The sequence below is a fragment of the Alistipes onderdonkii genome (genome assembly GCF_025145285.1).
Lineage (GTDB): Bacteria > Bacteroidota > Bacteroidia > Bacteroidales > Rikenellaceae > Alistipes > Alistipes onderdonkii.
Genome location: NZ_CP102251.1, coordinates 3,110,780 through 3,168,450, shown reverse-complemented (window position 1 = coordinate 3,168,450; position 57,671 = coordinate 3,110,780). Strand labels below are relative to the sequence as shown.

The 57,671-nt window shown below is 57.2% G+C and carries 53 protein-coding genes and 3 pseudogenes (2 of these 56 running past the window's edge); 27 read left to right on the top strand and 29 right to left on the bottom strand.

Annotated features, from left to right (window positions below):
- The 5 genes from NQ559_RS12900 to NQ559_RS12880 form a co-directional block, all read left to right on the top strand.
- A protein-coding gene (locus tag NQ559_RS12900; RefSeq protein ID WP_259802789.1) for a hypothetical protein crosses the window boundary here: on the top strand, nt 1-124 show its 3' portion. 8 nt of this gene lie to the left of the window's left edge; the window shows 124 of its 132 coding nt (coding positions 9-132); its start codon lies beyond the left edge, outside the window; the stop codon is at nt 122-124.
- Between the two features lie 583 nt (nt 125-707).
- On the top strand, nt 708-1,286 hold the full coding sequence (locus tag NQ559_RS12895; protein ID WP_018697301.1) for a hypothetical protein: 579 nt from the start codon (nt 708-710) through the stop codon (nt 1,284-1,286).
- Nucleotides 1,287-1,623: 337 nt separating this feature from the next.
- Nucleotides 1,624-1,887, top strand: a complete 264-nt coding sequence (locus NQ559_RS12890) for a hypothetical protein (RefSeq protein WP_018697302.1) — start codon at nt 1,624-1,626, stop codon at nt 1,885-1,887.
- A gap of 153 nt (nt 1,888-2,040) precedes the next feature.
- On the top strand, nt 2,041-3,399 hold the full coding sequence (locus NQ559_RS12885) for a DUF4396 domain-containing protein (protein WP_018697303.1): 1,359 nt from the start codon (nt 2,041-2,043) through the stop codon (nt 3,397-3,399).
- A 135-nt stretch (nt 3,400-3,534) separates the two neighbouring features.
- Nucleotides 3,535-4,248 carry a Bax inhibitor-1/YccA family protein gene (locus NQ559_RS12880; RefSeq protein WP_018697304.1) on the top strand — a complete coding sequence of 238 codons (714 nt, stop codon included), beginning with the start codon at nt 3,535-3,537 and terminating at the stop codon, nt 4,246-4,248.
- Between the two features lie 75 nt (nt 4,249-4,323).
- On the opposite strand, the gene NQ559_RS12875 is transcribed toward NQ559_RS12880, so the two are convergent.
- The 3 genes from NQ559_RS12875 to NQ559_RS12865 form a co-directional block, all read right to left on the bottom strand.
- On the bottom strand, nt 4,324-4,899 hold the full coding sequence (locus NQ559_RS12875) for a LemA family protein (RefSeq protein WP_018697305.1): 576 nt from the start codon (nt 4,897-4,899) through the stop codon (nt 4,324-4,326).
- A gap of 137 nt (nt 4,900-5,036) precedes the next feature.
- Nucleotides 5,037-5,945 carry a TPM domain-containing protein gene (locus tag NQ559_RS12870; protein WP_032134444.1) on the bottom strand — a complete coding sequence of 303 codons (909 nt, stop codon included), beginning with the start codon at nt 5,943-5,945 and terminating at the stop codon, nt 5,037-5,039.
- Between the two features lie 199 nt (nt 5,946-6,144).
- Nucleotides 6,145-7,422, bottom strand: coding sequence for an alpha-amylase family glycosyl hydrolase (locus tag NQ559_RS12865; protein WP_018697307.1), 1,278 nt, complete (start codon nt 7,420-7,422; stop codon nt 6,145-6,147).
- 179 nt (nt 7,423-7,601) lie between these two features.
- Here NQ559_RS12865 and NQ559_RS12860 point away from each other — a divergent pair, with 179 nt between their 5' ends.
- The 3 genes from NQ559_RS12860 to NQ559_RS12850 are packed head-to-tail and all read left to right on the top strand — an operon-like array spanning nt 7,602 to nt 11,255.
- On the top strand, nt 7,602-8,402 hold the full coding sequence (locus NQ559_RS12860) for a polysaccharide biosynthesis/export family protein (RefSeq protein ID WP_018697308.1): 801 nt from the start codon (nt 7,602-7,604) through the stop codon (nt 8,400-8,402).
- A gap of 3 nt (nt 8,403-8,405) precedes the next feature.
- Complete coding sequence (locus tag NQ559_RS12855; protein ID WP_018697309.1) at nt 8,406-10,865, top strand: GumC family protein; 2,460 nt, start codon at nt 8,406-8,408, stop codon at nt 10,863-10,865.
- Nucleotides 10,866-11,255, top strand: coding sequence for an HAD family hydrolase (locus NQ559_RS12850; RefSeq protein WP_018697310.1), 390 nt, complete (start codon nt 10,866-10,868; stop codon nt 11,253-11,255).
- 521 nt (nt 11,256-11,776) lie between these two features.
- Here the strand turns inward: NQ559_RS12850 and NQ559_RS12845 are convergent.
- Nucleotides 11,777-12,688 carry a nucleotidyltransferase family protein gene (locus tag NQ559_RS12845; protein ID WP_022332261.1) on the bottom strand — a complete coding sequence of 304 codons (912 nt, stop codon included), beginning with the start codon at nt 12,686-12,688 and terminating at the stop codon, nt 11,777-11,779.
- A gap of 117 nt (nt 12,689-12,805) precedes the next feature.
- On the opposite strand from NQ559_RS12845, the gene NQ559_RS12840 reads away from it, so the two are divergent.
- The 9 genes from NQ559_RS12840 to NQ559_RS12800 are packed head-to-tail and all read left to right on the top strand — an operon-like array spanning nt 12,806 to nt 20,451.
- Nucleotides 12,806-13,675: a murein hydrolase activator EnvC family protein gene (locus NQ559_RS12840; protein ID WP_018697312.1), complete on the top strand. Its 870-nt coding sequence runs from the start codon at nt 12,806-12,808 to the stop codon at nt 13,673-13,675.
- A 9-nt stretch (nt 13,676-13,684) separates the two neighbouring features.
- On the top strand, nt 13,685-14,836 hold the full coding sequence (gene dxr / locus NQ559_RS12835) for a 1-deoxy-D-xylulose-5-phosphate reductoisomerase (RefSeq protein ID WP_018697313.1): 1,152 nt from the start codon (nt 13,685-13,687) through the stop codon (nt 14,834-14,836).
- A 13-nt stretch (nt 14,837-14,849) separates the two neighbouring features.
- A complete protein-coding gene (gene rseP, locus NQ559_RS12830; protein ID WP_018697314.1) occupies nt 14,850-16,166 on the top strand; it encodes an RIP metalloprotease RseP in 1,317 nt (438 codons plus the stop codon).
- A 4-nt stretch (nt 16,167-16,170) separates the two neighbouring features.
- Nucleotides 16,171-16,542 carry a hypothetical protein gene (locus tag NQ559_RS12825; protein WP_018697315.1) on the top strand — a complete coding sequence of 124 codons (372 nt, stop codon included), beginning with the start codon at nt 16,171-16,173 and terminating at the stop codon, nt 16,540-16,542.
- Nucleotides 16,496-17,119, top strand: a complete 624-nt coding sequence (locus tag NQ559_RS12820; protein WP_026318638.1) for a lactate utilization protein — start codon at nt 16,496-16,498, stop codon at nt 17,117-17,119. The genes NQ559_RS12825 and NQ559_RS12820 overlap by 47 nt, the downstream gene beginning before the upstream one ends.
- Before the next feature lie 14 nt (nt 17,120-17,133).
- The gene (locus NQ559_RS12815) at nt 17,134-17,694 is read left to right on the top strand and encodes a hypothetical protein (RefSeq protein ID WP_018697317.1); all 561 of its coding nucleotides are present in this window, start codon (nt 17,134-17,136) and stop codon (nt 17,692-17,694) included.
- A gap of 37 nt (nt 17,695-17,731) precedes the next feature.
- Entirely contained in the window at nt 17,732-19,099 is a 1,368-nt protein-coding gene (radA, locus tag NQ559_RS12810) for a DNA repair protein RadA (RefSeq protein ID WP_018697318.1), read from the top strand.
- A 34-nt stretch (nt 19,100-19,133) separates the two neighbouring features.
- Nucleotides 19,134-20,105 (top strand): NAD-dependent epimerase/dehydratase family protein, encoded by a 972-nt coding sequence (locus NQ559_RS12805; RefSeq protein WP_022332266.1) that lies wholly within the window; start codon nt 19,134-19,136, stop codon nt 20,103-20,105.
- A 13-nt stretch (nt 20,106-20,118) separates the two neighbouring features.
- Complete coding sequence (locus tag NQ559_RS12800) at nt 20,119-20,451, top strand: thioredoxin family protein (protein WP_018697320.1); 333 nt, start codon at nt 20,119-20,121, stop codon at nt 20,449-20,451.
- A gap of 37 nt (nt 20,452-20,488) precedes the next feature.
- Here the strand turns inward: NQ559_RS12800 and NQ559_RS12795 are convergent, their stop codons facing one another.
- The 11 genes from NQ559_RS12795 to secDF all read right to left on the bottom strand — a co-directional run bounded on the left by NQ559_RS12795 (nt 20,489) and on the right by secDF (nt 31,309).
- The gene (locus tag NQ559_RS12795; protein WP_018697321.1) at nt 20,489-21,433 is read right to left on the bottom strand and encodes a DNA alkylation repair protein; all 945 of its coding nucleotides are present in this window, start codon (nt 21,431-21,433) and stop codon (nt 20,489-20,491) included.
- Between the two features lie 9 nt (nt 21,434-21,442).
- Nucleotides 21,443-22,336 (bottom strand): DUF4831 family protein, encoded by an 894-nt coding sequence (locus NQ559_RS12790; protein WP_018697322.1) that lies wholly within the window; start codon nt 22,334-22,336, stop codon nt 21,443-21,445.
- A gap of 52 nt (nt 22,337-22,388) precedes the next feature.
- The gene (locus tag NQ559_RS12785; protein WP_018697323.1) at nt 22,389-23,087 is read right to left on the bottom strand and encodes a tRNA1(Val) (adenine(37)-N6)-methyltransferase; all 699 of its coding nucleotides are present in this window, start codon (nt 23,085-23,087) and stop codon (nt 22,389-22,391) included.
- A gap of 5 nt (nt 23,088-23,092) precedes the next feature.
- On the bottom strand, nt 23,093-23,863 hold the full coding sequence (locus tag NQ559_RS12780; RefSeq protein ID WP_018697324.1) for a TIGR02757 family protein: 771 nt from the start codon (nt 23,861-23,863) through the stop codon (nt 23,093-23,095).
- Between the two features lie 165 nt (nt 23,864-24,028).
- Entirely contained in the window at nt 24,029-24,679 is a 651-nt protein-coding gene (locus NQ559_RS12775; protein WP_018697325.1) for an ABC transporter ATP-binding protein, read from the bottom strand.
- Nucleotides 24,672-25,388, bottom strand: a complete 717-nt coding sequence (locus NQ559_RS12770) for a hypothetical protein (RefSeq protein WP_018697326.1) — start codon at nt 25,386-25,388, stop codon at nt 24,672-24,674. The genes NQ559_RS12775 and NQ559_RS12770 overlap by 8 nt, the downstream gene beginning before the upstream one ends.
- A gap of 6 nt (nt 25,389-25,394) precedes the next feature.
- Nucleotides 25,395-26,378: a hypothetical protein gene (locus tag NQ559_RS12765; protein WP_154654079.1), complete on the bottom strand. Its 984-nt coding sequence runs from the start codon at nt 26,376-26,378 to the stop codon at nt 25,395-25,397.
- Nucleotides 26,360-27,220: a dihydropteroate synthase gene (gene folP, locus NQ559_RS12760; RefSeq protein WP_227412520.1), complete on the bottom strand. Its 861-nt coding sequence runs from the start codon at nt 27,218-27,220 to the stop codon at nt 26,360-26,362. Before folP ends, NQ559_RS12765 begins: the two co-directional genes overlap by 19 nt.
- The gene (gene coaE, locus NQ559_RS12755; protein ID WP_018697329.1) at nt 27,207-27,791 is read right to left on the bottom strand and encodes a dephospho-CoA kinase; all 585 of its coding nucleotides are present in this window, start codon (nt 27,789-27,791) and stop codon (nt 27,207-27,209) included. The genes folP and coaE overlap by 14 nt, the downstream gene beginning before the upstream one ends.
- Nucleotides 27,791-28,207, bottom strand: coding sequence for a hypothetical protein (locus tag NQ559_RS12750; RefSeq protein WP_022332275.1), 417 nt, complete (start codon nt 28,205-28,207; stop codon nt 27,791-27,793). The genes coaE and NQ559_RS12750 overlap by 1 nt, the downstream gene beginning before the upstream one ends.
- Before the next feature lie 75 nt (nt 28,208-28,282).
- Entirely contained in the window at nt 28,283-31,309 is a 3,027-nt protein-coding gene (secDF, locus tag NQ559_RS12745; RefSeq protein ID WP_026318642.1) for a protein translocase subunit SecDF, read from the bottom strand.
- Nucleotides 31,310-31,456: 147 nt separating this feature from the next.
- Between secDF and NQ559_RS12740 the strand changes: the two genes are divergently transcribed.
- A complete protein-coding gene (locus tag NQ559_RS12740; RefSeq protein ID WP_018697332.1) occupies nt 31,457-32,335 on the top strand; it encodes a DMT family transporter in 879 nt (292 codons plus the stop codon).
- 287 nt (nt 32,336-32,622) lie between these two features.
- Here NQ559_RS12740 and dnaK read toward each other — a convergent pair whose 3' ends face one another.
- Nucleotides 32,623-34,548: a molecular chaperone DnaK gene (dnaK, locus tag NQ559_RS12735; protein WP_026318643.1), complete on the bottom strand. Its 1,926-nt coding sequence runs from the start codon at nt 34,546-34,548 to the stop codon at nt 32,623-32,625.
- Nucleotides 34,549-35,425: 877 nt separating this feature from the next.
- Nucleotides 35,426-35,671, bottom strand: a complete 246-nt coding sequence (locus NQ559_RS12730) for a hypothetical protein (protein WP_018697335.1) — start codon at nt 35,669-35,671, stop codon at nt 35,426-35,428.
- Between the two features lie 458 nt (nt 35,672-36,129).
- Between NQ559_RS12730 and NQ559_RS12725 the strand changes: the two genes are divergently transcribed.
- Both NQ559_RS12725 and NQ559_RS12720 read left to right on the top strand, forming a co-directional pair.
- Nucleotides 36,130-36,429, top strand: coding sequence for a helix-turn-helix domain-containing protein (locus NQ559_RS12725; protein WP_138265195.1), 300 nt, complete (start codon nt 36,130-36,132; stop codon nt 36,427-36,429).
- The gene (locus NQ559_RS12720; RefSeq protein WP_015546599.1) at nt 36,426-36,773 is read left to right on the top strand and encodes a hypothetical protein; all 348 of its coding nucleotides are present in this window, start codon (nt 36,426-36,428) and stop codon (nt 36,771-36,773) included. Before NQ559_RS12725 ends, NQ559_RS12720 begins: the two co-directional genes overlap by 4 nt.
- A gap of 51 nt (nt 36,774-36,824) precedes the next feature.
- On the opposite strand, the gene NQ559_RS12715 is transcribed toward NQ559_RS12720, so the two are convergent.
- From NQ559_RS12715 to mobA, 12 genes and pseudogenes are all read right to left on the bottom strand, one after another.
- Nucleotides 36,825-40,064, bottom strand: coding sequence for a helicase-like domain-containing protein (locus tag NQ559_RS12715; RefSeq protein WP_524535791.1), 3,240 nt, complete (start codon nt 40,062-40,064; stop codon nt 36,825-36,827).
- Nucleotides 40,065-40,163: 99 nt separating this feature from the next.
- Entirely contained in the window at nt 40,164-42,056 is a 1,893-nt protein-coding gene (locus tag NQ559_RS12710; protein ID WP_018697338.1) for a winged helix domain-containing protein, read from the bottom strand.
- Between the two features lie 27 nt (nt 42,057-42,083).
- On the bottom strand, nt 42,084-42,260 hold the full coding sequence (locus NQ559_RS12705; protein WP_018697339.1) for a hypothetical protein: 177 nt from the start codon (nt 42,258-42,260) through the stop codon (nt 42,084-42,086).
- Nucleotides 42,247-42,687, bottom strand: a complete 441-nt coding sequence (locus NQ559_RS12700) for a DUF1896 family protein (RefSeq protein WP_018697340.1) — start codon at nt 42,685-42,687, stop codon at nt 42,247-42,249. Before NQ559_RS12700 ends, NQ559_RS12705 begins: the two co-directional genes overlap by 14 nt.
- Nucleotides 42,688-42,692: 5 nt before the next feature.
- Nucleotides 42,693-43,595 (bottom strand): DUF4099 domain-containing protein, encoded by a 903-nt coding sequence (locus tag NQ559_RS12695; protein ID WP_256128760.1) that lies wholly within the window; start codon nt 43,593-43,595, stop codon nt 42,693-42,695.
- A gap of 132 nt (nt 43,596-43,727) precedes the next feature.
- Entirely contained in the window at nt 43,728-43,958 is a 231-nt protein-coding gene (locus tag NQ559_RS12690) for a hypothetical protein (RefSeq protein ID WP_138265192.1), read from the bottom strand.
- A 214-nt stretch (nt 43,959-44,172) separates the two neighbouring features.
- The gene (locus NQ559_RS12685) at nt 44,173-46,713 is read right to left on the bottom strand and encodes a DEAD/DEAH box helicase (protein ID WP_018697343.1); all 2,541 of its coding nucleotides are present in this window, start codon (nt 46,711-46,713) and stop codon (nt 44,173-44,175) included.
- A 7-nt stretch (nt 46,714-46,720) separates the two neighbouring features.
- Entirely contained in the window at nt 46,721-47,620 is a 900-nt protein-coding gene (locus NQ559_RS12680; RefSeq protein ID WP_015546603.1) for a HamA C-terminal domain-containing protein, read from the bottom strand.
- An 18-nt stretch (nt 47,621-47,638) separates the two neighbouring features.
- Nucleotides 47,639-48,778, bottom strand: coding sequence for an ATP-binding protein (locus tag NQ559_RS12675; protein ID WP_018697345.1), 1,140 nt, complete (start codon nt 48,776-48,778; stop codon nt 47,639-47,641).
- Between the two features lie 179 nt (nt 48,779-48,957).
- Nucleotides 48,958-50,973, bottom strand: a pseudogene (gene mobC, locus NQ559_RS12670) (conjugal transfer protein MobC).
- Nucleotides 50,974-50,994: 21 nt separating this feature from the next.
- Complete coding sequence (mobB, locus tag NQ559_RS12665) at nt 50,995-52,287, bottom strand: conjugal transfer protein MobB (protein WP_018697348.1); 1,293 nt, start codon at nt 52,285-52,287, stop codon at nt 50,995-50,997.
- Nucleotides 52,272-52,697 (bottom strand): annotated as a pseudogene (mobA, locus tag NQ559_RS12660) (conjugal transfer protein MobA). The gene mobB and the pseudogene mobA overlap by 16 nt, the downstream one beginning before the upstream one ends.
- A 581-nt stretch (nt 52,698-53,278) precedes the next feature.
- Between mobA and NQ559_RS12655 the strand changes: the two are divergent.
- The 7 genes and pseudogenes from NQ559_RS12655 to ltrA form a co-directional block, all read left to right on the top strand.
- A complete protein-coding gene (locus NQ559_RS12655; RefSeq protein ID WP_018697350.1) occupies nt 53,279-54,052 on the top strand; it encodes a ParA family protein in 774 nt (257 codons plus the stop codon).
- Nucleotides 54,045-54,425, top strand: coding sequence for a DUF3408 domain-containing protein (locus tag NQ559_RS12650; RefSeq protein WP_018697351.1), 381 nt, complete (start codon nt 54,045-54,047; stop codon nt 54,423-54,425). The genes NQ559_RS12655 and NQ559_RS12650 overlap by 8 nt, the downstream gene beginning before the upstream one ends.
- Before the next feature lie 14 nt (nt 54,426-54,439).
- A complete protein-coding gene (locus tag NQ559_RS12645; RefSeq protein WP_244062017.1) occupies nt 54,440-55,165 on the top strand; it encodes a hypothetical protein in 726 nt (241 codons plus the stop codon).
- A gap of 200 nt (nt 55,166-55,365) precedes the next feature.
- Nucleotides 55,366-55,623, top strand: a complete 258-nt coding sequence (locus tag NQ559_RS12640) for a DUF4134 domain-containing protein (protein ID WP_019150812.1) — start codon at nt 55,366-55,368, stop codon at nt 55,621-55,623.
- 3 nt (nt 55,624-55,626) lie between these two features.
- Nucleotides 55,627-55,941: a DUF4133 domain-containing protein gene (locus NQ559_RS12635; RefSeq protein WP_018697353.1), complete on the top strand. Its 315-nt coding sequence runs from the start codon at nt 55,627-55,629 to the stop codon at nt 55,939-55,941.
- 4 nt (nt 55,942-55,945) lie between these two features.
- Nucleotides 55,946-56,761 (top strand): annotated as a pseudogene (locus NQ559_RS12630) (TraG family conjugative transposon ATPase); the annotation flags it as partial.
- Nucleotides 56,762-57,390: 629 nt separating this feature from the next.
- Nucleotides 57,391-57,671 carry the 5' end (the start) of a group II intron reverse transcriptase/maturase gene (gene ltrA, locus NQ559_RS12625; RefSeq protein ID WP_026318569.1) on the top strand. It continues 1,396 nt past the right edge of the window, so the window shows 281 of its 1,677 coding nt (coding positions 1-281); the start codon lies at nt 57,391-57,393; its stop codon lies beyond the right edge, outside the window.

Here is a 57,671-nt window from a genome sequence, read left to right as displayed (position 1 = left end):
CGTCAAACAGCAGTGGAACGACCGCAGCTTCACGATCGGGGTGACCTACAACTTCAAGTCGGGCAAAGCCTTCAAACGCAAGGCGGTCGAAGCGGGTTCGGCCGACGAGAAGAACCGCCTGTAAAGTTCCCGGGGCAGCACCGCAGAACACAGTCCGGATCGTGTGACCGAGAATGCAACAATCCGGAATGCAGCAACCCGAATCACGACATCCCGGAACGTACACAGCTCGGCGGCACATAGCATCCCAACGTACACAGCAGCGCACAGCACCGCGGGACACGCAGCCCGGATTGCGCGCACACCGCGGAACACAACCCGAAACGCAGCATCCTGAAACGCATCCCTCCCGGCCAGTCGGTCGGGAGGGATGCGTTTGGCCGTTTGCCAAAGGCCGGCAGGGAAAGGCAGACGGCAATGGCTAAACTCATTCCGAACGATATTCAAGCGTATGTATTTTCTTTTTCAATCTCAATACCTCCGTCGAAAAAACAGATTTATTGCTCAATTCCAGTGAATCGTATATTAATATTTCTATCTTTGTATATGCTATGTTCTTTGCAGCAAAGACAAATGGGAATCCCCATTTAAATTCTTTAATATTAGACAAAATTATTTTACCCGACACAGAAACCGACTTTGAAAAATAATAGAGGTAGTAAAGGTGGGTGGGCGCAATTCACAAATGTGCAAAAAACTAATGAAGGATGAAACTCGAAGATCGAAAAAAATTGTTGATACAACTTCTGAAAAGTAGAGGAATCCAATTTGAGAAAGGATTGACAAACGAGGAATTGATAACAGTCGAAGCAAATTTCGACATAACATTTCCACCGGATTTACAAACATTATTATGTTTGGAACTGCCTGTATCGAAAGAATTTGTCAATTGGAGAAAAGCACTTTCATCAAAAGAATACGAAGATGAAGTATTCGACAAATTGAATCGGCCGCTTGAAGGAATGTTATTCGACATTGAGAATAATGCGTTTTGGGACGAGAATTGGGGTGAAAAACCTGAAATATTCGAACAGCAAAAAGAAATTGCGACTCAAAATTTCAAGAAATATCCGAAATTGATACCGATTTATTCTAATCGTTACATTCCGAGTAAGCCGCATGAGACAGGAAATCCCATCCTATCCGTACATCAAATGGACATTATTTATTATGGATTTGACTTAGCGACCTATTTTCGAAACGAATTTCATTTGAGACTGCCTGACAATTTTGAAATTCCACAAAGTCCGAAATATATTGAATTTTGGAGCGAGCATACAAGTTGAGAAACACACCCAACTCGCACCTCTGAGGGCGGATGACGCGGGGCATTCGCCTTTTGCCGCCCGCATCAACTTTTGTTTCAGCGGACAGCGGACGTGCGCCGCTCTCCGCCCCGAAGCCAATCGCCGGCACGTTGGGCACAAGCCTGACAGCTCAAAATCAAAACGATAAAATGATATGAATTGGATAGAACAAAAGCACAAACTATTCGAAGAATTATAGCAGCCTCTTTTTGCCGAGCGCGGATGTAAGAAGAGAGGTGGGGAGTTTTATAAAGAAATCAAATGAAGGACAATTTAGCGATCGCTATGAAACTGAATTCGTCGGGACACCAAACGCATGCCCTACCTGGTGGTTTACGACAAGGATACGCACCGTACCGTAACGGGACTGGTCGGTATCACGTTCGGGGGAAACGAGCCAGACAGGAACGGACTGTTCGCCACGGTAATGAACGGCCCGGTAGACGTAGCCGGGAACCGGATTACAGGTGTGCTCGACCAAACCAGGTTATCCCCCGGCATGCAAGCGGCATTGTTCGGCCAACGGGAGGAAACCGGCTATGCCAATCCGGTGATCGTCACATTGGATTTGATGCCCTGAGTTATTCGAGCGCACCCAGTTCGGGGTCTACGAAACCAATATTTCGGTTCCAGCCCAAGCCGACCCAGCTGAATTCCCCGCCCGGCTTTCGATGGCAGGCCAGAGCGCGGTGCGGTATATAAATTGCTGCATGATGGGAAAAAACACCTCGTCATGCAGCAATTCTATTATCTGGCAGTCCTGTTCGTAGCGGGCGGCATCGGCTCGGCGCTCATCGTCGCGGCCGACCTGCGTACGCGCCGGCAACCGATGCGCATTATGGAAAGCGTATGGGTACTCACCGCCCTCTGGGCCAGTTTTTTCGGGCTATGGGCCTATTTCGCCCTCGGACGCGCCACGCGGCACATGCCCGTGCAAAACAACGGCACCGGAAAGCAGAAAGACTCCGCGAAAATCAGCGAGCCGGCAAAAGGCGGCGGCATCGGGGAAACCGGGAACGAGCGGCAGGTCGACAGCGCCGGGCAGAAGGTAGGAAACGAAAAGCCCGGAACGGACGGACGGGGCGGAGGCTTGGGGCCGGAAGCGGCGAACGGGAAGCCCGGAACGGACGGACGCAAAGACATGTCCGTAGCGGGAACGGATTTATGGAAGGTTTCGGAGCCAGAACGGGCCATGAACATGCCGGAACCGGGGATGCACGGGATGCAGATGGAGAACGGAACCACGACAGGAGCGGACGGGGCGGAAGATATGCCCGGAATGAAAGGGACGGCGCTCAAAGCGGGCATGGCAGATGAGGCGGGCATACCGGACATGGCAAGCGGAGCGAGCATGCCGGGAATGGCAGACGGGACGGACATGCCCGGGATGACAAACGGGACGAAGATGTCCGGGACGGCCGGGCCCCGGGGTATGGAAGGCATGGACGGGATGGACGGGATGAGTGATATGCCCGGGATGAAGGGGGCAGCGGACAAAGCGGATACGGCAAACGGGGCAGACATGCCGGGAATGGCAGACGGGACGAAGATGTCCGGGACGGCCGGGCCCCGGGGTATGGAAGGCATGGACGGGATGGACGGGATGGACGGGATGAGTGATATGCCCGGAATGAAGGGGCGGCCGCGGTGGCAGTCGGTCGTCTTGTCGACGCTCCACTGCGGGGCGGGGTGCACGCTGGCCGACATCGTCGGCGAATGGTTCCTCTTCTTCGTCCCGGTAGCCATAGGCGGAAGCATACTGGCTGGGACATGGGTCGTGGATTACCTCCTGGCCCTGGCATTCGGCATCGGGTTCCAGTACGCCGCGATCCGGGGCATGGAACGCACGCTCCCGCGCGGCGAAGCGATACGCCGTGCCGCCAAAGCCGACATACTCTCGCTCACGGCATGGCAGGCCGGCATGTACGGCTGGATGGCCGTGGCGATCTTCGCGCTCAACGGCGGTGAGGCAATGCCCCGCACCTCGTTCGTATTCTGGTTCTCGATGCAGGTCGCCATGGCATGCGGGTTCCTCGTGGCGCTGCCCGTAAATATCCTCCTGATCCGGGCCGGCATAAAAAAAGGAATGTAGCCGCACCGCATCCCCGGCGGCCGGCCGTGAAATTTACGCGGCTTTGCCCGAAAACTCCGATTTAATCGTTACCTTTGCGCCGACAGCGGAAAAACCGCGACGAAACGTAATTTCAGGTATACACAGGAAAACTTTATGGAAACAAGCACCAATTACAGCAAGACAGCCGGCGTGCGCAGGGCTGACAAGTCCGAGAACACCACCCTGTTCCGCAACGTCTACCTATGGATGACGATGGCCCTCTTCATCACGGGCGCAACGGCCCTGACGGTCTCCGACTCGCCGACGCTGCTCAATGCCATCTTCGGCAGCAAAGTCGCATTCTTCGGCCTGATCATCGCCGAACTGGCGCTGGTCATCATCCTCTCGTCGTTCATCTTCCGCATGTCGTTCCTCACGGCAACGCTGATGTTCATCGCCTACTCGATCCTCAACGGCGCGACGCTGGCTTCGATCTTCCTGCTCTACACCGCATCGTCCATCGCATCGACCTTCTTCGTGACGGCCGGCACGTTCGGCGCCATGGCGCTGTTCGGGTATTTCACCAAGCGCGACCTCTCGGGCATCGGGAACATGGGTTACATGGCGCTTATCGGCATCATCATCGCAACGGTGGTGAACCTTTTCCTGCGCAGCGAAACGATGATGTGGGTGATAACTTACATCGGCGTGCTGGTGTTCGTCGCCCTCACGGCCTATGACACGCAGAAGATCAAGAAGATGGTGATGAACGCCGAGGTCGTGGACGAATCGACGCAGAAAATCGCACTGCTGGGATCGCTGACCCTCTACCTGGACTTCATCAACCTGTTCCTCTACCTGCTCCGGATTCTCGGAAGCCGCAAGTAGTCAGGCACCGACAACACAAAAGGGACGGGATACGCTGGCGCGTCCCGTCCCTTTGCTTTCTACCCCGGAGCCGGGCTAAAACTGCACCCGGGGTGCGGTTTCGGTGCCTTCGGCAGCCTCGAAGTAGGGCTTCTGCCCGAACCCGAACAACTTGGCCACCAGGTTGGCCGGAAAGCGGCGCACGGCGACGTTGTAGGTCTTGGCCACTTCGTTGAACTCCTTGCGGGCCACTGAAATACGGTTCTCGGTGCCTTCGAGCTGCGCTTGCAGTTCGAGGAAATTCTGGTTGGCCTTCAGGTCGGGATAACTCTCCGACACGGCGATCAGGCGCCCCAGCGCCGAGCGCACCTGCGCCTGCGCCTGCTGGAACTCGGCGAGTTTCTCGGGCGTGAGGTCGTCGGCCGAAAGGTTGATCGAGGTGGCTTTCGCACGGGCCTCGGTTACGGCCTCGAAAGTCTGCGACTCGTGTGCGGCATAGCCCTTGACCGTGTTCACCAGGTTGGGAATCAGGTCGGCACGGCGCTGGTACTGCGTTTCGACATTCGACCATGCGGTCTTCAGCCCCTCCTCCTTATTGACAAATCCGTTGTACGTTGCGTAGAAGAAGATCACCACGACGGCGACGACTCCAATCCAAATCCATTTCTTCATAATATAAAGTGTTTTAAATTCATTCCAATCTTATCCCGTCGGGGGCAGGGGAAAAGCATCCCGCCCGCAAAAGCCAGCCTTTGTCCGGCAAACAGCCGCCCGCAACCGGCAAAGCCGCCCGGCACGCCCTGCGGCCTTTACCAGCGCGAGCCGGCACCGCCGCCACCGAACGAACCGCCGCCGAAACCACCGCCTCGCGACCCTCCGCCGAAGCCGCCGAAACCACGCCCCCCGATGATCGTGCCGCCGCCCGCGCCGCCGCCGAAATTGTCGTCGCGCAGGTTTTTGGCCTGCCGTTTGACCACGGCGCCGCAATTCGAGCAGACGTAGGTATATTCGACCAGCCGGTAGTTGGGCGTCACCTTCAGGATGTCGCTCGACTGCTGCCGGAGTGTCAGTTTATGGCATTTCGGGCAACGCTTGCGGGCGTAGTAACCCAGCAGGATCACGCCCATCGGCACTACGACGAACCCGGTGACGATCAGGAAAACCGCCCATGCGGGCAGCTCGTCGCCGCCCGTATCGGCACCGCCCAGATCCAGTTCGCTCCCCTCAAGCAGCTGCGACACGGCTTCGACCCCCTGCACCATGCCGAGGCTGTAATCGCCCTGGCGGAATGCCGGGAGCATGTATTTGAGCTGGATGCGCTTGCAGATCGCATCGGGCAGCACGCCCTCCAGCCCGCCGCCCGTGACGAAACGGATCTCGCGGCGGTCTTTGACCAGCAGGATGCCCAGCCCGTTGTCGTTGCGGGCCTGCCCCACGCCCCACGCGGAGAAGAGGTCGATGGCGAATTCGAAGACGTCGCCGCCCGCGATGTCGTCCACGGCGACCACGGCGACCTGGGCGACGGCCCGCTCGCGCAGCGCAGCGCACAAACGGTCGATATGCGCCACGGCCTCGTCCGAGAGTATCCCGTCGGGGTTCGAAACGTAACGCGTGCGGTCGGCGCGCTGGACATTGGGGATGTCTTCGACGCGGTAGGTTTCGGCCTGTGCCGCGAGGCACGGGACGAACAGCAGACAGAGGAGAAGGAAGCGTTTCATAATCATGGGCAAAAATAGGAAAAATTCCATAAAAGGAACGCGACCGCGCAGGGATTCGTGTTCCGCGGCGGATAAAAACGGTACGCCGGCCCCGAGCGGGCGTCCCGGGCCGGGTTTGCAGGCCGCAGCCGGGCATCGGGCGGGGAAGCAGCCAGGCATCGGGCGGGGATGCGGCCGCCGCACTCCGCGGCCGCAGGGGTCAGCGTGTCAGGATGCGGTAGCTCCACGGCGCCATGTCCTCCTCGACATGCCCGCGCAGTTCGCAGGCAACGCCCGTCATGGCATCGGTGTACATGCCGGCATAGATGCCCGTGTAATAATCGGCATGGATGGCGTAGGGCGAGAGGTTCATCACGGCGACGACGCGGTTGCCCTTCACTTCGCGCACGAAGGTCATCAGGCAATCCTCGGCGTTGTTGCGGATCTCGACCATCTCGCCGCCCGCCTCCCCGGCGGCGAGCGCAGGGTTGGCATGCCGGAGCCCCGCCAGGCGGCGGTAGAAATCCGTGAACGAATTGGCCGCATAGGAGGGGATCGGGTCGCGGTCGAAGAAGGCGAACGAATGGTCGTAGCCGATCTCCTGCCCGGTATAGACCAGCGGCAGGCCGCGCGGCACGACGAACGTGAAGGCGGCCATGATCTCGCGGGCGTCGCCCATGCGCGTGAACTCCGAGCCGTTCCACGAATTCTCGTCGTGGTTGGAGGTGAACACCAGGCGCATGGCGGACTGCGGGTAACGGTTACGGTCGGCATAAATGTAGTCGCGCAGGGCGGTCACGCGTACCTTCTGCTGCGCCACGTCGTTCATCAGGTGGTGCATCTCCCAGGCATAGCAGGCGTCGAAGGCACCCGCTTCGAAGAGGTAAGGCTCCTCGGCCTCGGCCAGCAGGAACAGGTCGGGGTTCACCTTCCGCAGGCGGCGGGCAGTTTCATTCCAGAACTCCACGGGCACGAGCATCGCCATGTCGCAGCGGAAACCGTCGACGGCGTGCCGGCGCACCCAGAACTCCATGGCGTCGGCCTCGGCCCGCCACACGTCGCGGTTCGCATAGTTGAGTTTGGCGGTGTCCGTCCAGTCCCAGGGCACGGCGGGCGCCCCCGCGGCATCGCGCTCATACCAGTCGGCAGGCTTCTCGCCGACCCAGCGGGCGTCGCGCGCCGTATGGTTGGCGACCCAGTCCAGCAGCACCTTCATGCCCAGGCGGTGCGCCTCGGCGACAAACGCATCGAAATCCCCCATCGTCCCCAGCCCGGGGTCGACGGCGCAATAGTCGCGGATCGAATAATAAGAGCCCAGCGAGCCCTTGCGCCCCTCGGCGCCGATCGGATAGACGGGCATCAGCCACACGGCGTCGATGCCCATGTCGCGCAGAAAACCAAGCTTCGCGGCGGCGGCCCTGAGGGTGCCTTCGCGCGTCAGCTGGCGCACGTTCATTTCATAGATTACAGCCTGGTAACTCCACTCGGGATGCAACATAATTTCCATATTTTAATTCGGAATCCGGATTCCGGGATGTCAAATGTACGCTTTTTTCCGGAAAAAATCCGGGCGGCGACCGAATCCGGTGCAATAGGGACAAAATAGCAAGGGGCACATGTAGGTTTATTTCACAAAAATTACTACCTTTGCGCACGATATAAAACGCCTTAGTAAAAATGAAGCATTACCGCCTCTTAGTCCCGGTCATCCTGGCCCTGCTGGTCTCGTCATGTGCCTCGCAGAAACGTGCCTGGTACCTGCAGGACGCGAACCCCTTTACGCCTGAACAAATCGCCGAAAGCGGCCAGATCCGGATCAAACCCCTCGACCGGCTGACGATTGTGGTCAACAGCAAAGACCCCGAACTGGCAGTGCCGTTCAACTCATCGACCTCGCTGAGTTCCGTGACGGGAGTCGCCTCGTACAGTTCGGCGACCAACCAGTCGCTGCAAATCCGCACGGTGGACGAGAACGGCATGCTCGACATGCCCGTGATCGGGAAGATCGACTGCAAGGGAAAGACCCGCAGCGAACTGGCACAGGCCATCGCCGACAAGATCGTCGAGGGCGGGTATATCAACGACCCGTCGGTCAACGTGCAGTTCGCCGACATGAAGATTTCGGTCGTCGGCGAAGTAGCCCGCCCGGGGCATTACGACGTCACGCGCGACAAGATCTCGATCTTCGACGCACTGGCCATGGCCGGCGACCTGACGATCTACGGCATCCGTACGGACGTGGCCGTGGCCCGCGAAGTGGACGGCGTACGCACGATCGAATACCTCGACCTCACATCGAAAGACCTCTTCAACTCGCCGGCGTTCTACATCCAGCAGAACGACGTGATCTATGTCAAGCCCAATAAATACAAGGCACAGGCCGGTGAGATCAGCCAGAACCGCAACTTCTACCTCTCGCTCGTAAGTACGGCCATTTCGGTAGCAACGCTTATTGTAACTCTTACTAAGGTAAAGTAACTCATGGCAGATCAAAATATCAATCCGCACCTGCAGAACGACGAGAACGAAAACGGCAGCGGCCTCACGCTGCACGACCTGTTACAGATGGTTCTGGCCAACTGGTACTGGTTCGCCTTGTCGGTGCTCATCTGCCTCGGCGTGGCCTATTACTACCTGGCCAGCACCCCGAAGATATACAGCCGTACGGCCACCATCCTCGTAAAGGACAGCCGCAAGGGCGGCGACATGGAGCTGGGCGCTTTCAGCGACCTGGTAGGTTTCCAGAACCGCCGCAACGTCGACAACGAGGTCTACATCCTCCAGTCGCACAGGCTGATGTCGGAGGTGGTGAAGCGCCTCCACCTGACGGTCAACTATTCCGTACGGGACGGGCTGCGGACGCTCGACCTCTACGGCCGCTCGCCCATCGAGGTCGATTTCATCGACGACGACAACCAGCGCCTTTCGCTGGAGGTGACCGAACTCGAGGACGGCCGGATCAAGCTGGCGGACTTCGACGACAAGTACCTCACCAAGCAGGAGAAGCGCAGGGTCATCCGCGCCCAGTACGGCGACACGATCCCCACCCCGCTGGGGCAGATGGTCGTACACAAGACGCCGTTCATGGACTCGACCTACGTGGACAGGCCCATCACCGTCACCAAGAGTTCGCCGATGGTCACGACGAACGCCTACCGCGCCACCGTGAAGAGCGACGTGGCCAACAAGCAGGCGTCGATCGTCACCATCTCGATGAACAGTTCCGTACCCAAGCGTGCCGAGGACGTGATCAACACGCTGATCGCCGTGTACGAAGAGGACGCCATCGCCGACAAGCGGCAGGTATCGGTCGTGACCAACGCCTTTATCAAGGAGCGTATGCTGGCCATCGGACGGGAACTGGACGTCGTGGACAGCGAAATCGAGGGGATCAAGAAGAGCAACCAGATGATCGACATCACCTCGGAGGCTACCCGATCCATTACCGAGAGCAGCAAATTCAAGGTCGAAGGGCTTTCGATCGAAAACCAGATCAGCGTCGCCAACTACATCCGCGACTACCTCGACGACCCGTCGCACGCGGGGGATCTGATCCCGATGGTCGCCTCGCTGACCAACAACGGGATCGTCGCCCAGATCACCGAATATAACGACGCCATCCTGCGCCGCCAGAAACTGCTCGAAAACAGTTCGGAACGCAACCCCGTGATCCAGGACATGGACAACGTGCTGGCTGCCGTGCGCCGCTCGATCATCGCTTCGCTCAACTCGCACGTCTCGACGCTCGAAATACAGCTTTCGAACATGCGCAAGGAGGAGGCGCTGGCCAATCACCGCATATCCACCATGCCGTCGCAGGAGAAAGTCCTGTTAGACATCATGCGCCAGCAGAAGATCAAGGAGGAGCTGTTCCTCTACCTGCTCAACAAACAGGAGGAGACGCAGCTCAACTATGCCGTCGCCGAAAGCAATTCGCGTACGATCGACCAGGCATACGGCAGCCCCAGGCCCGTGTCGCCCCGTTCGATGATCATCCTGGGCATCAGCCTGCTGGCCGGCCTGGCGATCCCCTTCGGCATCATCTACCTGATCGGCATGCTCGACACGACCATCCGCGGCCGCAAGGACATCGAAGAGAACATCAGCGCCCCGTTCCTGGGGGACATCCCCTTCCTCGAAGGAGAGAACAAGGGCGGCATCGTCGTCCGGGAAACCGGACGCGACGCATTGTCCGAGGCTTTCCGCATCCTGCGTTCGAACATGACCTTCATGAACGTATCGTCGGGCAAGGAAATCAAGTGCGTGCTCTTCACGTCGTCCGACCCCCATGCGGGTAAGACGTTCGTGGCGATGAACCTGGCGATGACGCTCGCCATGGCCGGGAAGCGGATCGTACTGATCGACCTCGACCTGCGCCGCCACGCGCTCTCCACGACGCTGGGCCGCAGCAACAGCAAGAAAGGCATCACGAGCTACCTGGCCGGGACGATCACCGACATCGGCGAACTGATCACGCCGATGGAGATACACAAAAACCTCGACGTGATCTGCGCCGGCATCCAGCCGCCCAACCCCACGGAGATGCTGCTTTCGGATCGCCTGGACAAGCTGGTCGCCGAGCTGCGGGAGAGCTACGACTATGTATTCATCGACAGCACCCCGGCCATGTCGGTAGCCGACGCGGTCATCACCGACCGGCTGGCAGACCTCTGTATCTATATCGTACGCGAAGGCGTGCTCGACCGCCGGCAGCTGCCCGACATCGAACGGCTTTACCGCGAGAAGAAATTCCGCAACATGTGCGTCGTACTCAACGGCACGCGCACCCGCCGCCACGGATACGGTTACGGCTATGGGTACGGATATGGCTACGGGTACGGATACGGGTATGGATACGACGATTACAAGGAGACCAGCTACCGCAAGCGCCTGAAAATTTTCTTCAGCAAAATCGGACGTAAAATAAGGAACAAGAAATAAATGGCTATACGCAATGCATTGATCGCCGTCGATTTCGACGGGACGGTCGTGACACACGCATATCCCGAAATAGGCGACGACGCCGGGGCCGTACCCGTACTGAAGGAACTTACGGACAACGGCTGCCGCCTGATCCTCTTCACGATGCGCCACGGCAAACTGCTCGACGACGCGATCCGGTGGTTCCGCGAGCGGGGAATCCCGCTCTACGCCGTCAACGAGAACCCCTCGCAGCAGCGCTGGACATCCTCGCCGAAAGTCCATGCCGACCTCTACATCGACGACAGCAGCCTCGGCTGCCCGATCCGGTTCGTGGACGGCGTGAAACGTCCCGTAGCGGACTGGACGCGCATCCGGGAGCAGTTGGTGAAGGAAGGTTTTCTGGACTGAGCCGCCGCGCCGCCGGTTGTGTGACGAAGGGGGGGGGCAAAGGGCTGACGAAGAGCTGACAGAGGAGCGCGTCAAGGCGAAGAGCCGGACAAATCCGGGAACCGGAGGAGCAGGCAAGGCTGAAAACCGGCAGAGACGGACAAAACGAAAACCGAAGAAGCGGACAACACCGGGAACCGGAGGAGCAGGTAGGCTGAAAACCGCAGAGACGGACAAGATGAAAACCGGAGAAGCAGCCAACACCGGAAACCGGAGGAGCAGGCAAGGTTGGAAACCGGAGAAACAAGCAAGGCCGGAAACCGGAGATGCAGCCAACGCCGGGAGCCGGAAACGCGGATAAGACAGAAACCTGAAAAACGGATGCGGCCGGGGGCCGGCCAGACCGAAGGCAAATCAGGCTTTCCGAAGCCGGCGCGGCAAACGACACTCCACAAGCAATAAGCAAAAGGCGGATGAAACATTAAGCAAAAGGGCGGATGAAAATATCCGCCCTTTTGCATATGCGATGCCGCAGCCGGAGATTATGCCCAGAGGTTGCGGGGATATTTGCCCTCGGCGATCATCTTCTCGATCGAGGCCACCAGCGCGGGTTTGTCCTCCTTGTAGGTGACGCCGTGCCACTGCGCCGCCGAGCGGAGCACACGCAACGAGGCCGTGCCTTCGCCGATGAGTTTGTTGACCATCGTCGGGATGTAGAACTCGGCTTTGAGGTTCTCCTTGTTCCCGGCGAGCCACGTCTTGAAATACTCCCTGGAATAGGTAAAGAAATCGGGGGTGAAGCCAAAGAGGTTCATCGACACCGGCGTGTCCCCGGCCAATACTTCGTCGGCGCCGCCGTCGTGGAAGACGATCCTGCCGTCGGGCATGCGTTCGATCTGCGTGCGCTCGACCATCGAGGTGAGGTTGCCCGCAGCATCCACACCGCAGACGCCGCGCGAAACGGTACCGTTGTCCGAAAGGGTCTTGTCGAGGTCGTAGGCGACCATGCAGTAGCGGTTCCGGCTCTCGCCCAACTGCGAAAGGTAGTCCCCGATGGTCTTGTAGGCTTCGGCACCGTAGAAGTCGTCGGCATTGATCACGGCGAAGGGTTCGCGGATGGCGTCGGCCGCCATCATCACGGCGTGGTTGGTGCCCCACGGCTTGACGCGCCCTTCGGGAACAGCAGCCCCCTGGGGCAGGTAGTCCAACTCCTGGAACACGAACTCCACGGCGATGCGGCCGCCGAAACGCTCCGCGGAGAAGACTTCGCGGAACTCCTTTTCGAAAGAGTGGCGGATGACGAAAACGACCTTGCCGAAACCGGCGCGGATGGCGTCGTAGACCGAATAATCTATGATGGCCTCGTTGTTGGGGCCGACTCCGTCCATCTGCTTGAGCGAACCGTAACGGGAGCCCATACCTGCGGCGAGGACGAGTAATGTAGGTTTTACCATACTTTTCAGCTGTTTTTTGCGTTGATTCTAAACGATCACAAAGTTAAAAAATTCGGCGCGTTCCGCAAAGGTTTTCTATGAAATTGGTTATCTTTGCATTCATAATGTCATAAACCGATGAGATTTTTCAAATCCATACGGGCATGGTGGCGCGGGCTTTTCCGCAAACGCCGTTTCAACATGCTCAATGCCACGGACAACAGCGAGGAGTGGCACATGCACCTCTCGCCGGCCAGCATCTTCGCGGCCTTCCTGTCGTTCGTGCTGCTGCTGTTCATCCTCATCCTGTCGCTGGTGGCCTACTCCCCGATCCTGGAACTGCTGCCGGGATACCGCACCGAGGCAGACCGTTCGCGCGAAAGCCTCGTGCAGAACATCATCCGGCTCGACTCGATGGAGCGCATGATGAACGACATGCTCACCTACAACCAGCATATCGCGCTGATCATGGAGGGCAAAACCCCCGTGGCGCGCACGCTCGCCACGTCGGACAGTACCCGCACCAGCAAGGTGCTGGTGATGCCCTCGCCCGAGGACTCGATCCTGCGGGCGCAGATGGAGGGCGACGGCCCGTACGCCATCGCGGGCCGCAGCGGCGGGTCGCGGCGTTCGGTACGCGAGGCGATCGAGCTGGCCAAACCCGTGGAGGGGATCATCACCGACCGCTTCGACATCCGCAACGGCAATTTCGGGGTACGCATCGCGGCGGCGGCCAGCGACCGCATCACGGCCATCGACAACGGCACGGTGGTGCTGAGCCTCTGGACGCCCGAGACGGGTTACATGGTCGAGCTGCAGCATGCAAACAACCTCCTCTCGGTCTACAAGGGGCTTTCGCAGTCGCTCGTCACCACGGGGCAGACCATCCGCGCGGGCGAGATGGTCGGCTACAACGCCGAGGCGGAAGAGGGCGAGGTGCGGCTTTTCGAATTCGAACTCTGGAACAACGGCAAGCCCGTAGACCCAGAAGGGTACATCGTATTCTGACGCACAGGCATGAAACAACGACTTGCAATACTGGGTTCGACGGGCTCGATCGGCGTGCAGACGCTCGACATCGTGCGTGAGAACCCCGCCTTATTCGAAGTGCGCGTGCTGACGGCCAACCGCAACTGGCAGCGGCTCGCGGCACAGGCACGGGAATTCGACGCGGACACGGCGGTCATCGCCGACGAACGCTATTACGGGCAGCTGCGCGATGCGCTGGCCGGCACCGACGTGAAGGTTTACGCCGGAGAGGATGCCGTGGCCCAGGTCGCGGCGGGCGGCGATACGGACGTGGTGGTCAACGCGCTGGTAGGCTACGCCGGGCTGGCGCCGACGGTGGCCGCGCTCGGCGCCGGGAAGAAACTGGCGCTGGCCAACAAGGAGTCGCTCGTGGTGGGCGGCGAATACGTGATGCGGCTGGCGGCCGAAAAGCGTGCCCCGATCCTGCCGATCGACTCGGAACATTCGGCCATCTTCCAGTGCCTGGCGGGCGAGCAGTCGCCCATACGGAGGCTCATCATCACGTGCAGCGGCGGCGCATTCCGCGACCTGCCGTGCGAAAAACTGGCCGATGTGACCGTGGAACAGGCGCTGCGCCACCCCCAGTGGGAGATGGGCGCAAAGATCACGATAGACTCGTCGACGCTGGTGAACAAAGGCTTCGAGGTGATCGAGGCACACTGGCTGTTCGGCACCCCGGTGGAGAAAATAACGGTGCTGCTGCACCCGCAGTCGATCGTACACTCGATGGTGGAGTTCGAGGACGGGGCGATCAAGGCACAGCTGGGCACGCCCGACATGCGTATGCCGATCAGCTTCGCGCTGATGTACCCCCGGCGGGCGACCCGCCCCGGCGAGCGGTTCGACTTCATGGCGCACCCGCAGCTGACATTCGCCGGGGTCGACCGGGCGAAATACCCGGCGCTGGAGATCGCCTGCGAGTGCCTGCGCCGCCGCGGCACGGCGGCCTGCACGATGAACGGCGCCAACGAGGTGGCCGTCGCGGCGTTCCTCGGCCGCAAGTGCGCATGGCTGGATATTGTGCGTGCCATCGAGTACGCCCTGGGGCGCGCCTCGTTCGCCGCCGCCCCCACCCTCGGGGACTACGCCGAGGCGAACGACGAGGCCCGGCGGCTGGCCGCGGAATACTTAGCGTTGTAACCAAAAGACAGACATGGATATAATCATCAAGATCATTCAGTTTTTCCTCTGCTTCACCATCCTGGTGGGCATTCACGAATTGGGGCACTTCCTTATGGCGCGGGTTTTCAGGATCCGCGTCGACAAGTTCTATATCTTCTTCGACCTGTGGTTTTCGATCTTCAAGTTCAAGCGCGGCGACACCGAGTACGGGCTGGGCTGGCTGCCGCTGGGCGGATACTGCAAGATCGCCGGCATGATCGACGAGTCGATGGACAAGGAGCAGATGCAACAGCCCCCCAAGCCCGACGAATTCCGCACCAAACCCGCATGGCAGCGTTTTCTGGTGATGATCGCGGGCGTGGTGATGAACGTCCTGCTGGCGATCGTCATCTACTGCGGCGTCTGCTACACGTGGGGCGACAACTACTTCTCGAACGAGGACGCCAAATGGGGTTACAACTTCAACGAGGCGGGGCACAAGCTCGGCTTCGAGGACGGCGACAAGTTCGTGACCATCGACGGCGAACCGGTCGACGACATCAACAAGATACTCAATTCGCTGCTCATCACCGAAGGCGAGCGGAAGGTCGTCGTCGAGCGCGGCGGGAAGCACGTGGAGCTGACGTTGCCGCTGGACGAGCTGATCGAGATGCGCCAGGCCAAAGGTTACGAAGACCTCTTTACGCTGCGTGTGCCATTCCTGATCGACAGCGCGGTGTACGAATCGGCGGCGGCGCTCAGGCGCGGCGACGAGATCGTGGCCATCGACGATGCACGGGGGCTGGAATACTCCGGCTACCAGCAATACCTCAAGACCCGGGCGGGCGGGGAAGTGACCCTGACGGTGAAACGCGAAGGCGACAGGCTGCTGCAGATCGCCGTCCCGGTGTCCGACCAGGGCAAGCTGGGCGTGATAGCACGCAACCCCTATACGCTGCGCACACAGGAGTACACCTTCTGGCAGTCGATCCCGGCAGGCATCGAAAAGGCCGGGAAAGTCATTTCGTCCTACTGGGAACAGTTGAAGATGATCGTGCAGCCCAAGACCAAGATGTACGAGGAGCTGGGCGGGTTCATCGCCATCGGCAGTATTTTCCCCGGGGACTGGAACTGGGAGGATTTCTGGTTGAAGACGGCATTCCTGTCGATCATCCTCGCGGTGATGAACATCCTGCCCATACCGGGCCTGGACGGCGGGCATGCGATCTTCACGTTCTGGGAGATGGTCACGGGACGCAAGGTGAGCGACAAGGTGCTGGAAGGCGCGCAGTACGTCGGGCTGGTCATCATCCTGTTCCTGCTGCTGTACGCCAACGGAAACGACATATACAGGTTCTTTATCAAGTAGGCATATGTTGCTGGGGCATGTACAGGACATGATCCAACGGCTCGCGGCCAACCGCCGCGAACGGCAGCCCCGCAGCAAGAAAGAGAAGATGCTCGACCTGCTGGGCAGGGATAGGGCCGGTCATCCGACACACCGGGAAGAACTCCCGCCCGAAACGGTCGAACGCGTCAAAGCCGCAATCCGGGAAGAGACCCGCCGGGAACGGCGCAGAAAGCGAGTCATCGGATGGATCGTGGTAATCCTGGCACTCGGGGCGGCGATTTACCTTATAATTTCGTACCTTAATTATAGCCCGGAGGGATTCCTCGGGGGCGGACAATTCGAAACAGATGAAACTGGCAAACTGCGCCGAAGCATTACGGCGACACCATTTTGAGGTTGAAACGGTGAAGGACACCACCGAGGCGTTCGCGGTGCTGAAAGCCATCGCGGAGCGGGAACGGCCGGAAATAGTATCGTTCGGCGACTCGGAAACGATGCACGCCACGGGCATCATCGGGTGGCTGCGCGGCGACGGACGCTGGAAGCTGCTCGACGGGTTCGACCCCGCGATGAGCTATCCCGAACGGTTGGAGATACGCCGGCAGGCGCTGATGTCCGACCTCTTCATCACGGGGGTCAACGCCATCAGCATGGAAGGCTCGCTCCACTGGCTCGACAAGGTGGGCAACCGCATCGCCCCGGTGGCGTTCGGGCCCCGCAAGGTGGTCATCGTGGCCGGACGCAACAAGATCGTCGCCGACCGTGCCGAGGCCGAGGAGCGCATCCGCACGATCGCCGCACCGCAAAACGTCGCACGGCACCCGGGATTCCGCACGCCGTGCGCCCGGACGGGCGTATGCTCGGACTGCAACTCGCCCGACCGCGTGTGCAACACGCGTATGGAGATGCTGCGGTGCTGGCCCGCAGGGCGCGTGCTGGTCGTGCTGATAGACCAGGAACTGGGACTTTGACAAATACCGGAAGGATGAAAGCCATAAGATACATAACCATACTGATCCTCGCGGCGGCACTCGCGGCCTGCGGGGAGAAATCGGAACCGTACTACACGACAAGCTATCCGGTGAGCCGGGTCGAAGCCACCGTCACGCTCGGCGCAGCAGCAACGACAACGGCCGAAGACGAGCCGGAGCCGGAGCCCGAGCCGGAACCCGAACCTGAGCCTGAGCCTGAACCCGACCCGGTAATCGAGGCCATACGCGCGGACGTGCTGGCCGAAGCCCCGGTACAGGCCGGGGGCGGTTACGTGCTCGAATTCCTCTACCACAACAGCGGATGGCTCTATATCACACCCGCACCGGACGCCGCGCCGATCACCGGGTCGTTCAACAAGGAACCCGACAAACCCGACCAGCTGCGGTTCTTCTACGAGGACGCCGACTACACCTATGCGGTTTCCTACTATTCGGAGGAGGGCAAGAGCCTCACGCTGCTGACCGTAGACCTCACGGCCAAATACCAGGCCCTCTACCCCACGGCCGGCATCACGAAGGTCGAGAGGCTGGAATACACGACGCACCCCTTCTAAGGGCTGCGAAGACCCTTTACAAACCGACAATATACCGATGGCAAAAGTCAAAAAGGCCTTTTTCTGCAAGAATTGCGGGTTCGAAGCTCCCAAATGGCTGGGGCGCTGCCCCTCGTGCGGCGAGTGGAACACCTTTACGGAGGAGATCATAGCCCGCGAAAGCGGTTCCGTGGCGGCCAATGCCGCAGGGCCGCTGCCCGCGGCGAAACCCCAGCGCGTAGGCGACATCCGCGAAAGCGAACACCGCCGCATAGACGTGGGCAACGGCGAGGTGAACCGTGTGCTGGGCGGCGGGATGGTGCCGGGGTCGCTGATCCTCGTGGGCGGGGAGCCGGGCATCGGCAAGTCGACCCTCTCGCTGCAGATCGCACTGGCGGCGAACGGGCTGAAAACGCTCTATGTCTCGGGCGAGGAGTCGGCCGAGCAGATCAAGATGCGCGCGGGGAGGATCGGAATCGGCAACGACGAATGCCTGATCTATCCCGAGACGCTGCTCGAAAATATCGTCAGGCAGATCGGCGAACACAGGCCCGACCTGGTGGTGATCGATTCGATACAGACCATCTATACCGACCTGCTGGACTCGTCGGCGGGAAGCGTGTCGCAGATACGCGAATGCGCCGCGACGCTGCTCAAGTATGCCAAGTCGACCGGGACGTCGATCTTCATCATCGGCCACATCACCAAGGACGGAAGCATCGCCGGGCCCAAGATCCTGGAACACATCGTCGACGTCGTCCTGCAATTCGAAGGCGACAGCAACAATATCTACCGCATCCTGCGCGGCATAAAGAACCGTTTCGGCGCGACGTTCGAAATCGGGGTGTTCGAGATGCTGGACAGCGGCCTGCGGAGCGTGGACAACCCGTCCGAGATCCTGCTGACGCACTACGAGGAGCCGCTGAGCGGCATCGCCGTGGGCGCTTCGGCCGACGGCGTGCGCCCCTACCTGATCGAGGTGCAGGCACTGGTGAGCGGCGCGGCATACGGTACGCCCCAGCGTTCGACGACGGGCTACGACACCAAGCGCATGAACATGCTGCTGGCCGTGCTGGAAAAACGCGTGGGAATGAAGATGTTCCAGAAGGACGTCTTCCTGAATTTCGCCGGCGGGTTCAAGGTCGCCGACCCGGGATTAGACCTGGCAGTGGTCGCGGCGGTGATCTCGTCGTACTACGACCGCCCCGTCGCCGAGGGGGTCTGCTGCGCGGGCGAGATCGGGCTTTCGGGCGAAGTGCGCCCGGCGCCCCGCACCGAGCAGCGCATCAGCGAGGCCGCGCGCCTGGGATTCAAACGCATCGTCGTATCGGGGTATCTGGGCAAGGGCGCCAAACGCCCCAAGGGGATCGAGGTCGTGACGATAAACAGCGTAGACCAACTGCCACGGGCGCTTTTTGTGGAATAGATTTTGCTCTTACACCCGTAAAAAGGAGTAAGAGATGCAAAAACGAATAGTCGTTCTCGGCGGGGTGGGTTTTATCGGCACGCACCTCTGCCTGCGCCTTCTGGAGGAAGGGCACGAGGTTTTCTGCGTCGATATCCGCGATGCGGTCAACTCGCCCCTGCTGCGGGGCGTATTGCAGCACCCCCTGTTCCGGTATGTACACCACAATATCATCAACGGGTTCAGTATCCGCTGCGACGAGATATACAACCTCGCGTCGCCGTCGCGCGTGCGCTACAACAAGGCGCTCCCGGTGGAGACGCTCCGCGTGAGCGTGCTGGGCGCCATAAACGCGCTCGACACAGCACGCACCGAACATGCGCGGGTGGTCTTCGCCTCGGCGGGAAACATCTACGGCATCGGGCAGCGCGACCCGGCGAGCGAACCGGGCAACTGCTGCTCGACGCACTACATCCTCTGCGAAGGCAAGCGCGCCGCCGAGGCACTGCACAGGGCATACCACAGCGAATACGACGTCGACACGCGCATTGCCCGCATATTCAACACCTACGGCAGCGGCGCCGACCCGATGGATCAGCGCGTGGTGATAAAGATGGTCGTGGCGGCCTTGCAGAACCGCGACATCGTCGTCAACGGCAGCGGGGAGCAGCTACGCACGTTCTGCTGGGTCGAAGACCTCGTGGAGGGGCTCGTCAGGCTGATGGAAGCACCGCCGTCGGCCGGGGCGGTGCGCACGGTGAACCTGGGCAGCAACCATGAAATCGCCATCCGGGCGCTGGCGGAGAAGATCGTGGCCCTGACGGGAAGCCGCTCGCGGATCGTGCACACGGCGGCACGGGCCGACGACGCAAGGCGGCGCACGCCCGACATCTCGGCAGCACGCAGGGAGCTGGGCTGGGTGCCCCGTACACCGCTCGCGGAAGGGCTGCGCCGCACGATCAGCTATGCGGAAAAGGAGTTGGCGGACAAGGCCTACGCCGGGGTAACATGGGCAGAGATGAACTGAAAAAGAAGATAGAATGACAACTACGGATTTTGACAAGATCATCTGGCGGGACGCGCTGACATTCGTGGACTTTTTCGCCACATGGTGCGGGCCATGCCAGATGATGCACCCCGCCATCGACAAGTTCCAGCGGGAGATGAACGGCCGCGTGGATGTATACAAGGTGGATATCGACGACCGCGGAATGCTGGACGCAGTGCACCGCTACAACATCATGTCGGTGCCGACGCTCATGTTCTTCCGCCGCGGCGAAGTGCTGTGGCGCGAGAGCGGCCGCGTGGGTTACGACCATCTGGTAAACGTGCTGCGGGAGCTGGAAAAGCGCGAACAGGTGGCACAGCGATGAACTCCCGCGCGAAACAAACAATGCATGAAAGGGAGGCCTATGCCTCCAAACGCCAGGCGAGCTCCTCGTGGACGTAGTCTTCGGCAGGGAGCTTACCCAGAGAACCGGCTGCGCGGAGTACCGCCTGCCGGTTCTCCTCGTTTTGCGCCGCGACGGCCGCGAGCAGCGCCACCGCACCCTGAGCCGTAAGGCGGGCGGCGGGGACGGGATGCTGCGCCAGAGGCCGGGAGGAAACCTGCTGCCCGGCAGCACACGGGGAGGCGACATGCGGGTCTGCGGCCGGAGAAGCGCCTGCGGCGGCTGAGGCAATTGCAGCGGAAGGGGTGTCGCCAACGGAAGAATCGCCGGAAACAGGCGTGGCAGCTTCCGGAGAAGAGGCCTCCGTAACAGAAGCATCAGAGACAAAGGCACCCGGTGCAACAGAGGTATCCGCAGCGGCGGAAATTGCGGCGGCGGTCGCCTCGGTCATCGCTTCGGCCGGCGTTTCGACCGTCGCCTCGGCCGTTGCATTGCGGTGCACGGCTTCGACGGCCGGAGCAACCCATGAGGCCGTAAGGCGGGGACTGCGCGCGGCGGCGAGCAGGGCGGCATACTGCAACAACGCATCGGGCGAGGCGATCCACGCCGAGAACAGCGCGGGGAACGCCTCGGCTCGGCTCAGCAGGGCAAAAGCGGCTTCCTCGGCGATTTCGGAATTGACGATGCCTGCGGCCCATGCGGGGAACTCCTCCGGCGTAAGGCACGCCGGACATGCAATATGCAACGCGGCAAGGCGCAGTTCGCGGACATCCTGCCGGTAGAGGTAACGGGCGAAACCGTGGTCGGGCGCCTCTGCACGCGCTATCCGGCGCAATGTGGGCAGGCTCACCCCGTAATTCAGTCCGTAAGGCGTGCCGTAATAGCGCATCGAATCGGCTACGGCACCGTTACGCTCGCGGCGCAACTCCCTGAGCAGCGCCACCATACGCGACGTATAATCCATCGGTAAAAGCTATTTGCGGCGGGGAAGCGCGACGTTGATCGTGCGGCCGAACTCGAACAGCGGAAGCACCGCGCGGGCATACTCGCGGCCGCCGGCGATGACCGTGCAGACCGACGGGTCGGCCACGCGACAGGTCACGGTATTGGACTCCTTGGCCGAAGCCTCGACGGCGGTAGCCGTATTGCCTGAGGGTTCGATCTGCAACAGCACCATGTCACCCGAAAGGTCGCTCTCGGGGAGCAGCCCTGCGGCGGCGCTGAAACGGCAGACGATATACTGCTTCTTGTCGGATTGCGGATAGACCACATAGCGGCGGGTCTCGGTGGTGACGACACGCTTGCCCAGGAAGAGCTCCAGATAGCTCTGTTCGAGGCGTTCGATCTCGGCCAGGGCGGCTTTCAGCCCCTCGCCGAAGACATTTTCGCCCGCTTCGCCCGTGATGAGCTCGATACGGTGCCTGCGAAGCGAAAAGATCGTGTTGGCGGCTTCTCGGGCGGCGTCTTCCAACGCCAGCACCGTCATGTCGTTCTTGTCGGCCTGGAGGCGCGAAAATTCGTCCTCGGACGTGGCATGGGACATCACCGTGCGCGAAGGCTGGGCCGGGGCGGGCGCGTCGAGGCACGCCTTGGGGTCGAGCAGGGCGACCGAAGCCCCGGTAACAGCCCAGGATATCTTGTCGGTCAGCGGGGCGCGGACGCCGAGGAATTTCTGCGCATAGCGCGCATAGGGGCCGCTGAGGGTCACGTCGCGCTCGGCCGTGACGTCAACGGCCAGCACCGTGCGGGGCTGCGACACGACGATGCCGCCGGATGTTTCGTCGGCCCCTTGCAGGGCTATGTATGGGTTTTGCGCCGCGGCGCCGCCGCATACGACGAGGGCGAGCGCCAGAAGTCTGAGTTTCATGGGTTCGAATTTTTTAATCGCTAACGCAAATGTAACTTATTTTGTCGTGCTATCAAAATTTCAGGTAAAAATCGCGCGTCAGGGCACGGTATTCGGGGGTATACTGCTCGTGCACACCCGTGCCGATAACCAGCTCGGTGCGATCGGGAGCCGGGGCGGAAGACGTATGGACGAATTCGAGCAGCACCCGTTTGGCTGCGTGGCGGGGCGTCGTGCGCACGTCGGTACGACGCACCGGAAGCAACACGTCCCGGCAGATGCCGATGAAACGGGCGGCCTCGTCCGCAGGCAAGACCACGGCGAAGTGCCCCTCGTCGGAGAGCAGACGCACGACGGCGTCGCGCAGGTCGCCGAACGGCAGCCGCACGGCATGGCGGGCCGTGGTACGCCCCGCGTCGGGACAGGTGAGCGAACCGACAAAGAACGGCGGGTTGGAGACGACCAGATCGAACCGCTCCTGAGGCGCGAACTCCTGGACGGGGCATTGCACGAACGCTACCCTGCCGCCCCACGGCGAGGCATCGGCATTCTCGCGCGCCTGCGAAATGTCTTCCACGTCGACACCCGTGATCCGGGCCCCGGGGACACGTTGTGCCATCATCAGTGCAATAAGCCCTGTACCGGTACCGATGTCGAGGATGCGCCTGTCCGACGGACGCACCGAGACCCAGGCGCCCAGCAGCACGCCGTCCGTCCCAACCTTCATCGGGCAGCGATCCTGGCGTATGGCGAATTGTTTGAAGCGGAACATCGTCTCTATGCTTTGAGGTAACCGTCGATACCCGCTCCGAAGAGCGAGAAATCGTAACGCACAGGGTCGGCGGGATCGAACATGCGGAGCGAAGCGGTGGTCTGCTCGACGGCACGCCAGTCGTTCTGGCGGCGTGTGAGCAACCCCAGCGCACGGGACATATTGCCGGTATGGACGTCGAGCGGAATATAGAGCGCCGACATCGGGATGCGCGTCCACTCGCCGAAATCCACACCCCGCCCGTCGCTACGCACCATCCAGCGCAGGTACATGCAGAGCCGTTTGCAGGCGGCGCCCTTCTCGATGGACGAAAGATGTTTTTCGCAACGCGGAGCATGGTCGCAGCCGAAGAATTCGCGCCGGAATTCGGCAAAGACCGCCGGGATGCTCCGCGTCGCCTCGTAGCGGGTCTCGAAGAAACTACCGATGCCGCCGTGAAGCTCCTCCATACGACGCAGCGCCAGCACGAAGTCACGCAGGTCGCCGCCGTTGAACGTGCGGTGGGCATAGGACGAAAGCGAAGCCAACTCCTTCTCCGAGGCGTTGCGCACGAAATCCGCCGGAGCGTCGTCCATGCAGCGCATCATCCGGTGGCCGTTCGCCACGATCGCCTTGCGGTTGCCCCAGGCGATCGTGGCGGCGAAAAATCCCGCGATCTCCCGGTCGGCACGCCCCTCATAGCGGTGCGGCACCGAGATGGGGTCGCACTCGATAAACTCGGGACGGTTGTATTTGTCGTGGAGCCGTTCGAGCAGCTCCCTGAGTTCTGTATCCATAATACAACTGTATTTATGCAATGATCCGCAACCCCGGACGGCTTCGGGAACAGCCCGAAGCAGCCCCGCAACGCCGGGAAAACCGCCGGATACCGGAAGCAATGTCAGACGGCAGGGCACCCGGGGAACCCGTACGGCAACGCGAACCGCCCACCGGACGCAGCCTTACAGAATCCGGCCGTCGGACATCGTGATGCGGCGGTCGGCCATGGCGGCGAGGTGTTCGTCGTGGGTCACGATCACGATGGTCTGCCCCAGCCGGTCGCGCAGCTCGAAAAAAAGACGGTGTATCTCGTCGCGGTTGTGCGAATCGAGGTTGCCCGAGGGTTCGTCGGCCAGCAGCACGGCGGGGGAATTGATCAGGGCCCGGGCGATGGCCACGCGCTGCTGCTCGCCGCCGGAAAGCTGGCCGGGCTTATGGTCGCGGCGCCCGGCGAGACCCATCATTTCCAGCAGCTCCGCGGCGCGGCGTTCGACCTCCGCACGGGGGTGTTTGCCGATCAGCCCCGGGATGCAGACGTTCTCGAAGGCCGTGAACTCGGGCAGCAGGTGGTGGAACTGGAACACGAAACCGATGCGTCCGTTGCGGAATCGGGACAACGTCTTATCGCCCAGCGAAAAAACATCCTGACCGTCGATTTCGACCCGTCCGCCGTCGGGCCGCGAAAGCGTACCCACGATCTGCAACAGCGTGGTCTTGCCGGCGCCGCTGGCACCGACGATCGAAACGACCTCGCCCCGGGCGACGTCGAGCGAAACGCCTTTCAGCACTTCGAGGTCGCCGAAGCGCTTGTGTATATCGGTAACTTTAATCATCGGTCGGTTTTTTATCCAGTTTGTATTTCGCTTCGATCGCCCGTATCGACCGATCGACGTCCGCCAACAATCCTTCGATATATCCCTCCGGAAAATAATAGGGCGCTGTCAGCATGAATTCGGCAAAACACGGCACCGAGAAAATACATTCCCACCTCTCGTACATGTCCCCGGTATAGAAACGCTCCCGCTGTTTTTCGCTGAAGTCCTTGGACATATCGTTCTGGGCAGTGAGTTTTAACTGGTAGTACATCGAGATATTCTCCTCCAAATCGGCCAGCACGGCGTATCCCTGCGTAACGGCCAGCAGGAAGTCCTTGTCGGGCACCGAAGACATCAGGCCGGAATTCTTCAGCACCTCGAAAGCATCCCTGCGCGGATGGAAGAAATGGATCCGCCCGTAAACCGGATCGAAAGAGGCCAGCGTATCGGACGGTATCCGTTTCAGATCGCGGCGGTTGTCCGTCAAGAACTTGCAGGCGCGCATTTCCCATTGCTGATAGTCCCAGACCTGCATGAAATCCGCGCGGTTGGTTTCCAGTTCGGCATGTACCAGCAGCATCGTCGCACGCACCTCGCGCGCCACGCGCCAGCGTTCGATCAGCCCCGAGCCGGCGAACGTAACGACAATACCGATGATGACCACCGAGAGTTGCAGCGCGTATTCGCGCCATGTCCGTGCCGGAAAAGACTTGGATTTCTTTGTCATTGCCTCTTATTTCTGGACGCCCTGCCGTTCGAAACGGTATTTTTTATTTATGGAGGCGATCACATCGTCGACCGCCCGTATCATATGACCGAAATAATCGCCCCCGCCGAAAAAATAAGCGGAAGTGCCGATGAAAGCCGCACACAACGGGTCTTCAAAAATTACCTTCCACGACCCGTATGTTCCCATGGGAGCGAGCGAAAAGCCGGGAGTATTGACAAACAGGTGGTTTTGCGCATCCTGTTTCCGCCCGGAATACATAGCGACATTCTCCCGGAAATCGTTGAGCCGGTTATAGCATCCGAAAATATCCGCCAAGAACTGCTTGTCCCCCACCGCCGAAACGATATCCGAGGACTTGAGCACTTCGAGCGCCTCCTGCTGCGGCCTGTAGGACGGCAGGTAGCTCAAGAGCAGGCTGTAATGGGCCAGCGAATCGGCCGGAATGTCTTCCAGTTCGTCGTATTCCATGAACATCAGCATTCCCCGGCGGTCGTAGTCGAGGTTGCTGTAAACATCACGCAGCATTTCGCGGTTCTGTTCCAGCTCGGAAACCACCAACTGCATGACCGTTCTGACCTGTCGCTGGCTCGCCCAGCGGGAAATCAGGCCGGAACCGGCGAACGTAACGACGATACCGATAATGACCACCGATAACTGCAACGCATAGTCGCGCCATGTCCAGTTGAAAGCGGGCTTCCCGACCGCCGTCCCGGCCACCGGGCGGGAGCTCCCGGAGCGGCCGGAACTCCCGGCAGGGCGGCCTGACTGCGACCCGCCCTGCGGTTTGTCCGGCTGGACGTTGCGGCGTCCCCTCGGCGAGCGGGCCGACTGTCCGCCTTCGCGTTCGCCCTGCGGTCTGTTTTGCTGTCCGTCCTGCGGCCTTCCCCGTCGTCCGTCACGACGCCCGGCAGGTTTCCCCGCCCCGTTTTCCGACACCTTTTCCGCAGGTTTCTCCGCCGGATTCCCCGTTATTTTTTCATTTGGCATATCTCTCCGCTGTTTTGTACGTATGCATTGAAGATCCTCACCGTATCGACGGCTTCCCGCACGTCGTGCACGCGCAGGATCGCGGCGCCCTGCCGCAGGCACTCCCACCCCAGGGCTACGGTACCCGCGAGGGATTGGGCAGGGGTGGCGCCGAGCACACGGTAGATCATCGACTTGCGCGAGAGCCCCGCCAGTACGGGATAGCCCAGCGCACAGAGGCGGTGAAGCCCGGCGAGCAGTTCGTAATTCTGTTCCGTGGTCTTGGCGAAGCCGAAACCGGGGTCGAGGACGAGATGCTCGCGTGCGATCCCGGCGGCGAGCAGCGCGGCAACCCTGGCCTCGAAATAGGCGACGACCTCGGCCGTGATGTCGCGTTTGTAGTCCGTGAGCGACTGCATGGTCTTAGGGTCGCCCTTCATGTGCATGGCGATGTAGGGCACCCCGTATTTCGCAGCGACGGCAGGCATGGCGGGATCGAGTTCCCCGGCAGAAATGTCGTTGATGATCAGGGGGCCGAACCTTTCGATCGCCCGGGCAGCGACCTCGCTGCGGAACGTATCGACCGAAACGGCCATGCCGGGGGCCAGCCGCCGCACGGCCTCCACGCCCAGCTCCACGCGCCGCCACTCCTCCCCGGGGGATACTTCGTCCGCCCCGGGACGCGACGAGTAGCCGCCGACGTCGATGATCGACGCCCCTTCGGCTACGGCCTCGCGCACGCGGCGCTCGACATGCGGCGCATCGGGCATACGGCTGCCGGCGAAAAACGAGTCGGGGGTGACGTTCAGGATCGCCATCACCCGGGGCTGTGAGAAATCGAACAAGGGGTTATTTGCTGCCATGGCTGAAAATCCGGTCGAGTTTGACTACTGCTGGTTCGAGGTCTTCCTCGAAGATATTGACGACCACATAGTCCGCACGGGCGCTCAGCGCATCGTCGTCGAGCTGCGCGGCGATGCGGCGCACGACCTGATCGGCCCCGCACCCGTCGCGGCGGCAGGTGCGCTCGATGCGCAGTTCGCGCGGCGCGAGGACGGCGACCGTCTTGTCGACACAACCTTCGAGCCCTGCTTCGAACAGGATGGCGCTTTCGAGGATCACGTAGCTACCCTCCTGCCGCGCCGCCCAGGCATCGAAATCACGCATAACGACCGGATGCACCAATGCATTGAGGTCGGCCAGCGCCTGCGGATCGGCAAAGACGATGCCCGCGAGGTAAGCCCGGTCGAGCACCCCGTCACGGAAAGTCCCCTCGCCGAAGCGGCCGGCCAACTGCCGCCGCAGCACCCCATCCTCCTGCATCAGCCGTTTGGCCGCAGCGTCCGAATCGTAAACCGCAATGCCCTTCTGTGCAAAAAGGCGGCAGACAGTGCTCTTGCCGCTGCCGATGCCGCCCGTAATTCCTACTTTCATCATTCCTGTCCGTCGGGAAAATCTATCTCGGGAACCGCGTCGATAGAGGTTATCTTAATATCGCTGAATTTCACGGAAATCGCATTCTGCAACGACTGCGGGTCGATGATGATCCGCCCCTCATGCCCCTCCTCGCGCGAGCGCTTGTACTTGAGCGCCGAGAGCGGGATGCGCAGCGTCTTGTTCATGTAGACCTGGTAACCGAACAGGTTGGTACCGACCCCTTCGACGGTACACGTCACATCGAAAACCTGCCCGTCGACATCCACACGCACCTTCTGTTCGGTGGTGTAGATATAACTCAGTTTGGCGATATACCACAGGATGAACGATGCCATGAGCAGCGCCAGAAAGACCGGCGAGACATAGCGGTGCATCCACTTCAGCAAACTATCTATTGCACGTTGGAGTTCCATGACGCAAAGTTAAAAATAAAATGGACTGCACCAACCGTGCAATCCACTTTATTTGCATATTAAATAGTAGGTGTGTTACTCCTTGTCGATCTTGGCACGCTTGGCCATCAGGTCGTAAGCGACCGGCGTAGCGATGAAAATCGTAGCCACAGTACCCACGATGACGCCGACCGTCAGGGCGAAGATGAAGCCGCGGATGGTCTCGCCGCCGAAGAAGAAGATGGCGAGCAGCGTCACGAGCGTCGTACCCGAGGTGTTGATCGTACGCGACAGCGTCGAGTTGATGGCGTTGTTCACGTTATCCTTGAGGTTGCGCTTGGGATAGAGGCCCAGGTACTCGCGGATACGGTCGAAGACGACCACCGTATCGTTGATGGCATAGCCGATGATCGTAAGGATCGCGGCGATGAACGCCTGGTTCACCTCCAGGTTGAAGGGCACGAAACCGTAGAGCATCGAGAAGAGGCCGATGATGAACAGCGCGTTGACGGCCAGTGCGAGCGTGGCGCCCGATGCCCACTGCCAGCGCTTGAAGCGGAACGTGATGTAGAGGCCGATGGCGATGAGCGAGAACAACACCGAGTAGATGGCGTTCCAGGTCATGTCCTTGGCGATCGAAGGGCCGATCTTGTCGGCAGTGAGGATACCGTTGACGTCGGTCTGGGTATTACGGAACTGCTCGAAGGAGATGTCGTACGAATAGAGCGGCTTCAGGGCGTCGAAGATGATCTGCTCCACTTCGGCGGTAGCCTCGTCCGACGTGTCGTCGTAGCGGTACTGCGTCACGATGCGCATCTGGTTCTCGTTGCCGTACTGCTTCACCTCGAAGCTGATCGCCGAAGCGTCGGCACCGGCGTGCTGCGAGAACGCCTCGCCAAGGTTCTGGCGCACCTCCTCGGCCGAAACGGCCTTGTCGAAGCGGATCACATAGGCACGGCCGCCGGTGAACTCGGCACCGAGGTTCAGGCCGCGGGCCACGAACGAGATGCACGAAAGGGCGATCAGCACCACGGCGATCGTATAACCCACCTTGCGCACGCGGATGAAATCGAAATGGGTATTGTTCAGGAAGTTCTCCGACCACTTGCGCGAGAAGGAGATATGTCCCCACTTGGCGACGATCCACTCGATCAGCAGGCGCGTGATGAACACGGCGCTGAAGAACGAAGTGATGATACCGATGATAAGGGTCGTGGCGAAGCCCTGTACGGGGCCGTTACCGAAGATGAAGAGCACGATACCGGTGATGATGGTCGTCAGGTTACCGTCGATGATGGCCGAGTAGGCTTTCGAGAAACCGTCCTTGATGGCCAGCGAGAGCCCCTTGCCGCCGCGCAGCTCCTCCTTGATACGTTCGTAGATGATGACGTTGGCGTCGACGGCCATACCCATCGTCAGGACGATACCCGCGATACCCGGCAGCGTCAGCACGGCGCCGAACGACACCAGGACGCCCATCAGCAGGAAGACGTTGGTCAGCAGGGCGACGTCGGACATCCAGCCTGCGGTCTTATAGAACAGGCCCATGTAGAGCAGCACGAGGATGAAGGCGATCACGAACGAGAGCATACCCGCGTTGATCGACTCCTGACCCAGCGAGGGGCCCACGACGGTATCCTGGATGATCTTGGCCGGAGCGGGAACCTTACCCGAGTTGAGTACGTTGGCAAGGTCTTTCGCCTCCTGAATCGTGAAGTCGCCCGTGATCTGCGAGGAACCCTTGTCGATCTTGGTGTTCACGCGGGGTGCAGAATATACGTACCCATCGAGGACGATGGCGATGCATTTGCCGATGTTCTCGCCCGTCAGGCGCGCCCACTCCTGCGTACCCTCGCCGTTCATGGTCATCGACACCTCGGCCGTAGCGCCGCGCTGGGCGTACTGCTCCGTGGCGCTCGTCACGACCGACCCGTCCAGCGGAGCCTTGCCGTCGGGCGTGGAAATCTTGATGGCATAGAGGTAGTAGCGACCGTCGATCTTATCGTCGCCCTTGACACCCCACTTGAAGTCGATGTCGGCCGGGAAGAGCTCGCGCACCGCGGGGTTCGCCAGGTATTCGTTGACGGCAGCCATGTCGGCCTTATAGGCGGCACCGATGGCGGCACCACCCGCATAATTCGGGTCGAGCACGGCCAGCAGCGGGTTCTGCGTACGGTCGTAGCGGCCTGCGTCCACCTGCCCGGCAGCGGCAACGGAATCGGCGCCGATCTCGGCGATCAGGCCTGCGGCGTCGCCGGAAGCGGTCTGCTCACCGACGGCCTCGGCTTCGGCCGAAGCGGTCTCGGGCTGCGTGGCGGCGGGGAGCTCGGCCAGCTCGGCCTTGACGAGCTTATCGGCTGCTGCCAGTGCGGGAAGCACCTCGCGGGCATCGTAGGTCAGCCAGAATTCGAGCGACGCGGTACCCTGCAACAGGTCGCGCACACGCTGCGGCTCCTTCACGCCCGGCAGCTCGACCAGGATGCGGTGCGAGTTGGGCAGGCGCATGATGTTGGGCTGCGTAACGCCGAAATGATCGATACGGCTGCGCAGGACGTTGAACGAAGCGGCGATGGCGGCATCGGTTTCCTTCTTGAGGATTTTCTCGACGTCGGCATCGGAGCTTTCGAGCGTGATGTCCTTACGGTCGGGGCTGACGAAGATCGCAGCCAGCGAACCGCCGTTCGAAAGGCGCTGGTAGGCCTTCACGAAGTCGGAAATATAGTCTTTCGAGGTGCCGTCCTTCAGGGCCGCGTTGGCCTCGGCGATGGCGCCGACGAAGGCGGGATCGTTCTGGCTGTCGCCGGCGAGCGCCTTGACGACATCCTCGACCTGCACCTCCAGCATGACGTTCATACCGCCCTTGAGGTCGAGACCCAGGTTCAGTTCCTTCTCCTTGCACTCCTTGTAGGTGAATTTCTTGAACCCGAGGTTATAAACACCCAGATTCTGAACCGAATCGAGGTAATGCTGTTCGGCCTCGCCCTGCTGGTCGAGGGGGAACTGCGCGGCGTACTCCGACGCCTTCTTCTCTACGCTCCGCGTCTTGAACGTGAAGGAGAGCTGGTAAACACACGCAAGCGCCAAAAGGACTGCGAGTAATTTAATAGCACCTTTACTTTGCATTTGAGTTGAAAAATTTTGTTATTATTTGTTGTAATTATTGTCATTACGCATAATAGCACGCAAAGATAGGAAAAAAGAATTGAAAATCGGAAATAACGAATTAAGATTTGCGTCGGGAAGATAAAAAAACTGTAATTTTGAAGCCGTATGATAAAATATACGGAGTACAAGTACCACCTTGCGGCGCTCTTCAGCGTGGCGGTATGGGGAGCGACGTTCGTTTCGACGAAGGTGCTCATCGCCAATTCGCTGACCCCGGCGGAGATATTCCTGCTGCGGTTCGCCATGGCATACCTCTGCATCCTGCCCCTGTCAGGCAGGCGGTTGTGGGCATCGGGATGGCGTGACGAACTGACGCTCTCGGTGGCCGGAATCACGGGCGGCTCGCTCTATTTCCTGACCGAAAACATGGCGCTGGAATACGCCCCGGCCTCGAACGTCTCGCTGATCGTGTGCACGGCGCCCGTATGGACGGCCGTACTGCTGAGCCTGCTCTACCGCGGCGAACGGATGACGCGGCGGCAGGCCGCGGGTTCGGCGCTGGCGTTCGCAGGCATGGTACTCGTCGTCCTCAACGGCCGTTTCGTGCTCCGGCTCTCGCCCAGGGGCGACATGCTGGCATTGTCGGCGGCACTGCTGTGGATGGTCTATTCGCTGGTCATCAAACGCATCGGCGGCCGCTACCCTGCCGTATTCATCACCCGCAAGGTATTCTTCTACGGGCTGCTGACCATCCTGCCGGTATTTCTCTTCCAGCCTTTTTCGGTCACCCCCGAGGTGCTGGCACGCCCCGCCGTGTGGGGCAACCTGCTGTTCCTGGGGATCGTAGCCTCGATGCTCTGCTATGTCCTGTGGAACGCCGCGATGCACAGGCTGGGAGCCGTGCGCACGACCAACTACATCTATTTCAACCCGTTGGTGACGATCATCACGGCAGCGGCCTGCATCGGCGAGCGCATCACCCCCGCGGCACTGGCAGGCGCGGCACTGATCCTCTACGGCATGTGGCGGGCAGAACGGGGATAGGCGCGGGATCTCGCCTCAAAGGGCTATTTCCGGCAACTAACCGCGTAAACGGAATCAGGAACCCGAAAGACAGCCACACCAGCCAGGAAGAGCAGCACGGTGCAAACAGCAAACGTGGCTGGGCGGCCCATATACGCAGGGAGTTGGCAGGTATCCCAAAGATAGCGATAATAACCGGAAATCAGGATGCCGCCGGACAAAAAAAGGTGCGACCCGAAAATCCGGATCGCACCCTTGGGAATTTATATGAAAGCCTTGCGGCTGAAGTGTCCCGAACACTTCGAGTATTACTTCACCTCCTCGAACTCGACGTCCTCAGGCTGAGAGCTGTCGCCGCCATTCGACGCGCCGCCGGCATTGGCCTGCGACTGCGACTGGCCGGCATCGGCCCCGGGCTGTGCGCCCTGCGCCTGCTGCTGTGCGTAGATGTCCTGCGATGCAGCCTGCCATGCGGCGTTCAGCTCGGCGATGGCCGTGTCGATAGCCGCCACGTCGGCGTTCTTGTGCGCCTCCTTCAGCTTGGCCAGCGCACCCTCGATCGCGGACTTCTTGTCGGCGGGGAGCTTGTCGCCATACTCTTTGAGCTGCTTCTCCGTGGCAAAGATGTTCGAGTCGGCGGCGTTGATCTTGTCGATACGCTCCTTCTCCTCCTTGTCCTTGGCCTCGTTGGCCTTGGCCTCATCGCGCATACGCTGGATTTCCTGCTCGGTAAGGCCCGAAGAAGCCTCGATACGGATCTTCTGCTCCTTGCCCGTGCCCTTGTCCTTGGCCGAGACGTTCAGAATACCGTTGGCGTCGATATCGAACGTCACCTCGATCTGCGGCACACCGCGCGGAGCGGCAGGAATGCCGTCCAGGTGGAAGCGGCCGATCGACTTGTTGTCGCGGGCCAGCGGACGTTCGCCCTGGCAGACGTTGATCTCGACCGAAGGCTGGTTATCGGCAGCCGTGGAGAAGGTCTCCGACTTGCGGGTCGGGATCGTGGTGTTGGCGTCGATGAGCTTGGTCATCACACCGCCCAGGGTCTCGATACCCAGCGACAGCGGCGTAACGTCGAGCAGCAGCACGTCCTTCACCTCGCCCGTGAGCACACCGCCCTGGATAGCGGCGCCTACGGCCACCACTTCGTCGGGGTTCACGCTCTTGTTGGGCGTGCGGCCGAAGAACTCTTCGACGATCTTCTGGATCGCGGGGATACGGGTCGAACCGCCAACGAGGATCACCTCGTTGATCTGCGAAGCGTCGAGGCCCGCGTCGCGCAAAGCGAGTTTGCAAGGCTCGATGGTCTTGCGGATCAGGTGGTCGCACAGCTGCTCGAACTTGGCACGCGTGAGCGACATAACGAGGTGCTGCGGAATGCCGTTGACGGGCATGATGTACGGCAGGTTGATCTCCGTGGAGGTCGAGGACGAAAGTTCGATCTTCGCCTTCTCGGCAGCTTCCTTCAGACGCTGCAAGGCCATCGGATCCTGGCGCAGGTCGATCTGGTGCTCGGCCTTGAACGCCTCGGCCATGTAGTCGATCAGCACGTGGTCGAAGTCGTCGCCGCCCAGATGGGTATCGCCGTTGGTCGACTTCACTTCGAAGACGCCGTCGCCCAGCTCGAGAATCGAAATATCGAACGTACCGCCGCCGAGGTCATACACGGCGATCTTCATATCGCTGCTCTTCTTGTCCATACCGTAGGCCAGTGCGGCTGCGGTAGGCTCGTTGATGATACGGCGCACCTTCAGCCCGGCGATTTCGCCAGCCTCCTTCGTAGCCTGGCGCTGCGAGTCGGAGAAATAGGCGGGAACCGTGATGACAGCCTCTGTAACCTCCTGTCCGAGGTAGTCTTCGGCCGTCTTCTTCATCTTCTGCAGGATGATGGCCGAAATCTCCTGCGGCGTATACTGGCGGCCGTCGATATCGACGCGCGGGGTGTTGTTGTCACCCTTGACGATCGGATAGGGGGCACGCTCTATATCGGCCGTAACCTGATCGTAGCGCTCGCCCATGAAACGCTTGATCGAAAAGACCGTACGTTTGGGGTTGGTGATGGCCTGACGCTTAGCCGGGTCACCCACCTTGCGCTCGCCGTCCGCCGTGAAAGCCACCACAGACGGGGTCGTGCGGTGTCCCTCGGAGTTGGGAATAACCACGGGCTCATTGCCCTCCATCACTGCTACGCAGGAGTTCGTAGTACCTAAGTCAATACCAATAATCTTTGCCATAATCGTATATAAGTTTAATGTTATTTTTTACGTTGCCTTGTGCCCCGCCCCTTCGCCCTGCGGTTCCGGCTGCCGGTCACGCCCGTAGATCGAACAAAGGTTGTACCAAACGGCAATCCCTGCCAAATTGTCAGCATAATGGCAGAATTCCCCCGTACGACCGTCCCGGCAGCTCCGGCCCAGGTGTTATTTTGGCAGAAAGGCCGGGGCGAAACGGAATATGCCAAGCGGGAGGACGGCAAAAAACAGGAGGGCGGACAAGGGCACCCGGCAACTACACGGGCAACCTGCAGGGGCGTCCGGCAGGGATGGGGAAAAGCAACCGGGGAAAGGAAGGGTCACCGAAAAACAAGGGCGACAGGAAAAACAAGAGCCGCCGGAAAGGAATAAGGGAAAATATCGGCAAAAACAGGGAGTGCCGGCGAAGGCAAGAACTGCGCGAGGGGAAGTTGCCGGGGGAAACAGGGCAGGCCGCCGGGTGTTTTTAGAGCGGCAATCGGGGTGATGCCACGCAGACAGGTATGCAGGAGCAAACAGTAAAGAAAACAGAAACATGGATGCCTCGGGGAGCGGCGACAACGGTAAATACTGCGGAAAGACATTGCGGAAGCCGGACAATGCGGACGGCAAGGACGATACGGATGATACGGATGATACGGAGCAGTGCGGACGGTGCGAACGGTGCGAACGGTGCGAACGGTGCGGACGGTGCGGACGGTACGAACTGGTGCGAACTGGTGCGAACTGGTGCGAATCGGCAACCCGATGGACTGGCAGACGGGGCGGAGAAAGCGGAGAAAGGATAGAGCGAAAAAAACAGGCCTGCGAAAACGCAGGCCCTACGACCCGGCCCGAAAGCCGGACTAACTCTTAACAACTATTTGTTCTGGTCGCCAAGGATACGCATTGCAACATCGAGGATCGTCGTGTCGTCCAGTGTAACGACTCCACCGTCCGGGCCCGGTTCGAAATGAACCCCCACGCACTCCTTAGCCTCGTGCTTGCCCCCGAAATAATTGCGGACGGTTTCTACGTCGAGTCCCAGTTCATCTGCAATGCGTTGCGAGCTGCCGCTGGGCAGCCTGTCCTTGATGCGGCGCAACTCGTTAAATGTGATAATCATATCCGTTGAATTTTAAGTTGAAGTTCTGCATCACTAAGTTAATACAATTTTGCGGAACTGCAAAATTTCTGCCTTAAAAAGTGAAATAAAAACGTAACATGAACGGAACAAAAATAAAACCGCCCCTTCTATTGCGGCTGACTGTTTTCGAGATACCGTTCTGTAAATCAGAACGGTATTTTTATTGAAAAGAGCAAGGGTTACGAATTGGTGACGGAAGTCTTACATTTTGTTGCACCCTTATACAATATATCCAAGAACTCACGACAAAGATAGTTAAAATATTCTACATAAGCAAATTAACGAATATAAAAGCATTAAGTACTATTTAAGCATATCCAACTCGGATATGCTTTTTTGTGCTACGAGCGGGTTGATTATTTAGTTGCCTGTTTTAACTAAATTATTACTATCGGAATGTTTCCTATCATTGCATCGTCTAACCAACGATCATTGTAATGAAGCCATTGAAAGGTAATCCGACTCTGCGTTTGTTACGTCTGGTATTGCGACGATTCAATCGTCTCGAACTACTCATCCAAAACAATTCTCGACCTTTACCCGATGACCTGATCGACACTCCGGCAGTCCGCATGCTTACCCGGATGTCCGACCGTACCCTCTCCCGTCGTCGAAGCGACGGCACGATCCCTTATGTCAAGCACGGCGGCAAAATCTATTACAGCAGATCGCGCGTTCTCGAAGCCCTCCGGAATGAACCCAACACCACATCAACCAATAAAGTAAAGAAGTCATGAAAAAGATGATTCTTATCGAGCGAAGCAAATTCGCTCTGCTCGTTCGCAGCCACATGAAAGCCTCGAACATGCTCCTCGTATTGCAGCATGTCTGCCGGGAGCGCCGTATTTCTCTTTCGATGACGCAGGAGGAAGTCTGCCAGCTCATCCGACTCGATCCGGATTTCGTCGAGAAATACAAACGTCGCGGAAAACTCTGTCCCGTCGAGGATCAGGATGGCAAGCAATATTATAATGTACTGGATTTCATCAATCTGAAAGACATGCAGGAGAGTAAGCGTATTTTCTATCAGACGATGGAACAAGCGGTGCCGGATACGGCGATTACGATTGATCGGGAATAACCACTCAAATTCAACGAGGCTGCCTAACAAATTTTAGACAGCCTCGCTTTTTTATAACTTCGGCCCTTTGGCCTTCATGTTCGTCGCGGACCGCACGAGAAGAATATGATTGCGAATAAAGTCCGATTCGGGCGGAGGCACGACGTGCTCCCGTTCTTTCGGAGGTTCTTCTTGGTTCCCGGATGCCGCAGAAAGCGGCTCTGCCTTCGACGGTCTGACGACCTCGTCCACCACCTCCGCGTTTTCGATCTTCGACTCATTGCGGTTATCAGCTGTTTTCGCCTGCATCTCCTGCTGCTTCTGTGCGATGTCGAGCTGAATCTTCCGAGTCAGCGACTCTGCCTCGGCCTTGAGCCGCTTCAACTCCTCCTCTTTGGGCCATACGGCTGCGATCTGTTGCTCGAAGGTCGGAATGTCGCGGGTGAATTGCTTTTTCTCTTTCTCGTAGGTCGCCATTAGTGACGGTATCGTGTCGAGCGCCCGGATAAAGTTCGTCGCCGCTGTTTTCGGCTCCGCAGCCAGATGCCCGTTGTTGAACGTGTACTTGATGCCGTCCAACCCTTCGACCATGAATTTATTGACCGTGAGCGCCAGCCCGTCTTTCTGCATTCGCTCGGTGCGGACGAGAATGCGGAAATCGAACAGCGTGCCGATTTTCTGGTAATCGTCGCCGGTATTTACGGTGCGGTCGATCTCCACGAGGCGCTTGCCATGGGCGACAATATCCGCGGATTCCACGCCGTCGATCCGCAGGGGATTGGCCCGCTTGCCTTTGGCGTCCGGCGGCGCCACCTCGTTGATATAGTCCCAGTCGCGTTTCAGACGTTCGAGCATCGCATCCCGTCGTCCGATCTCCGCCGTGTAGCGCTGCAGTTGGCTCTGCGCCTCATGCCGGGTGCGCATGAAGATTGTCTGCTCGCTCTCCAGCGCCGCGATCCTGCCTTCGAGCTTGGCCTTTTGCAGCAGGTCGGTATTTCCCGACACCACGGCCATCCACTCCGCGAAGTTCATCCCCGAATCCTCGCTGATGGCCCCCTCGTCCAGCCGCCGCGCACCTAACCGGTTGCGCTTGAGCTGGTCGATGAACTGCTGTTTGTTGTGCAACAGATTCAATTTGTAGGCATCGAGCGTGCGTAGAACGGCATAGACATAGGCTTTGACCTTATTGCCGGCATACTCCTTGGCGACTATGTTGCCTTTCCGTGCGCCGCGGCCATTGCGCTGTTCCAGATCCATCGGCCGCCACGGAATGTCGAGGTGGTGCATGCAGACGATCCGTTTCTGGGCATTGACTCCCGTTCCGAGTTTCTGCGTCGAGCCGAAGAGCACCCGGATTTTCCCTTCGTTCATGGCGTCGAACATCGCCTGCCGCACCTTGTCGCTCGCGGCTTCCTGTACGAAGCGGATCTCCTGCGCCGGAATACCGTGGTCTTCGACCAGTTTGCGTTTGATCTCCGAATAGACGTTCCAGATGCCGGGCTTATAGGTCGAGAGATCGCAAAAGACCATCTGCGTGCCTTTCTGATCTTCGTATCGCCGATAGTATTCTGCGATGTTGGCGGCACTGCGGCTGGCCTTGTTGCCCGGCGAATCCGCATACGCGGGACTTATCAGCCGCATGTCGAGCGAGAGCTTGTTGGAGTACATCGTCACCAGCAGCATCAGGGCTTTGACCTCCCCGTCGCTCAGGTCGGTGCGTCCGATATGTTCGGGATCTCCCGTCTTGGCGAAGAGTACCAGCTTGTCCAAAAACGCCTGTTGATCGTCGGTCATAGGTATCTGGCATAACTCCTCGTCCAGCTCGGGACGGTCGATTCCCACGTCTGCGGCCGTGCGGTAGTCGGTAATCTCGTTGTAGAACATGGCCAGCTCCGGAACCTTGATGAAATAGCGGAAACGCTCTTTGGAGATCACTTCGTTGGTCACCGAAAACTCGAACTCCGATGTTTTCTGCGCGAATACCGCGGCCCACGCATCGAAGCAGGGAATGTCCTGTCGCTCCAGCTCTTTGGGACGCAGATACTTGAACAGCAGATACAGTTCCGTCAGGGAATTGGCGATGGTCGTTCCCGAAAGGAACGTCGCGCCGAGATCGCGCCCCGTGCGTTGCTGAATGGTGCGGATGGCGTACAGCAGGTTCGTGGCCTTCTTACTGCCGTCGGTATTTCCCAGTCCCGACACGCGGCTGTGGCGGGTGTTGAACATCAGATTCTTGAAGTTGTGCGATTCATCGACGAACAGATGGTCTATTCCCATCTGCTGAAAATCTACCGTATCGTCCTTTTGCGCGTCGATTGTCTCCTGCAACTCGTGGAGCTTGGCATCCAGATTCTCTTTGCGCTTCTCCAGACCGCGCAGAATCCAGCCGTCCACATGTCCGCCCTGCTTTTCGTAGGACGCCAGATTTTCATCTATGTCGTCCATCTCCTGCCGAAGAATCTGCTGCTGCACCTCGGCCGACTGGGGTATCTTGCCGAACTGTTCGTGCGTAAGGATGATGCAGTCCCAGTTGTTGTTCTTGATGTCGCTGAAGATCCGCAGGCGGTTCTCCGGCGTGAAGTCCTCCTTGCCTGGATAGAGCAGACGGGCATTGGGATAGGCCGTGCGGAAGGTTCGGGCGATCTCGTGGATGTTGGCTTTGATACCGATGATCATCGGCTTGCGGGCCAGTCCCAGACGGTGCATCTCATACGCTGCGACGCACATGATGAGCGTCTTGCCCGTACCGACCTCGTGGTCGCAGATGCCGCCGCCGTTCTGCTTGATCATCCAGATCGCATCCTTCTGGCTGGGATACAGGTCGTCGATGCCCAGCCCCCGCAGGTCGAGCCCCGGAAACTGCTGGTGGCTGCCGTCGTAGCGTGGACGGACATAGCAGTTGAATTTGCGGTTGTAGAGATCGGTCAGCCGCTCCTTGAAATCGTCGGGCTGCGCATGCAGCCATTCGACGAACGCCTGCCGGATTTCGGTGATGAGCGTGTCGGCCTTCTGCCGGGCCTCGAAGTCGGGAATCCGGATGGTCTTGCCGTGTTCGTCCTTGCCGCCGTCCTTGTTGATGTTGGGCAGCGTGTTGAGCATGGCATGATGCAGCAGATCCATACCGTCGTAGACCTCGAAGTCTCCTTTGACGACGTATTTTTGGGAGATCAGAGGGCTGTACCCGTGGTTCTCGATGCCGAAGGCATCCATCTTCGCCGAATAGCTTACCGATACGGGCACCTGAAAGAAATGCTCGCAGAAGCCTTCGTAAATATCGGTCGGTATCCATCGCTCGCCGAGGTTGAAATCCAGCTCCTCGAACTCGATGCGTTTGGGTGCGGCCTCACGAAGCAGCGCGAGCGAGCGGCAGCTGGCATCGTCGTCGGGATTCTCCTTGAGGTAATTTTCGATTCATTCGGCTTTGGCGACGACATTCCCTGCCGCGAGCCGTTCGCGGATTTCATACCCCTTGACCATCGGATTATAGAAAATGAGATCGCCCAGCTCGTCGATCAGCTCTTGCCGGGAGCGCGATGCGAGCGACTCCATATAGGAAAACTCCACCCGTCCGAACTTGTTGAGCGAGGCGGCCAGCGCTTCGGCCGCCGTATCGACGTGCTTGAGCTCGTAAGGATCGAACGATACGGGGCGTCGGAGGATGTCGGAGAGCTGTTTTCGGCCTTCTACGAAGCGTTCGAGCCCCAGCACCTCCCGCCCGCCGGGATCATTCAGGATGAAAGCGGCATTCTCCTTCTTGTTCAGATCGCCCAACAGAGCCGTGAAGTTCTCGTAACATCCGTTGAGTTTGCGCCGCAGACCCTTGTATTCGATCTCGTTCTGCATTTCGAGCCGGTAGAGCAGCTGGTAGGTATCCCGTAGCGGGATATAGCGTTCGGCCCGGTATCGGGACAAGGTTCCCAGCTCTTCGGGATGGAACGTACAGCCCTGTCGTGTCAGGCCGCCCAGACGCCCGACTTGCCCTTCGAACAGAACCAACGACCGCTCTTTGTAGTGCGGAAGCATCGTGCCGGTAAAGGGCCGCGGATCTTTATTCTCCGAAGCCGGCGTAGCGACTGCCACCGGTGCATCCGTTACCTCGGTCGGTTGTGCGAACAGATTCCCCTGCGTGAAGAGATCGGACATGCCGGTCGTATCCGTATTGCGCCCCGCTCGCCGCCGCTGTCCCAGCGGACGGCGGGCGATCGGAACGGCAGCAGCGCTGCCGAAAAGCGATGCGGCCGGAGCCGGTGCAACGGATGCCGGCTCCGGTGGCGCCACGGATTGCGGAGCCGCGACCCGATTTTGCCTCCGGGCGGTCGGCGGCTCGGTTTGCGCCTGCGGGATATGGAGCGGGCGGAGATATTGCGTATATCGTTCGGTTTCGAGGCGGGCTGCGAAATCATTTGCGAGGATTCCGCGCAGCCGCTCGGCGATCTGTTCCGGGCCTCCGTCGTAGTGCAGTACGAGAGCGGATTGTCCATAGAGACCTTTTTCATGCGAAACCGTCGTATGGATCGCGTACTTGAAATCCCGGTGGTAGTCGTTCAGGTAAATTCCGTTGTTAATTCGGGAAGAGGTGATGAACCGCTGCTCGTCGGGAGTAAGCTCCCGCTTTTCGCTCTGTTTCTGAAGAACGATGAGGTCGCTGGCCACTTCCGTACCGGCATACTCCGTAAAGAGGTTGTTCGGCAGCCGCACGGCCGAAACCAGCCGCGCATGCTCCATCAGATAGCGGCGGACGGGTTCGTTGCCGGGAGCGTCCATGACGCCCGCCGAGGTGACGAACGCCAGAATGCCGCCCTCGCGGAGCGTATCCAGACTCTTGATGAAGAAATAGTTGTGAACAGCCTTGAGCGCTTGTCGTCGAACCGGGTCGTCGCTCTTCCGAAAGGCAGCGTCGAAAATCCGGGTATCACCGAAAGGAATATTGGACGTCACCACGTCGAAATAACTGTCATAGGCCGATTCGATGGTTTGGAAACCGTCGATGACGACCTGTTCTCGTTCCCGGGCCAGTACGGAGAGCACTTGTCCGGTCAGCAGGTCTTTCTCGAAAGAGAGGATTTCGACTTCGCCGTCGGCGGTCTCCCGGAACGACGACGGGCAAATCCCGGCCCCGGCGCTGGGGTCGAGCAGCCTGCAGGGAACGACACCTGCATCCCGGAGCGCCTCGGCGAGTGCACGCACGATGGCCGGCGGTGTGTAGAATGCCGTCAGCGTAGAATTGCGCATGCTCTGCACGAAGTCTTTATACCGCTGTTCGCTGCCGGCATAATGGCGCAGCAGTTCGTGCAGTTCCCTCACCTGTGGGAAGAGTTCCCGGTCGGTCTTTCACTGCGCGAGGTCGTCGTCCGCAGCGGCCGGCTGCAAGACGCATTTCAACGCTCCGAAGCCGCTGTACGCAGCCAGGGCATCTCGCTGCTGCGGGGTAAGTACCGTCGATGGAGCGAAAGCGATACGCAGGGCGGCGATGTTCGCCTCCAGATGTTTCCTTTTATTGTATGCCATGCAGTTCGATGTGAGTTTGGATGAGTCCGGTAAGTTCCAATAGAAGATTTTTATAGGACGGGCTGCTCTCGAAGTCGTCGGTCAGGTCGTACATCTCGAATGCCTCTTCGCAGACGGGAAGCAGTTTCAGGCAGAAAGCAGTGCGCTGCCGGGCTGCGACCTCCGGGAACCATTCCGATACGACCTCGAAGATCGCATCGTATTTCGAAAAACGCAGGTCTTGGTACAGAACGGCGTTCGAGAGTTCCAGAGCCTCGTAGACGCTGTTGCCGTTGCGAACGGCACGTTCATAGGTCTGCGCCGCATGGTCGCTCCGCTCGGCGATGAAGTGTTTGTCGGGAAGCAGTTCGGGATGGCTTTCGCGCAAATAAGCGGTAAGAGTTGCCGCGAAGTACGGCAACTCTTTCTCTTCTACGTGTCGTTTCATAATGGCTAACCGATTTTCATGCCTTTGGGTTGTGCGCCGGGAAGCGACGGAAGACGCCGGCGGACGCGCTGGCGCGGACGCGGGTTCTCCTCGCCCAGACGCGAACGGTAATTGCGGGCGTTGTTGCCGAACAGGGGCCGGCCCGTGTCGCTGTAACGAAGGTCGGTGCTGATCGTCTTGCCGCCGACTTTCATGCCGGGGATGAAGACGACCTCGTGGTTGGCCAGCTTCGCCTGGATGTCTGTACTTACCTTGACTCCGAAAACCGTATCGTGGATGCGCAGATGCGGATTATTGTCGTTGCGGAACACCACGTCTCCGCGGTTGGCGTCCACGCGGGCATGGCCCGAGATGACCCGGCCGTCCTTGAGGTGGATGTCTTCGACGAGGATCTCCTTGCCGGAGCGCAGCGCCTCGATGTCGTCGCCGATCTCTTTGCCGTAAATTCGGGTGGGGAGCGTCAGCGCATCGACCGGAAGCGTCGTCAGGCGGTTCGTCGCCTCATGGACGCTGACATAACACTCGCACTCGCGGCCCGAGGTAAAATCTTTCATTTTCTTGGTGGAACCCAGATGTCCGTCGGTTTCGAGGCGCTCGATTTCCTTGTCCGTGAAGAGCTCCTTATACGGCGATATTTTGTACTGCGGCTCGTCCAGACGTGTGAAGATACGGAGTTGGACATTGCCCGCATCGTCGCGGATCGGCGAAATCGTGCCGAGGCCCAAATCGACCCAGCGGCCGTCCACCTTGTGTTTTAGCGGTACCAGTTTGTTGGGGATACGTCCCTTGAGGATGTCACCCATGCTTTGATTCTCCAGCAGGATTTCTTTGTTCAGGCCCAACGCCTGAATCTGATCCCACGGAAGTTCCCGTTCCTCGAACTTATAGCGGTCGGCGAACTTGGCGATACGCCCCTCGTTGTTGAGTTCGTAGTCGGAGACCTCTTTGGCCAGGGAGCCGTCCTGATCTTTGCCTTCACGGACTTGGATGATGGAGTCGAGGATACGGTCGAGTTTTTCGATTCCGATCCGGAAGAAACTTCAGCCCAGGTCGGACGGGCGTCCGTATTGGTTGCGAAGGTTTTCGAAAAAGGTTCCTAAAACCGTTCGGCTGTCGAACGAAAGGGCTCTGCGCCGATCGCCCGGAGCCGTGCTCACGGTGTTGAACTCTCCCGTTTGCTCGTTCATTTCGCTGACCAGACGCAGATCGTTCGTCTTTTTGTCGAGGACGGCCAGCACGTCCTTCGATAGCTTTTCCTGTTCTCTTGCCATAATGCAGATAATTAAATGAATAAATTGAATGAATGGTGAAAATCCTCCGCCAAGATAAAGCCTTTTTCAGTTCATAACACCAAAGGCGCCCCTTCTGGCGGGAAGAGGCGCGGGTTGGCAGAAAATGGCATACTTTAATGTAAAAATATCTTTATCGAATAGGGATGCTAATCTCTTGAAATTTACTCCTTGATAAATTTTTCATCAATATTAGTCACAACAACTTTTGTGCTTCGATATATTCTATTGAATCCTTTTGGAGCTTGGATAATACTTTGTGTTTATCTACTTTTTTAAGTTGTCCATTTTCTGAAATAAATGCACCTCTGCACTCCTTGAAAATTTTTTGTGCAGAATATCTCGACAATCCCATATTTTGCAAAGCGATTATTTCTCTGTTTTGAGTTCCATACTCTAAAAGCATCGCCCAATTTTCTCCGGCATTATCTTCTCCCAAAATATTTTTAACCATCATATGATAATGATTGAAATATTTTTCAAGCTGAAATCGAAGAACAATCTCTATTTCATCTATAATATTCCCAATTAAAGCATTTATATGTGTTTTGTCATTTTTATCAAAATCAACCAAATCACCATTATTTATTCGAAGTTTCCGATTGTGGTCATGGAAATAGTCAATAGATTCCGAGATAATTTGGTTCAAACTACTATTGTTGATCCATTTATTCATTAACATGGCAAAATATTTCAGCGAATTTTCTTTCCCGAGATATTTGTCATTCCAACTATATAGTTTATATAGTTTTGTTAATGTTTCTAAAATATTGGGATAGTTGATTTGTGCCGGCAATAATATATTACGCTTTTGAGCATGTAAATATTTCAACTGTTTATATGCGCTATTTTGGGTCTTCAGTTCTATTGATTCATTCGCAGACAATATCAAATATGGCGTTTCATTTTGAGCCGATTTAGATTTGGCCAATTCAATAATCTTCGTTTTGTTTCGTTCTATTAAAGCTGTTATTATAGGGCTTTTATACCCATTCTTAGGTTCAAGTGTATCTATACAAATGATATTGGCTATATATCTCAATATGTTCTGTTCTATATCTGTTCCAGAAATCTCTTGTTCTTGAATAATCTTCTCAATCTTTTTCAGATTATGGTCGATTCTTTCGTATATTGTTGGTACGAGTTGTATATCTTTTTCCTTGAAAAATGATGGCTTATCCCAACTTACATCTCCATGTTTAACACAAAACACATTTCCTTGAAGCTCTTTCGCAAGACGTCCTGCTCTACCTGCCAAGTTCCAAAAGTCAATAGGTCTTAAAATCTTCTTCGCTTTTTTATCATCTAAAATAAATAGATTTTGCGTGGGCATATTTACACCTTCCAGCAAAGTTGAAGTGCAGAAAATATATTTCAGATGACCGTCTCGATATAAATCTTCTATCAAATTACGGATCAATTGCGGCATATTTCCGAAATGGTATGCGATTTCTTTTTGAACCAAGTCTGCAAGGTAGTAATCGGGGTGTATATAAGCTCTGATAATAGACGCCGCTCGCTTCAACGCTTTATTGTCGGAGCATTCTATGGTCGCCGCAAGTTCTTTCGCATAACTAATTGCTTTTGATTTCGCATTACAATATATCAAATTGCTACGTTGTCCGAAGCGAAGCAATACATCATTGATGGACGAAATATCTGCCAATACCGGATGATTTATCGGTATGAATTCATCATTCAAACAATAGGATAATTCCTTCTCTAATAAATCTATGAAATATAAGTTTTGTGCAACTGGAGTTTCTTGCGTCTTAAAAGTATTTTCTGCCTTTCCATTTCGAAACATGGATAATAAGATCTCAGGATTGGAGACATTGGGCGAGGCAAAATAAAGTTTTATATCCGGATATTTTTTCAGCGTTTTTTCAATAGACGTATAGGTAGTTATACTGCGGGCGTCTTCCGTTTGTGCTAATTTGTGCGCTTCATCCACGAAAAGGAAACCTATCGAAGGATTCTTTTCCTGCGATATGTAACTGATCAAACGCTCGGGCGTAAGAATCAGAACATAATTGCATTGTTCATTTATTGGCAGCTCCGCGATATTTGAGTTGGTGACTATTTTATAATTATTGGTTTCCAACAATGCTCCCATTTCAGATTTCAGTTCAATGGCGTATTGATTTATCAATGCACGACTTGGAACCAATATGATAAAGTTTTCCTGCGGTGTATTTTGAATTGCACATCGCAGGAACGCTTTGATGACAAAAGACTTTCCCATAGAAGTCGGCCCGGAAAAACTGAATTCGCGTGATGAAATCAATTTCGAAAACAAATCGTATTGAATATCCGTAAAAACGTGCCCTACGCCATCGGGAACTTCCTGTATAAGTTTTTTTGCTTCATTCTGAACCGAGCGATCGAACGGCAAATTAGAGGTGTTATTATTGTCGGCTTCTAAATAAGATATAGCGGGGAAATTGCCCAAGTTACTATAAACAGCTTTTGCAACGGTGTGATAGTACACATTATCCTTGTAGTAAGGATTTAGATAGGTAATGATTTTATATGCGTAATTACGCGCATCCGAGATAGAAGAGGTCGATAATAAGTCTGCAAATCGCAATAAGTCGCGAATTTCTTTTTCGGTATATTTTTCTTCGGTGTCAATATTCAATGTGCGCAAAACAGAACGTTCAACGCACACTCTGTATAATTTTAGAAAATATGAATCCGAAATAATCGTTTGGGCTATCTGATTTGCAACTGTCATCTTCCATCTATTTTTTTAATTCAGCAATCATCTTTTTTCTCTGTTTCTTAAGCTCGGAGAATGGAACGATGTATATGTAGAAACTATATCCTCTGAAATCGTCTTGTTTAATATGATCATTTATCGTCGGAAGAATGGCCCGCACTGCGTTCTCAACTTTCTCATAGATAGTTTCTCTGAAATCTGCATTATTTAACTTCCGTTCATCATCCGTAATCTCGACATCGAATCCCAGAAATATCCCAAATGAGTGGTCGATATTTAGATCCTCATCATTTTCTCTTGGGATCAGCAATTTTTTCAGCAGGTCTACAGAATGTTCATCATGCGCCTCTTTTAAGAAATTTGAATTGACGAGTTGAATTTCATAGCGCAACTTATTCAAATCCTCTTTCAAAAGATTTTTCAAAGATTCAAAAGCCTTCTTTACGCCTTTTTTTAAGTCGGAATATAGTTTGGATTCACCGAATATGAATTGGAATGTATTGTCATCTATTTTTAATAGATGAACACCGTCCGCCCCATTTACATAATGGTTTGGATCGGTCTTCAATTCAAGTTTTGTTAACAGTTTAGGTGCTTTCAAGTGAGCCTCTAACATGGTATATAACAAAATCTCACCCAATTCTCCATCATTGCTCTCTGCCTTTCTTAAACGTTCTTTCGCTTTGGATACAAGAGTAGTGTATTTCTTTTGGCTGCACAATTCATCATATGCGCTTCGGGAAAGAGCATATGCCGTTAGAATATCTCCAAGCTCCTCTACCAAAGTAGCATATGAAAACGCATTATTCGATATTTTCAATGAGAACAAGTTCAATTTATTCCCATTCTCGATTGGTTCGTTTTCAAAGATTTTATGGAAGAGGTTCAAGAATTTTTCAGGAACATCAATTCTTAACGGCATAACGCATCTATTTATATTTTACCACTTTATGATTTCTCCGGCCGAAGTTTTCATATTCTTCTCTCCATTATAGATCGCAAAGCATTGTTCTGGGTTTGCTCCCGATAGCTTAGCCCATTTGGCGATGCCCTTGAAGAAATCCGGAGAATAGGTCGCTCCCGATTTGATTTCGTAAGCGTACGGCTTGCCGTCGATATATTGCAGCAAATCAACTTCGTTGCCGGTGCTGTCGCGCCAGAATGTTAGATTGGGTTCTTCCCCCTTGTTATAGGCTTGTTTCACGAACTCGTTAATTACAAGATTCTCGAACAAACCGCCTCGTAAAAAGTGTGTCGATACCTGCTCGGCTGTCCGTATGTCCAGCAACGAGCACGCCAAGCCCGTATCGTAGAAGTAGAGCTTCGGGGTCTTGACCAATCGTTTGGCGTAATTGTTATGATCGGGTTTCAACAGGTAACAAATGTAGCTTGCCTCCAATACGGAAATCCAAGTCGAGATAGTCGAAACGGCAACGCCGCACTCATTGGCCAGCGACGAAAGGTTGAGCAGCTGTCCGATACGCCCTGCACACAGTTTAATGAAGCGAATGAACTTGCTCAGATCGCCGATGTTCTTCATCAGACGCACATCCCGTTCTACATAGGTTTGGATATAAAACGGGTAGTAATCCGACGGTGCTATATCCTTATCATAAAGACGAGGATAACCTCCGTTGAAAATCTCGTCATCGACTGTCCGTGGAAGTATTTCGCTCTCTTTCATCTCCGCATGAGAAAACGGCAGAAGTTTCAGTATGGAGGTTCTTCCGGCCAACGATTGGTTGATATTTTCCATCAACAGGAAATTGTGCGAACCGGCCAGCAAATATATCCCCTCGCGTCCCTCTTTATCCGTATGCGTCTGGATATAGGAGAACAGAGCCGGAACCCGTTGGGCTTCGTCGATAATCGTTTTGTCCGGATAAGTCTTAAGAAAACCTCTCGGATCATCCGTTGCGAACAAACGCATATCGGGGTCTTCAAGCGAAACATATTTATAATTGGGAAAAGCATGACGCAGCAAAGTCGATTTACCCGACTGCCTGGGGCCGGTCAAGGTCACTATTGGATATTTTTGCGTAAGTTCTGAGAGCTTTTTATGCAGTGTTCGTTCAATCATACTCAATCCTTTTTTTGCAAATTTACGATTAAAAAATAAATTTGCAAATATGCTGTGGGCGGAAATAGATCTTGTACAGGGTTGTATAAGTATGAGCGTATCTAAATTTGTAAAATAGAGCATAGCGATTTTTTCAAAAAAAATCGCTATGCGAAATGGAGATTTTACCAAACCACTATCTATTCGGATTTCTCTAATAACTTTTCCGCCAATTTTTCGTCCTTCTCTATCCTCTTCATTTCAGCTTCGATGATGTCGAGCGCATCCTGCTTGATGCGGCGGTAATTCTCCTTGATCTTCTCCTGCATGATGTCCCGTCCGGCGGTGTCGAGGAATGACGATATTTCGGGGATCGGTTTATACTCCGCCATTTCTTTTTTCACAGCTTCGTTGTCTATGACGATCCGGGCATGGAAAATTTTCTGCTCGATCTCCTCTCCGAAGTTGTCGCTCACGGCTCCGACGAACACGCCCTGCGAGAGCGTCGAGATTTTCGACGCAGGAATAAGACTGTCGAGCTGGGTGTTTATCGACGTCGAGGTATCGCTGCGGTTGATGCTCACGGACAGTCGTTTCTGCACGATCTTTCCGAATCGTTCGGAGAGTGTCCGGGCCGTTTCTCCTACGACTTGTCCGCTGAAGATATTGCCTACGGTATTCTGAATCACGGCGGCTTCCTTGTCTCCGTAGTCGCGCTTTAGCTGGCTGAAATCCTGAAAACCCAGACACACGGCGACCTTGTTGGAACGCGCCGTTGCGATCAGGTTGTCCAGCCCCCGGAAATAGATCGTCGGCAGCTCGTCGATCACCACGCAGCTTTTGAGCTGCTTCTTGCGGTTTATCAGTTTGACGATGCGCGAATTATACAATCCGAGTGCCGCGCCGTATATGTTCTGCCTGTCGGGATTATTTCCCACGCAAAGAATCTTCGGTTCCTCGGGGTTGTTGATGTCGAGTGTAAAATCGTCTCCCGACATGACCCAGTAGAGCTGCGGGGAGATCATGCGCGAGAGGGGAATCTTCGCCGAGGCGATCTGCCCCATCAACTGCTCTGCGGCTCCGCCTTTCCATGCATCCACGAAGGGCGAAAGATAGTTCTCCAACTCCTCGTGAGCCATCAATACGGTGAATAACTCTTCGTAGGGTTTGTTCAGCAGCTCGATGGCATGGGGAAAGGTACAGTATTTTCCGCCGTCGTAAATCTTCAGGAACCAGATGATCGCCGCGAGCAGCACGATCGGCGATTCGACGAAGAAATCTCCCTGCTTCTGTATCCACGAACGGTTGAGATTGAGCATGATGACATAGCTGGCCTCGTATGCGTCGGTGATGTCGGACATGAGATTCGGCGCGAGCGGATTGCATCGGTGAGAACGGCGCGGGTCGTCGAAATTTATGACATAGAATTTCGGCGGCGTCGCTCCGTAAGCCCCGAGGTTCTTGCGCAAATGGTTATAGGCGATAACCGACAGGTCGTCGAACTTGAAGTCGTAGACGTAGAGCGCATATCCCTTTTCGATGGCCTGCTTGATGTAATTGTTGATGAGGGCATAGGATTTTCCCGAGCCGGGCGTTCCTAAAACGATACTCGCCCGGAAGGGATTCACGACGTTGATCCATCCGCTGTGCCTGCGTCTCCGGAAGACGAACTCGGTCGGGAAGTTGAACGAATCGTCGTTTTTCAGCAGGCGTGTCTCCTGCATGAAACTCTCGTTTTCGGCATTGAACGGATCATCCGTCATACGGTTTTTCAGCAGACGGCTGCTCCATAGTCCGGCCGCCAGCATGCCGAGGAATCCCACCAGCAGCGTCGCCGTATAAAGCGCCGCCCGCAGGGTCGTCACGACATTCATCCCGAGCAGCCAGCCGTTGCCATAGAATAGCAGTATGCCGATGCCGCCTGCCGCGGCGATATGCTTCCACGATATTTTCTCGTCCTTCACGCCACGGTTTCCCATGCACGACAATGCGAGAAATACCGTGCAGAAAAGCTTGGTGCAGAGCGGCGATGAGAACAAGGCAGCCGTCCGCTGGAAATTTTGCAGGATGCGATCTACGACAGGGAGCGTTCATCCCGCCTGCGTAAACCACTCGTAACAGAACCAGTAGATGTGAATGGCGAGAAACAGAAAACTGATCGCCCGCATGAAATCCGCGACTTTGGCCAAGCCGCGCAGATCGTCTTCTTCTTGCATGATCGTAACGTATTGAGATTGTTAAATTCTTTTCCGGATTTTCCGCCGCCGCTTCTTCCTGCGGGGGAAGAGCCGGTATTCGGGAGCTGTTTCCCACTCCTTTTCGGGCGTATATTCCATGAGTTCGCCTATTACGTCGGGTATCGAAACGTAATGGGTCTCAATGTACTCCTCGAACTCTTCGACCGAAGATAGTCCCGGCAGGGGCGGTTCGAGGGGCGGCAACGGCCGTAACTCTTCCTGTATGGGTGTGGACGACTCTTGCTCCCGACCGTTGAACCACGCCTCGAAAGCGTTGGCCGCATACTCCTTTCCGAGCCGAGAGCCGTTGAACACCTGATGTGTCGTGCGGTCGATGAAGGTGACGCCGTAAATCCGCCCGGCGTCGTTCTCCCGGAAAACAGCGTCGATACCGTTCTCCCGAAGTTCGGCCGTGAACGCTTCGCGGTCACGGCCTCCGCTCCGGGCACGGTCGATCTCGCGGCGTGTGCGGTCGAGCGTTTCGGGATGTTGCCGAAGCCGTTGTTTCGAGGCGTCGAATTTTTCTTCCAGCGCCTTCCATCCGAAAAAATCGCCCAGCCGGGACGCTTTGACCGCCGCTCCCGTGCGCTGCCCGTCGTCATCGAGCACGTGGTAAACGAGCCCCCGATACGGTCTGCCTTGCACGTCGCCTCGGATCTCTTCGGCTGCGACGCCATAGCGTTCGAGCAGCGTGTTGAACTCCGCGAGGGACTGGAATCCGTACTGCTGCTTGAGCGTCATCACGACGTTACGCAGCTGATGCTTCAAATCGCTCCGACGGTAATCGACCCGGCGCAATTCTTCCGGTTCTGTTTGCACGCCGCCGTCTTCGGGCACATGCAGACCGTACTCGTATTCCAACTCTCTGCAAACCGCCATGGCGCGCCGCAGTTCGTTGTTGTGGTCGATCTTCTGGCCCTGCTCGTCCACCCTCACCGAGACGATGTGCATGTGTCGCCGTGCGATGTCTTCGTGCAGAAAGACGACATAGGGCTGGCGACCGTATCCCATGCGTTCCATGAACTCGGCGGCAAGTCGCGTGAGCTGCGCTTCCGAAAGCCGGTCTTCGGGCGAGGGGTTGAGCGAGAAATGCACGACCGGTTTTCGGACACGGGGATTGAGCGCCGTGTAGTACCCGAAGGCTTCCGCACACTCCTCGATACTGAATCTGCCGTCGCTGCGTTCGGGTATTCCCTGCATGTATAATATCCGGCCATCGCCGGCTTCGACCTTAATGCGGTTATACTGAAGTACGCCGTAGACGTTGGCCCCGGAGTTTACTTTCGGCACCATTGCAGCAGCTCCTTCGTAAGTTCGACGACCGCCTTCACGAGTTGTTCCAGCCGTTGCGTTTCGAGCGTCAGACGGTAGAGATAGGCCAACGCTTTCTTATCGCCGAAGGTCGTGTGTATGGCTTTGACGCACTGGTTGTAGTTCACCCCGACAGCCCGGAACTGGGCGTAAAATCCCGTCAGCCGGACATAGAAATCGTAGGTGTTCTTGTCTCGAACGACGACCGTAAAAGGTCATCCGAAGATGCGGTGGCAGATGAAATCGGCTTTATTTTTCATTCCGGAGTGTTCGTACATGCGCAGGAAACGCTCGTTCTGCTCGCTTGTCAGGCGAACGTAATAGCGGTGTATGCGCGGATCGTCGAGGGCTTTGCGGCCCGCGGCGGAGGTCGGTTTATCGGCAGCATCCATAGGGCATCGGTGTTTTGAGGTTACGACTCGGGAGTAACCGTCCGCCGCGCCGCAGGTCGCGGCGGCACTTTCGGCGGCTCGGAATATTCCGAGCGGCTGAAAGTACCCCTTGCTATATGCAGGCGCATATAGAAATCCGGCCAAGGGCCGGATGAAGGTGCGCGCCTTCGGCGTCGCGGCGGGATTACTCTTTTCGGAGGCAAAGGTAGAGCGTTTTATCTTATGTTGTATCAGACATATACCTGCCAACGGACGCCGATACGCGTCTTTGGGCGCCACCCGTTTTCGGAGCCGCCGAACGGGGGCGTTTTCTCATTTTCTTTGTGCGCGGATCAGTACTTACGAATCTACCTGCCCGCGTAATCTCTTACTCCCGTACATCCGTCATTGCGCGGCTATGCGGATACGGATATAGATGTCTGCATAGATGCCGAAGTTTGTATGTGACAGCTTATATCCGTATCTGCCGACAAAAGTATGTGAATCCGCAAAGGCGTATGAATCGCCGAAGATACGTAAATACGCAAGTACGTATCCGCGTATCGGAACAAGTTAAATATTAATCGCTTAATTATTTTTGTATGGAACAGAATCCGTTGTGCATCGCTTTCGCCTCCCAGAAAGGGGGCGTCGGCAAATCGACCCTCACGGTGCTGGCAGCCTCGTGGCTGCACTACCTGCACGGCATCCGCGTCGCGGTGGTGGACTGCGACTACCCGCAGCACTCCATCCTCAAACTCTCGAACCGCGACAAGGCCGTCGTGCAGTCTTCGGCGATCTACGGCAGACTCCTCGTTTCACTCGCCGAGAACAAAGGGGTGAAACCTTATCGTATTCTCTGCTGCAAACCTTCCGAGGCGATGTCGGAATGGCGGAAATGGGCCGCCGTCGCTGAAGAACGATACGATGTCGTGCTGTTCGACCTCCCGGGAACGGTGGGCAATGAAGGCGTGCTCTCCACGATCGTCGAGTTGGACTACCTTTTCATCCCGATGAAAGCCGACCGGATCGTGCTGGAAAGCACGCTCAATTTCGCCTCTGTTCTCAACGACCGCCTGATCAAGACGGGACGGGCGCATCTTCGGGAGCTGTTCCTGTTCTGGAACTTGGTGGATCGCCGCGAGCGGACGCCGCTCTATGAGCAGTACGAGAAAGTCCTCGATCAGTTGGGGCTGCGGCATCTGCGCACGCATATTCCCGTGCGGAGCAACTTCAACAAGGATATTCAGGAAACGGGCGGCCCGGTGTACCGGTGTACGCTGCTGCCGCCCGACCGGGCTTTCGTCGCCGAGTGCGGTTTCGACCGCCTGATGATGGAGATCTGCGCCGTACTGAAACTTCCGTCCCATGAGTAGGAAAGTACCTGTCCGGCAGGAGCTCGACGAAGAATACCTGCGCAGCCTGATGGCCGGCCCCGAACCGGCTGCCTCGGCGTCAGATGCCATAGCCCCGGAGCCGGCGGAAGCGTCTGCTTCGGAGCCGCGCGTCAGGCGTTCGGATGCGGAAGACTATGCGTCGCGGTTTCTGAAGAATACTCCTTCCGAAGCCCGGCAATGCGTCTATATCGACCGGCGGCTGCACCGCAAGATCACGACCCTCGTGGGCGTTGCGGGCAACCGGCGTTTTACAGTCGGGAACTTCATCGACAACGTATTGGAACAGCACTTCGAGCGGCACCGGACGGAAATACGGTCGCTCTGCTCCAAAGGACTCAATAAAATTCTATAAGGATGACACCCGTTATGAAAATCACGGAAACCCTCGTCGTGCTGTTCCTTGTGCTGTTCTGCTACCTGTTTCTGGATAAGTTCCTCTTCCGGGGCGAGTTGGGCGAGATTTGCTTCGGGCCGACGTGCCGGGCGCTGGCGCGTTGGTATCGGCGGCAAGCCGACCGTCTCGACCCGCCGCGCCGCCGCAGGCGTCGGACGGCGGCCGTTCCCCCTAAAGACGATGCGTTGGTCGTCACCCGGGACTACGGCACCGGTCAGCGGACGCCAGCACGCGCCGTGTCACGCCACTCCCGACGCAAAGGGAACAATTCAGACAAGAGCGACCATACATTTGTACCGGCAAGCGACAGCGATAAGGAACATCGCGCCGTGCAAGCGACCGTTCAGGGGTGGATACATAAGGAACCTACGGCGCTCACCGCGGAGGAAGAGAACACCCTGATGCGCGAAGCTGCGACCGAAGAGGTGATGGACATAGGATGCGAAACGACGGCCCCGCCTGCCGGGACGCAGAGTTTCTCTCCGCAGCAGTTGGATTGCATCCTCGCCTTGTGCAAGGGGCAGGCCGTGCCTGAAGAGCAGCGGCAAACCCTGGCCGGAGTGCTGCGTGACATCCGCCATACGGAAGTGCAGCGTACACTCATGGACGCCATCTCCGGCGCCAGCCCGATCATCGCCCGTTATCTGGACGATGCCGAGAAGGAAGCGGCGCAGCGTATAGCTGCCGCTCCGAAATAGATTGTTCAACTTAAAAAATGCGAAGCTATGAAAGCTCCCGGATACTACGATTCAGGCTGACGGCAGGATGAGCAGCACGCATGAATCACGGGCCCAGCGCCCGGAGAGAAAATCTGAAGTCGAATTAAAAAACACAATCATCCATGAAAAGAAAACTCATTTTCAGTTCGGCATGAATCGCCGTATGACTGCTCGCCACGGTGCAGCACGCCGCAGCGCAGCAAGGCAACGGCATGGCCGGCATTCAGGAGGCTACGCAGATGGTCACGTCGTATTTCGACCCGGCGACCAAGCTGATCTACGCCATCGGCGCCGTCATCGGCCTGATCGGCGGAGTGCGGGTCTATCAGAAGTTCAGTTCGGGCGATCCGGATACGTCTAAAACCGCTGCGAGCTGGTTCGGAGCCTGTATCTTCCTGATCGTCGCCGCCACGATTCTGCGTTCGTTTTTCCTTTAGACGATGGCCGAATATCCGATCAATAAAGGCGTGGGCCGCCAGGTGGAGTTCAAGGGGCTGCGGGCGCAGTACCTCTTCCTCTTCGCCGGCGGCCTGCTCGCCGTTTTCATTCTCGTAGTCGTACTTTATATGGGCGGTGTCGATCAGGTGGCATGCCTTGTCGCGGGCGTGGGGCTGGGCGGTGCGCTTGTGGCGCTGACCTTCCGTCTGAACCGCAAGTACGGGGCTTACGGACTGATGAAGCTCCTCGCCGCACGGCGGCATCCGCGACGTATCGTCTCCCGAAAAAGTGTGGCAAGAATTCTAAACCGACATTAGAAACATGAATAACACCCTGAAAACCGAAACCCTCGAACGGAAATTTCCGATCTGAAAGGTCGAACACGATTGTATCCTCTCCAAAGACGCCAACATCACGGTGGCGTTCGAGGTTACGCTTCCGGAGTTGTTTACCGTCTCTTCGCAGGAATATGAAGCGCTGCACGGCGTATGGCTCAAAGCGGTGAAGGTGCTTCCGGACTATACCGTGGTGCACAAGCAGGATATTTTCGTTCAGGAGCAATATCGTTCCGACATCGGGAAAGATGATTTGAGTTTCTTGAGCCGGTCGTTCGAGCGGCATTTCAACGAACGACCTTTTCTGCATCATACCTGCTACCTGTTCATTACGAAGACAACCCGTGCGCAAAGCCGCCGTCAGAGCGATTGCAGTGTGCTGTGCCGGGGTACGCTCGTCCCGAAGGAGTTGCAGGACAAAGATGCGACGACGCGCTTTCTGGAAGCTGTGGAGCAGTTCTCCAGCATCGTCCGCGAGAGCGGCTATATCCGGCTGCGGCGTCTCGGAGCGGACGAGATTGCCGGGACTCCCGAATCTTCGGGAATCCTCGAACGTTATCTCACGCTGTCACCGTCCGGGAAGACTCCGTTACAGGACATGCGTCTCGATCCCGACCGGATGTGGATCGGCGACAAGGCGTTGTGCCTGCATACGCTTTCCGATCTGGACGACCTCCCCGGCAGCGTTCGTACGGATGACCGCTACGAACGCCTCTCGACGGAGCGTTCCGATTGTCGGCTTTCATTCGCCGCTCCCGTAGGATTGCTGCTCTCATGCAATCACATCTACAATCAATATGTGCGACAAGAGGTCGTGTAAGTAATTGTTTAACAATCAAATGAAGTAACAAATATCATTCAGATCAGATTAAACCTATTGTTCCGTCAATAGTAGCCTACGGTCACGTGCGTCGCTCAAAAGGCGGGGTGCGAAGCTGGCCGGACAAAGTAGCCCTTCCGCAAGGAGAAGCCCGAACCGCGAGGGAACGGCAACTGCTCTTAGCACAAAAGAGTCGGGGAGCGAGGCTGGGCGGTATGGTTAGCACAAGCGAACTGTTATAAGCGTCGTAATGTACGAACAAGCCAAAGTTGCTGAGAGGCTTGAACCAAAAGGTAACGCAGTCGGATAACCCTTTGTATTGTGGGGTTACACGGACAAAGCACTGCCGGCGCAACGGACAGAACCTAACCCGCTCATTTGTTACTTACGCGAAACTTGGTAAACCCGTATCTCTCCTGCCTTCGGGCAGGTAAGCCGACCGCAAGGAAAGCCGAATGAGGTGCGGGTATGGGAACGCAGAAAAAGCGAATGCCGTCCTGTAACGGGGCGGATAGGAGTTTCAACGTCACTCCGCCGCGAAAGCGGGCAGACTTCTGCGAGGTGACTCTTTACAAGAAACTATGTAGAACTTTCTAAAAGAAGGAATGCAAATGAACGAGATTAATTTATCGTGTGCGCCTGCTGACCGTAGGCAGTGGAACAACTGGACCGACATTGATTGGGTCAGATGCGAAGCTGCGGTTCAGAAGCTGCAAGGACGTATTGTAAAGGCTCAGAAAGAGGGTCGTCCGGGCAAGGTAAAAGCCCTGCAATGGACATTGACCCACTCGTTTTACGCCAAAGCGTTGGCGGTCAAACGAGTTACCTCTAACAAAGGTAAGAACACGGCGGGAGTGGATAAAGTTCTCTGGACTACTCCCAACGCAAAAAT

Bases quoted from the DNA above. Each gene is read 5' to 3' on its own strand.
- NQ559_RS12785 (WP_018697323.1), bottom strand. From the start codon at position 23,087: ATGTTCCGCTTCAAACAATTCGCCATACGCCAGGATCGCTGCCCGATG.
- NQ559_RS12815 (WP_018697317.1), top strand. From the start codon at position 17,134: ATGAAAGCCATAAGATACATAACCATACTGATCCTCGCGGCGGCACTC.
- NQ559_RS12865 (WP_018697307.1), bottom strand. From the start codon at position 7,422: ATGTTGCATCCCGAGTGGAGTTACCAGGCTGTAATCTATGAAATGAAC.
- NQ559_RS12875 (WP_018697305.1), bottom strand. From the start codon at position 4,899: ATGAAGAAATGGATTTGGATTGGAGTCGTCGCCGTCGTGGTGATCTTC.
- NQ559_RS12725 (WP_138265195.1), top strand. From the start codon at position 36,130: ATGAAGCCATTGAAAGGTAATCCGACTCTGCGTTTGTTACGTCTGGTA.
- NQ559_RS12685 (WP_018697343.1), bottom strand. From the start codon at position 46,713: ATGACAGTTGCAAATCAGATAGCCCAAACGATTATTTCGGATTCATAT.
- NQ559_RS12740 (WP_018697332.1), top strand. From the start codon at position 31,457: ATGATAAAATATACGGAGTACAAGTACCACCTTGCGGCGCTCTTCAGC.
- NQ559_RS12805 (WP_022332266.1), top strand. From the start codon at position 19,134: ATGCAAAAACGAATAGTCGTTCTCGGCGGGGTGGGTTTTATCGGCACG.
- NQ559_RS12790 (WP_018697322.1), bottom strand. From the start codon at position 22,336: ATGAAACTCAGACTTCTGGCGCTCGCCCTCGTCGTATGCGGCGGCGCC.
- NQ559_RS12870 (WP_032134444.1), bottom strand. From the start codon at position 5,945: ATGAAACGCTTCCTTCTCCTCTGTCTGCTGTTCGTCCCGTGCCTCGCG.
- NQ559_RS12645 (WP_244062017.1), top strand. From the start codon at position 54,440: ATGAAAATCACGGAAACCCTCGTCGTGCTGTTCCTTGTGCTGTTCTGC.
- folP (WP_227412520.1), bottom strand. From the start codon at position 27,220: ATGGCAGCAAATAACCCCTTGTTCGATTTCTCACAGCCCCGGGTGATG.
- NQ559_RS12730 (WP_018697335.1), bottom strand. From the start codon at position 35,671: ATGATTATCACATTTAACGAGTTGCGCCGCATCAAGGACAGGCTGCCC.
- rseP (WP_018697314.1), top strand. From the start codon at position 14,850: ATGGATATAATCATCAAGATCATTCAGTTTTTCCTCTGCTTCACCATC.
- NQ559_RS12855 (WP_018697309.1), top strand. From the start codon at position 8,406: ATGGCAGATCAAAATATCAATCCGCACCTGCAGAACGACGAGAACGAA.
- secDF (WP_026318642.1), bottom strand. From the start codon at position 31,309: ATGCAAAGTAAAGGTGCTATTAAATTACTCGCAGTCCTTTTGGCGCTT.
- mobB (WP_018697348.1), bottom strand. From the start codon at position 52,287: ATGGTGCCGAAAGTAAACTCCGGGGCCAACGTCTACGGCGTACTTCAG.
- NQ559_RS12890 (WP_018697302.1), top strand. From the start codon at position 1,624: ATGCCCTACCTGGTGGTTTACGACAAGGATACGCACCGTACCGTAACG.
- NQ559_RS12775 (WP_018697325.1), bottom strand. From the start codon at position 24,679: ATGATTAAAGTTACCGATATACACAAGCGCTTCGGCGACCTCGAAGTG.
- NQ559_RS12765 (WP_154654079.1), bottom strand. From the start codon at position 26,378: ATGCCAAATGAAAAAATAACGGGGAATCCGGCGGAGAAACCTGCGGAA.
- NQ559_RS12705 (WP_018697339.1), bottom strand. From the start codon at position 42,260: ATGGCATACAATAAAAGGAAACATCTGGAGGCGAACATCGCCGCCCTG.
- NQ559_RS12840 (WP_018697312.1), top strand. From the start codon at position 12,806: ATGAGATTTTTCAAATCCATACGGGCATGGTGGCGCGGGCTTTTCCGC.
- dnaK (WP_026318643.1), bottom strand. From the start codon at position 34,548: ATGGCAAAGATTATTGGTATTGACTTAGGTACTACGAACTCCTGCGTA.
- NQ559_RS12845 (WP_022332261.1), bottom strand. From the start codon at position 12,688: ATGGTAAAACCTACATTACTCGTCCTCGCCGCAGGTATGGGCTCCCGT.
- NQ559_RS12655 (WP_018697350.1), top strand. From the start codon at position 53,279: ATGGAACAGAATCCGTTGTGCATCGCTTTCGCCTCCCAGAAAGGGGGC.
- NQ559_RS12885 (WP_018697303.1), top strand. From the start codon at position 2,041: ATGCAGCAATTCTATTATCTGGCAGTCCTGTTCGTAGCGGGCGGCATC.
- NQ559_RS12750 (WP_022332275.1), bottom strand. From the start codon at position 28,207: ATGGAACTCCAACGTGCAATAGATAGTTTGCTGAAGTGGATGCACCGC.
- NQ559_RS12895 (WP_018697301.1), top strand. From the start codon at position 708: ATGAAACTCGAAGATCGAAAAAAATTGTTGATACAACTTCTGAAAAGT.
- NQ559_RS12680 (WP_015546603.1), bottom strand. From the start codon at position 47,620: ATGCCGTTAAGAATTGATGTTCCTGAAAAATTCTTGAACCTCTTCCAT.
- NQ559_RS12770 (WP_018697326.1), bottom strand. From the start codon at position 25,388: ATGACAAAGAAATCCAAGTCTTTTCCGGCACGGACATGGCGCGAATAC.
- coaE (WP_018697329.1), bottom strand. From the start codon at position 27,791: ATGAAAGTAGGAATTACGGGCGGCATCGGCAGCGGCAAGAGCACTGTC.
- NQ559_RS12850 (WP_018697310.1), top strand. From the start codon at position 10,866: ATGGCTATACGCAATGCATTGATCGCCGTCGATTTCGACGGGACGGTC.
- dxr (WP_018697313.1), top strand. From the start codon at position 13,685: ATGAAACAACGACTTGCAATACTGGGTTCGACGGGCTCGATCGGCGTG.
- radA (WP_018697318.1), top strand. From the start codon at position 17,732: ATGGCAAAAGTCAAAAAGGCCTTTTTCTGCAAGAATTGCGGGTTCGAA.
- NQ559_RS12635 (WP_018697353.1), top strand. From the start codon at position 55,627: ATGGCCGAATATCCGATCAATAAAGGCGTGGGCCGCCAGGTGGAGTTC.
- NQ559_RS12820 (WP_026318638.1), top strand. From the start codon at position 16,496: ATGAAACTGGCAAACTGCGCCGAAGCATTACGGCGACACCATTTTGAG.
- NQ559_RS12860 (WP_018697308.1), top strand. From the start codon at position 7,602: ATGAAGCATTACCGCCTCTTAGTCCCGGTCATCCTGGCCCTGCTGGTC.
- NQ559_RS12650 (WP_018697351.1), top strand. From the start codon at position 54,045: ATGAGTAGGAAAGTACCTGTCCGGCAGGAGCTCGACGAAGAATACCTG.
- NQ559_RS12675 (WP_018697345.1), bottom strand. From the start codon at position 48,778: ATGATTGAACGAACACTGCATAAAAAGCTCTCAGAACTTACGCAAAAA.
- NQ559_RS12780 (WP_018697324.1), bottom strand. From the start codon at position 23,863: ATGGATACAGAACTCAGGGAGCTGCTCGAACGGCTCCACGACAAATAC.
- NQ559_RS12690 (WP_138265192.1), bottom strand. From the start codon at position 43,958: ATGGCAAGAGAACAGGAAAAGCTATCGAAGGACGTGCTGGCCGTCCTC.
- NQ559_RS12800 (WP_018697320.1), top strand. From the start codon at position 20,119: ATGACAACTACGGATTTTGACAAGATCATCTGGCGGGACGCGCTGACA.
- NQ559_RS12880 (WP_018697304.1), top strand. From the start codon at position 3,535: ATGGAAACAAGCACCAATTACAGCAAGACAGCCGGCGTGCGCAGGGCT.
- NQ559_RS12795 (WP_018697321.1), bottom strand. From the start codon at position 21,433: ATGGATTATACGTCGCGTATGGTGGCGCTGCTCAGGGAGTTGCGCCGC.
- NQ559_RS12825 (WP_018697315.1), top strand. From the start codon at position 16,171: ATGTTGCTGGGGCATGTACAGGACATGATCCAACGGCTCGCGGCCAAC.
- NQ559_RS12720 (WP_015546599.1), top strand. From the start codon at position 36,426: ATGAAAAAGATGATTCTTATCGAGCGAAGCAAATTCGCTCTGCTCGTT.
- NQ559_RS12700 (WP_018697340.1), bottom strand. From the start codon at position 42,687: ATGAAACGACACGTAGAAGAGAAAGAGTTGCCGTACTTCGCGGCAACT.